This window comes from Ureibacillus sinduriensis BLB-1 = JCM 15800 (assembly GCF_000772955.1).
Lineage (GTDB): Bacteria > Bacillota > Bacilli > Bacillales_A > Planococcaceae > Ureibacillus > Ureibacillus sinduriensis.
In genome coordinates, this window is the sequence record NZ_JPVO01000047.1 from 115343 (window position 1) to 167460 (window position 52118).

Genomic DNA, 52118 nt, shown 5'->3' on the forward strand with positions numbered 1-52118 from the left:
GGTACTGGATGGAAGAAGGGATGCTCGCTAAATCAATGGAAAATGTGCCGCTGCCATTTCCGAGGTTCTGAAGCTGGATTTCACTGGATGGGGAATTTAGTTGATTGTAAAAAATCATATATCGGTCGTCTGTCAGCTGTTTTTTGTCATCCAGTCCAAAACACGTTATATCAATCTCGAAATTTGATGAGACATTCACCTCTACTTCGAGCTGTGTTGCGGACGTATAGTCTGAGATATTTACTTTTTCGCCTCGAATTAATGTTTTCATAGACCCTCCGTATACTTGGAATAGAATTACATATCCATTATATCCCATAGGGAAGGGCCATAGGTTTTATATAGGCTATTTTGGGGAAAATAAGTTTAAAGTAGGAGTACCATGTGACTTTGGATTTCGGGTCATTTTTAAGTTGCTAGAATAAAAGTAGTGAAAGGAATATTTTGGATAGAAGAAACATAGATTTACATAATGGATAACAATACAATAGATAGGTTCTAGGGGAGGACTCTATGAAAAATTTTTTAGGAATGATGGTTGCAATATGTCTTTTTATTGGTCTCCAGTCACAAACTCTAGCAGTGGACTCTTCTGTAATTGGACTTTCAAACAAACTTGTCTCGGCCCCGACGGATATAAAACCGAACCACTATGCATATGAAGCGGCGGTATGGGCAATGGAGCAGGGAATCATCAACGGTAATGGCGATGGGAAATTCAATCCTGACGACAACGTCACGGAAGCGCAATTCGCTGCCATGTTACAACGCTTCTTTGATTTGGAGCCTGTCGACAATCGCTTTACGGAAACTGGGCACTGGGCAGATGAAGCGTACCATGCTTTGGCTGTATACGGTGCACCTCTTGGCGGGTACCTCGACCAATCTGTCCGTAATCAACCAGTCAAACGGGGGTTGGCGGCAGAGGCCTTGGTGTATTTAAGTCATGATGATTTGGATTTAACACAATCGATAGAATTTTTACTGAAAAATAAAATATCAACCGGTCAAAATCTGGAGCAAACGAATTTGCCGGGGTATTTTGGTTCAGACAATGAACTAACCCGTGCACAAGCTGTTACCTTTTTATACAAAATGAAGGAGCAGCAATTGGATGAAATCAATGAAGCGGCCTCGGGTGCTTCTCTTGAGGACAAAGGACGTTCATTCGAGGAAGTAGTCGAAATAGATGATGCAAAGGTCGATGAACAATTAAATGCCCTGACTGAAGAGGAAGCCAAAGAAATTGTCGGTGAATTAATGTCAGGAATTGTTGACACATTTTATAGATTAGGCGAAGAACATAATTGGTCTTTTGAGAACCATCCCGATTTTGCGATACTGAGACCGCAATTATTAAATTATGCCTCGAAAGACTTTACGGATGGATTTTTGAAACTGGTCAAAGATGAATTTTTCTGCTCCTGTGATATGCCACCTTACCCGAGTGAAAATCTGAATATTCAATTCACTTTGCATGAAGTTGCGAACGATCGTTTTGTAGCTTCCAGTGTGGAACTGGATAATATGATTTCAAGTGGAAGCACGGTCTACTATACGGTTGTGAAGGAAGACGGCAAGTGGGTGATGGATCAATATAGATGGGTTTCGATAGAAGAAGAACCGGTTGAGCTGGCATGGGAAGAAATAAAAGATTATATGGATCAGCAAGGCTCACACGTCGAGCTTTTGAAGACGACGATGTACAATGGCCAAAAAATCTATATTTACAAGTTTGCCGACCAGCAATTGATAATGGGGGTATTCGCCGACAACTCAGGCCATATGTGGGATGTCCCGGTTGATTTATATTCATGAGGAAAAAGTGGTTAATAATTCCAGAGTGTAGACAAAGTCGATAATCCACTTTGTCTACACTCATTATTAGAGAAATACAAAAAAAATAAATATCCCCAGACTGACTTGAAAACGCTTTTCCAGACAAGGCGGGAAGTCGAGCGAAGACCCGAATAGAACATAACGTTCATGAGGGGACGAGTGAGACAATCAACGCTGTATGCGAGCGTTTGTCAACAGTCTGAATTTGAGATAACCCATCTGAAGTCTGGATGGGTTGTTTTTTATGCTCAAGGGAATAAATAATGGTTTTTAATTTTGAGCGAAATGTTTGGAGAGTCTAAGCCATAAAAAAGTACCCTCATATACTAGAGTAAAAAGAATAATCCTAATAGGGGGTGAGTAGAGAAATGTCGTATTTTCCGCCTGAACCGAGAAGAAGAGGATTCTCGCAAGATGCTAGGAGGGGACCGGTGCCGCCTGCATATAGGCAAAGTTTTGTGCCGCCCAACGAAATGAGAAGACCGGAAAACCCATACCTTTATAACCAGCAACCACCGCAACAAGCACAAGGGTTCCCGCAACAAGGCTATCAACAACCGCCACAAGGCTACCCGCAACAGGTGCAAGGGTTCCCGCAACAACAAGGTCCCAGAAGAAGAATGCCGGACATGAATCGAATGATGGATCACGCAGGCAAAATATCCGAAGGGATCAATATCGTCAGACAAATCGGGGCGCTGTTTAATTTCTATAGATAGGGCTTATCTTTTTCTACAATTCATTCGGCCACGTATTGATGGGCGTGGGAACCAGCTGATACAACGTCAAGATGGTGCTGCTGGAAGAACGCTATTTTTAATGAATATGGCAAGCTGATTCCTTGTGTGGAGTCAGCTTTTTCTCATTATGAAATTAATTGTATGAGAAGAGATTCTTAGAACGTATGGTGAAATTAGGACTTGGAAATAAGAAGTGTGGGTGATTACCGATCAAAACATTTACCTTCATAATTATGTTATGAAGGATAAATGAAATAGTATCCTAATAGAGATGAAGGGGTGAAAACCATGAGAATTCTGGTAGTGGATGATTCATTCTTTATGAGAAATTATCTGATGAAAATGTTGAGTGAGGCCAGGTATACTGATTTTCTGGAAGCGGAAAATGGACTGAAAGCGATTGAATTGTATGAGCAATACCGGCCAAACCTGATTATTATGGATCTCAATATGCCCGTGTTGGATGGTCTTGGTGCTTTGAAGGAAATTATGAACATCAATCCACTGGCCAGTGTTCTTATATGCACCTCCATGGGCGGGCAAAAATGGATTGTGGATGAGTTAATGGAGTTTGGTGCCCAGCAAGTGATTGAAAAACCATATTTCACGGATTTAGTTTCCGCTGTCAATCGATTAGCCGATGAGCAGGCAAAAGTGCTAAGTCCGGTAAGCCCACCATTGAATTTTGAAGCTGGAAACTCGTTTTATTAGGGTTTTATTTTAGGGGGAATAGGGGAAACCTTTGTAAAAAAGGGAGGTTTTCCTGTAATGAAAAAATTATTGTTGATGATGTTCTTGACGTTTTCGATGTTCTCGTTGATTGCTTGCGGTGACGAAGCACCCGATGAAAATGAAGAAATTGAAGATGTGGAAGAGGAAGATGAAATCGGTGATGGCGAAATCGATGATGAATAGGCTGTAGATAGGAAGGACCTCTAATACTATTTGTGTTAGAGGTTTCAGACTGTTGAAAAACGCTTTCATCCTGCGTTGGTTGTCTCGTTCGTCCCCTCATGAACGTTTTGTTCTATTCGGGTCTTCACTCGACTGCCCGCCTTGTCTGCCAAGCGTTTTCAAGACAGTCTGGGTAATTTGTCATTGAAGGAAATAGACTAAAAACGTGTAGACAAAGTCGTAAATCGGCTTTGTCTACACTCTGGAACCTCTAATACTATTTGTGTTAGAGGTTTTATTATTGATTCGCCCTTAAAAAAGGGGTTTATCGAATACATAGGGAATCCTTGGAGTGGATAACTTGGCAAAAGAATAGGAGTAAACCATGAATAGTCAATTTGTAAAGAAGGTAAAGAGGGCTTTTGGCGATGCAGGGGAACAGTGGCTGAAGCAATTGCCCGAGAAGGTTGAACAATTATGCACTGAGTGGGGATTGACAATTGAGGGGGAGTCTTCCAATCTGTCATACAACTATGTGGCATATGTGAAGGATGCAATGGATCGGTCGCTCGTGTTGAAGGTGGGCATACCGGGGTATGATTTCTCGAATGAAATAAAGGCGGCGAAGGCATTCCAAGGAGAGGGCTTTGTAAAGTTGTATAAAGAGGAGACAGAGCTTGGGGCGATGTTGCTCGAGCGACTGGAGCCGGGCAGGATGTTAAAAGAGGTGGAGAAGGAAAATCAAGCTTACATCTATTTGGAGGTGTGGAATAAGTTAAACAGACAGCCGTCGCAAGGTTTGCCTCCCATACATAATTGGTTTCAGGTGCTAGGAAATCCGCTTCCGAATGATTTGATCACGGATGATAGGGTTGAAATCGCACTTCGGTATAAAGAGGAAATCGAAAAGTCTTCGGAAGGGAATGTGCATCTACACGGGGATTTGCATCATGATAATATCCTGTATGACCGAAAACGGGGTTGGCTTGCCATTGATCCGAAGGGGGTTCAGGGGGATTGTTATTTTGATTATATTTCGTTCTTATTCAATGAATTGCATGGAAATATGGTCTTGTTGGAAACCCGAGTGAAGCAGATTGTACAAGCGCAAGCATTGGATGAATTGCGCCTAAGAAAAGTGGCGGTGGCACTGCTGACGGTCCAGGTTCTGTGGGCAGTGGAGGATGGTGCGGAGGATGCAAAGGAAATGAATGAAATTTTGAAGTATTTGACCGGCACGGTATAGGAGACTAGGCCCGCAAGTTTTCATGGATTCTTCGCGGACCTAATTTTTATTGTTTCAGACGTTGACGGGCGGAATTCAAGCCAGGAGCAACCGGTGTATGATCTAAAGCCTTTCCCAATCCATACTGAGGCATATTGACATAAATGGATTCATACTGTCCTTTGCTTATTTGGTACGTTTCGTGATAAAACCCAACTGCATCCGTGTTGCTTGCGATTTGGTTGAATTTTTTCCATGCGGCAAGATGTCTTTCGTTTTTCGCATAGGAAAGCAGGTCATCCGTTGACCGCCAATATTGAATCATCGTAGTCGTTCGGAGGCCAAAATAACTTTCCAGCGACAGGAAACCCAGTTCCTCTTTGTTTGTATAAAGCTCTTTAATCATGCCCGGCATCGCATTAAAAACAGGCAACCACTTGTGCACGGCCAGTCGCTTATTGATCCTCATCCCGATGATGAAAACGACAATGTCTTCGGAATTATCAATTGTATAACGCCCACTAAAAACTTGGTTGGTCATAATTTTCACCCCATCGTTAGTTTTTCAAGAGTAAACGCACACCAGTCAATTGCAGCTTGGGTAGTTCTTTTTCCATAATCCAAGGTGATCAGCCAATAGATTGAATCTTCATCTTGATTGGCGTGAGCCATAATCCCCTGTTCGATCGTTACGTAAGTTTGGTAACGCTGCTCAAGCTCTTGCCGATAATTTTGCAGGAGTAAAACTTTGTTTTCTTGTGATTGATAGCGGCCAAAAAACAACTTCAGCAAAATCTCGTTTCGTTCGTGCGGCAACTGTGCCACGGGCGCCTCCAACCACTCCCGCAGGGTTTGGCTTCCTTTTTCGGTAAGACGGTACTCATTCTTTTCAGGCTTCCCGGGGCTGGAAGAAGCACGAACCTCCGCTAATTCCTCTTGGACAATTAATTTAAGAGTGGGATAGATTTGTCCATAGCTGATTTTCCAAAAATGATTCAAACTCCGGTCAATAAACTGTTTAATGGCATAGCCGGAATTACAATCAGTCGTTAATATACCTAAAATCGCATAGGTAGTATCGTTATAACGTTTCATTACTTCACGCCTATCTAAAAGATACATATCATTTAGATACATAGTAACGTACACAAAGAGAAGTTGCAAGACTTTTTAGAATATTTTGCGTGCCAGGCACTCAAACAAATATGAATATTCAGAATTGTGTTGGAGTTGTTTGAGTGCCTGGCACACACACAATTTGCAAGCTAATTCCATGCCCGCATTATCGCGAAATAGTATAATAGGGGCGAAAGTATAATCTGAAGTTGGAAGGGAGCCGATATAATGGCACAATCATTACAAGGGAAAGTAGCAATCATCACAGGTGGAGCAAGAGGGATTGGTAAAGCGACAGCAATCGCTTTAGCAAAAGAAGGCGTTAACCTTGGTTTAATTGCACGATCTGAAGCGGGTTTAAAAGAATTGGCTACAGAAATTGAAGCTTTAGGTGTAAAAGTTACGTATGCAATGGCGGATGTTGCATCTCAAGAGCAAGTGGAAGTAGCGGTTACATTGTTGACTAAAGAATTAGGGAAAGCCGACATTTTAATTAATAATGCAGGTATTGCGACATTCGGTTCTGTGTTAGATATGGAACCGGAAGATTGGAAAGCGATAATTGATGTAAACTTAATGGGCACATACTATGTGACACGTGCCGTTTTACCACACATGCTGGAAAAAGAAACTGGTGATATCATCAACATTTCATCAACGAGTGGCTTAAGCGGGGCTGCAACTTCAAGTGCTTATAGTGCATCGAAATTTGGCGTCATCGGCTTTACTGAATCATTGGCCCAAGAAGTTCGACGCAACAATATCCGTGTAACGGCACTCACTCCAAGTACGGTAGCGACTGATTTAGCCGTGGAAACGAACTTAATCAAAGAAAACGATGAATCCAAACTAATGCAGCCAGAAGACATTGCAGAAATCATCGTCAACCAACTAAAACTAAACCCGCGTATCTACGTAAAAACAGCAAGCGTCATCGCGACAAATCCGTTTTAAGGTATGTTTCGGGTGCCAGGCACACACACAATTCAGGAACAATTCTGAATTCTGCATGTGTCCTATAGATATTTTGCAAAGCCAACACTCCATTCGATATGGGGAGTTGGCTTTTTGACGATACGAATAAAAATGATTGGGCTCCATAATGAGCAAATCCATAGGTTATTTCACCAAATAAATAACTCAAGCTTAGGCTTCATGTTTCACTAGTTGCCTAAGCTTGAGTTTCAAGTATTCATATGAACATCTATTTGCCACTTTCCTTCTCCCGTTCTTTCTTTAATTCTTCAATCTTCTTCATATATTCCTTGTGCTGTTGCTCCATGTCTGAAGTCTTCGGCAGGAAGGACTCTGTATTAAAATCTACCCGTTTTCCGTAGCGAATCATTTCATAAATAATCATGCCGTTGTTTGGTTTCCCATTAATCGTGAACATGGGGACTATATCAAACAAAATGTAGTAAAAGGCATAAAAGACAAAGCGGTCCCAAAACGTCTTGTATTCCTCAGCCCAGCCGTTCGCGAGCAGAAAATTAATGAGAAGGGCAAGGGATAAGTTGATAAGGATCGGACTCGAATAGATGAAAATGTATGCGGACTTACTATCGTTTTTTAACTCGTCATATGAGAACCAGCTATAGATATGGTAATATTTGCGAATATCAATTATCCCTATTTTAATGATCCGGGGTCCGGAGCCGATCGTCAACCTTGGATTGACGACCCCAAATAGCCAGCTGACGATTAAATAACTCACTTCTCGAAGGAAAATTACAATAGGCAATATGATAAAAGCAGAAACAACAAGAGAAACGAGATTAGACAGCCCAAACATCCATTGTACACATCCCTATGAATTACTCGAATTCACCTAATAGATACCCGGACCAGCCTCTCTCAAACAAAATTGTTCTTGAATTGTGTGTGTGCCAGGCACCCACACAATTCAAAAACAATTCAGAATTCAGTGCGTGCCAGGCACTCACACAATTCCCGCGCAATTCAGGAGTCCGGGTAGGCTATGGAGAACAGGGACCATAAGAGCAAGAATGAGGATGTAAGGAGGTAAACTTTTCTAGTAAAATAGGTTTTAACGGAAACGCATGACTTATTATTTTGCAGCCTAGTGTATGTCTTTACCCCGACTTGCGAATTGTAATAAGCTAAAAGAATGAAGCGGAAGTGGAATTATATTGGTACACACTACCGGACAAGTTACTAGTTTTTTAAAAATAGTAGCCGGGCAATTGCAGAGAACAATGAGTACATCAAATTTATACGGATATCAACCGGGGAGGACGGAGTGCATGGAGGCTAGTATCAAGCTTACTTTTGAAGAAATGTGGGAAAAAATCATTGACTGTGATAGTAAGTATGATGGACTGTTTTTTACGGCAGTGAAAACGACCAAAATTTATTGCCGTCCATCCTGTCGATCTAGAAAGCCAAAGAAAATCAATGTGGATTTCTATTATGATATTCAGGAAGTCGAAAGTGCGGGCTTTCGGGCATGCAAAAGATGCCAACCAGCAGCAGATCTCTCCCCAAATACGGAACTTGTCAGAAAGGTGACTGCCTTCCTAGTTAATCAATATAAACAAAAGCTGGAATTACGGGATATTTCAAATCATGTAGGAATCAGCACTTTTTATCTAGAGCGGCTATTTAAAAAAGAAACTTCAGAAACCCCTCGTACCTATCTAGAAAAAATACGAGTGGACAAAGCTGCTTATCTACTAAAAAATACGGGTCAAACAAATCTTGAGATTTGCTATGAGGTAGGCTTTCAAAGTCCATCGAGTTTTTATAAAGTATTTCGCCGTCTCAAAAACTGTTCTCCAAGTGAATATCGAAGTCAAATCAGAAAAGAGATGGTGCAATGAATTGGAACGATTACCATTCGTATATTGAGATAACGCCACCGCAAGATTTTACTTTACAAGAGTGTCTTGTATTTTTAGGAAGGTCTGAACATGAGAATTTACACCAAATTAGGGACGGCTATTTATATAAGCTAATAAAAATCAAGGATGAATTGGTTTTATTGAAAATAGGGGAGGCCGCAAACTTGATTCGGGTCGAGTTCCCAGCAAGTGCACCGACTTTGGAAGCACGAAGGAAAGCGGCAACCTATCTATGGGAATGGTTTGATTTGAGTCAAGAGTTAGAACCTTTTTATGAAATGGCATCTAGTAATATGATCTTGCACAAAATTGTGGATGAATATCGCGGTTTACGACTGATTGGCATTCCCGATTTATTCGAAGCTTTAACTTGGGCTATTCTGGGGCAACAAATCAACCTAGCTTTTGCCTATACGTTAAAGAAGCGTTTTGTTGAAGAGTATGGGGAAAGTTTAACTTTTGAAGGTAGTACCTACTGGTTATTCCCGGAATATAAAGCAATTGCAAATTGCTCGATTGGGGATTTAAAAATGCTCCAATTCTCAACAAGAAAAGCAGAATACATTATTGGGATCGCACAATTAATGACGAGTGGAAAGATTAGAAAAGAGGATTTGCTCCATCTTAAAGACTATCAGCAAATAAAGCAGTCATTAACAGCAATCAGGGGTGTAGGTGCTTGGACGGCGGATTATGTAATGATGAAATGCCTACATTTCACGTCCGCGTTTCCGATTGCAGATGTCGGTCTTCATAACGCTTTAAAGATACAATTGGGACTTGAACGAAAACCTACCCTTGAGGAAATTGAAGTTCTTGCAAAAAATTGGGAAGGTTGGCAGGCATATGCCACCTTCTATCTATGGAGGTCTTTATATGGGTAGTAGCTTCCATCAAATACACTACGAATCACCAATTGACCTGATGGAAATCATTGGAACGGAGGAAGCGATTTGTTCCATTATGTTCTCTGAAAAGATGAATCAAGAGCATCCCACTGGGCTCAATACCCCTTTGGTTTTAAACCTTTGCGTACAGGAGCTGGATGAATACTTTAAGGGGACGCGCCATGAATTTACATTCCCTTATACCTTTGAGGGAACAAGCTTTCAAAAAACAGTATGGACAGCACTGAAAGGTATACCATACGCGTATACAGCCTCTTATAAGGATCTCGCCGTTTCCATAGGGAATGAAAAAGCGATTAGAGCAGTTGGAAGTGCAAATGGGAAAAATAGGTTGAGCATCGTCATTCCGTGCCATCGAATCATCGGCACAAATGGGAAATTAACTGGTTATGCCGGTGGGTTATGGAGAAAAGAATGGCTGCTCCAGCATGAGAAGATTCTTAAAAAAGAGTAGGGTAAGGGGCAATTGGCAATCATCCTAATCAATTGGATGATTGCCAATCAAAAATCCGATTTCTCCAAAAGTGGCCAACTTCAGGAGAAATCGGATTAGCCTTTTACTTAGAGTCCTAGTAAAAACTGAAATTTATAAGAAAAACTTCATCCTATTCTTGCTCTTCAGAAGTAACTTCTAAATCAGAATTAAGCGTAAGGGATGAATTTTTGTCAACGTTGCTCATTATTCCAAGTTCAAATTTAGTGCCCTGTTGGGAAGAAGAAACAAATCTCTGTTCAAGTGCGCCGGAATTAGCATCCAGATTCAATAAAGAGGAAACGCCAACTTCGTCGTTAGTCGCCTCAAGATTCAGTGCAGAGCCCAGTTGGGAAGAAGAAACCCCTGCCTGATCCAGCACCACGTCTGAAGCTGCGTCTAACTTCGTATCTAGATTCAATGAGGTGGAATCGACAACCTCGCTATTCGTGGCAGCGAGACTAAGCCCACTGTCTAGTCGGGAAGAAGACATTTCCTCCTCCAGCTCCACAGAAGCGGCATCCAGCTTCAATGAGGAAGACTCTATGTCCACATTATTTGTTATATCCAAATCAACTCCAGTGTTAACTGCAGCAGCTGAGGCTTCCTTGTGAACTTGGATCGTATTAGCGCCGGATACATCTGTTGATGAGCCATCATCAGTTTTTTCTGCAGATAATCCATTAGTAATGTTTAAATTGCCAGATGAGCTTTCTGCCCCGGTTGTTTCCTCTACTGTGCTGCTAATACTTGTTTTTCCATTGATCGACACATCCAGATTTGCTGGGGATAGATTAATATTCCCAACATCAGAGTAAGTTGTCTTTAAGAGTTTATCGTTGATGGAATCCCCGATATTTTCAAGTGATATTACTTCGTTTATTCCTATCTTTGCCGAAGATTCGTTTTCTAACGCAAAGCTATGTGATGCACCTGCAAATAGTCCGATAGCCGTAAATCCTGTAACCGCCAATGTTTGAATATAGAGTTTTTTCTTCATGATTTTCTCTCCTTCTTCTTTTCAAATTTTTAGATGGTATCTTTTAAATTTTGTAAGAAGAAGGATGATTGCGGTGGTTTGGTAGGTGGAGCATTCAGCCAATCGTCATAATACAATTTGGTCTCTTTCGTCATCCTGCTGTTCAGCTTTGCTTCCGACAGATTCATGGTTAACAGTATTCCTGTAGCGGTAAAGCTTGTACTGCCGATATGGGAGGTGCAGGAAGTACCTTGTCCATTATAAAATGTCAGTGGTGAAGCAGGCTGATGCCCCGGTGATACATAATTGTTCTTATCCAAAATCATGAAAGATTGTGTGCCAGGTTTTTTTGGATTGTCTGTGGAATCATGTGAATATTGCTCTTGTCCCAGCTTTCCAAAAATGGAAGTCGGTTGTTCCCTATGTCCCGTAACCATTGTTATGCTACTTGGTGTGAAATCAGGTTCAATGGTGCGATGACCATCCTTTTGTTGGAATGGAAAAATTGGGAGAACGTTATCCCAATCCTCATGCAGTATAGGGATTGTAGGATTCTTTGATTGTTCTATTTTTTCCTTTTGATCAAGAGAGACATCCGCGTTACTCGATGGCGTTTCAACTTTGACGGACGGCACTTCTGTCGCGAACTCAGTTTTTACTGGAGGAGTCTCAGCAGAAATCCCGGTCTTAAGCAGGGGAAGCTCTACTTTGTTGTCTTCTGGAATGACAGAAACCTCAGCGTCCTCCAACGTTGTGTTCAACTTAACAGAGGGGTTCTTCGTGGACACCTCAACCACAGCCACAGGGGTCTCCACCTTGATGTCCTGCGTATCGGCAGTTATCTCGGAGTTCCCTAAAACTGTACTCACATTAACAGAGGGAGTCTCGGAAGAAACACTGGCCTCAGCCACAGGGATCTTCACCTGGATTGACTGTGTATCGACAGACATCTTGGCATTTCCCAAGGTTGCACTCGTTTTAACAGAGGGAGCCTTAGTTACTGGATCTGTTTCCGTTTCTAAAACATCGCCCTTGAGCGAATCAGTAGATGCAGAGATTTCTACCTTTACCAAAGGAAGCCCGCTACCAATAGACTCCGAATTAGGTTCGTTTGATGGCTCATCTTCACTCGATGCAGAATCTGCGTTTGATGAATCAGAAAGAATACTTTGATTCACTGTTTGTTGAGCAGTATCGGTTAATGTTTTTGTGATATTTGTTAATCCCGCTTCCGCATGGGCATGGGAAGGCAGTGAAATAGCAACCACAAAAAGAAGAGAAGCGAACCAGCGATTGGACACTCGATTATTCACCTCCTTACTTGTTGGATTCAATTTCCCATTCCTTCGGTTCCCGTTTAGAAGCAGATTAAACAAAAAAATCAGAATATTAACATAACATTCTGATTGTTATTTACTGCAAATCCATTTTTTATTGAAAGGAGCTTAGGTAGTAGTGACTGTTTTATAGAATATATTTTATGAAATCTGTAGCAATTTCGCAATTCGCGTGGCATGATCTCTATTTTTTAAGAACCTTCTCTCAATAAAGGCATGGTGCAGCAGCGGAAGGAGCCGCCGGATTTGATGATTTCCGTTATATCGACTTCGATCACTTCAAAGCCTCGCTTACGAAGTTCGTTGTTTACATGCTCGTTCACCGGCAGGCTGATGACGCGCTTGTTGCCGATGCTGAGGACATTGGTGCCCAGCTGGAATTGCTCTTCCTCCGAAACTTCGATTAACTCATAGCGTGATGCAAAGACGTCAATATTTTCTTTTGTCAAAGCGGGTGGGTAAATCAGCGCCAAATCCGGTGAAACGACATTAAAGACACAGTCCAAGTGCAGATACTGCTCCTTGAAAGGAATCGTAACGACGGTAAACTTATTCAGAAGCCGTTTTAAATGGGAAGTCGCTTTTTCATCTGTCCGGCTGCTCAGCCCCACATAGATGGTATCCTGGTCAACGATGACATCGCCGCCTTCAATATATTCCTTGACCAAGTTAAAATAAGAAATCTCCTCATCTTCCAGCCATCGCTTCAAAACGTTCTCCTCGCCAGCGCGGGCGTCCGTCGCCATATTCGCCACAAAAATCGTTTCGCCTAATGTAAAACCGATATCCCGCGTGAAAACTTGCTCTGGATATTTCTTATGATAGGGAAGCAAAATAACTTCAATATCGTATTTTTTAAGGGTGGCCACAAATTCCGCATGCTGCTCGAGGGCGCGTTCAATATGAATGCCCTCATCCTTGAAATGCGCCTGCGTGTCGTTAATGACATCGCGGATCGTCATATATTGTGGCTGGCAAAGGACGACCCGTTTCAAAGTATCGTACTCACTTTTGCAAAAAACTTTCGTTGTGTTGTTATGTTCGCTCATTATTCCTCATCCCATCTTTTTCTTTGCCGTTAGTTTTTCCGAAACGTGGAAGATTATATCCGCCACATTCAAGAATTTTTCCGAAGATTTGTAGAAATAGCCCCCATCCAAAAATCACCATGCATTTCAGAAATGTCAGAAAATTAAAACCCCACTCTATGCAATTATGATATATTTAATATCATAAAAATCCATTATATGGGGATGGGGGATGGTTTTATGAAAATTTTGGTGTTCGGTGCAGGGGCATTGGGCGTCTATTTTGGGGGCAGATTGCTTGAGGCTGGACAAGATGTTTCCTTTTTTGTGCGCGAGAAACGCGCGGAACAGCTGAAAAAAGAAGGATTGAAAATCAGCAGCCCGGAAGGCGACTTTGAATGTACAAATGCGTCATTCTATACATCGCCCGAACAAGTCCGGCAAACAGACTTGCTCATCTTGGCTGTGAAAGGGTACCACCTTGACGCAGTCATCCCGCAAATCCAAACAATTACAAGACAGACGGGGGCTTTTGTGTTGCCTTTGTTAAACGGGATGGAGCACCTGGAAAGATTGCAAGAGGCATTGGGGAAAGAAAAAGTATTGGGGGGACTGGCCACAATCGTTGCCACTTTAAACAAAGAAGGCCATGTAGAGCACACAAATGCGGCCAGCACTTTAAAATACGGCGCCCTTCATAGCGAGCAGTCCCAGATTTGTGCGCAATTGGAGGAAATTCACGGTCAACTGAAATCCACTTTCATCAATGAACAACATATCCTCAAACAGATGTGGATCAAGTACGCGTTCATCACGGCCTTTTCCGGTGTCACTTCGGCGATGCAGCTGCCATCAGGTTTCATCGCAAGCAATCCCGCAACTCTCAACATCGCCAAAAAGGTCGTTCAGGAAATGACTCTGCTTGCCGGGAAGGAAGGCATTCCGTTAACGGACGATGAAATGGAAGGAATCGTCAAAATGCTTCTCGGATTCAAAAAAGAGGCAACCTCTTCCATGCATCAAGACTTAAGGAAAGGGTTGCCGATCGAAATCGAGCACTTGCAGGGAGGGGCGCTGCGCTATGCGCAAAAACATCAAGTCCAGATTCCGGTTATCGAAACGATTTACGGCATTCTCAAGCCTTATGAAAATGGGGAACCTAATTACTCATAAATTAAAAACCGACTTCCTTCACCCGTAAGGAACCGGCTTTTTTACATCCAACAGACGAATCATGAAACTCTATACAACTAGCACCAAACAATGACTTCCGAAGGTGTGGTTTGGGCAGGGATGCTTCTTGTCGAAGCACCATAGATGACGATGAGGTTATGGTTGGCCGGATTGTGCGAAAAAGGCTGCCAATTCCTCAACAAAACTGGCGTGTTTGGAGCGAGATTCAACCTTAACTCGCCATCCCGGCTGACCAATTGGCCGTTAAAATAATCCACCTTCACGTTCTCGTAGGAGTTTTCCTTCACGACGATCAACGCTGGATACTGAGGTGGGTAAATCATAATAGCCGGCGCATCCCCATCATAATAACCTGTCACGATATCGCCGGGATTCACAATCTCGGCGTAAACAAAGTATGTCGTGGGCGAGACGACAAAGTTCACGATGCCGCCTTGCATATCTTCGACGGTCATCAATTTATAACAACCTGCGTCCTCCCCGTTTTGGCCAATCATAAAATCCCTTATTTCCGTAACCGTGCCGCGAAAAGATTGAAAATTTACCATACCCATCCCTTTCCTCTGTGTCCCATCTGAAGGGGAATCAAAACCGACTAATCCCCCCAGTGGACACCGCCTATTTAATCACCATAATTTATGTGGTGCTCCCCGGTTGGGTGAATCAATTTTCGTAAATCAAAAAATAGGAAATTAATCACTGAACTTCCACCCGGTGTTGAGCGTTCTATTAAATGGGTTTAACTTTTGAATTCACGAGAATAAATAAACTACAGGGGGAACAGCAAAAGGAGGGATTGTTCTATGTACATCGCAAAACTGATAGATAATAAAAGTGAAAGATTGCTAGGTAAAGTGGAAAAGCCGTTTTTTGTCCCGATTCAACTAATTGAACTAAAACTAAATGTAGATAACTTCGACAGTGCCTTGAATTTAGCGAGAAAAAGATTACGGCCGATCATTAACAATCCAGCAAATATGAAGATTGAACAACCGACAAATGACACGATGCTCTTATCTTTTAGAAATAGCCAAGATGGGTTGAAAGTGACATATCAATTGGAAGAATACAAATCATAAAATAAAGACCTGTGTTGAAAACGTTCTCAACGCAGGTTTCTTCATGTCGCTTAAGCCAAAAGCAAGAGATCCAACTCGCAAAACACAATTGCATGCGCGAAAGGGTGTTTCATGAGGTATAATAATAAAAAGGAAAATTATGCCTACTAAAGTGGAGCTGCATAACGACAGCCCATTACTATAAGAACAGGAAGGTCAGCCATGATTGGGAATGAATCAATGCATCGTCGAAACAAAACTTTATTCATATTAATCAGCATTTTCTACCTCATACAAGTAATGATCAATATTTTCATTGAAGGATTCGTAAGTGTTTTTCCTCCAGCCTTTCTATTTATACTATTTGGTGCCATCTTGGTTTTTCTGATTTACAAAAAAGTAAATCCGGAGATAACGATGTATGGGTTGGTAACTTGCATGTATCTCTATTTTTATTTCCTGCTAAACGATTCTCCGTACTTAGTAAACTATCTATTCATGTGGCTTGCCCTTCCGCTAAGTGCCATTTACCAACATGCACGTGTGGTGATAATGGCCGGAATCGCATCAATCATCCTGACGTGTTATGCGTTCTTTTACTTGCACAATGAAATTTTTCCGAATGTGGCAAGTGCCGACTTTGTCTATCTCGTGTTGTTTGGCATATCTAAGACCGCCTTTTTGTTGATGTTTATTTACAAAATAAATGGTGTCAATGCCAAGCTCCAGGATTTAGCCTATCTCGATCCTTTGACCGGCGCGGCGAATCGATTGTTGCTCAAAGGAAAGTTTGATGAACTAAAAAACTCAAAAGTTCATTCAATCGCTCTGTTATTCCTCGATATGAACGGGTTCAAAATCATTAATGATACTTATGGCCATGAAGTGGGCGATCAGTTGTTGGAAGTCGTTGTCCGAAGGCTGGATGGGGCACTGAGGGAGTCCGATTTGCTTTGCCGGTTGGGCGGGGATGAATTTGTCATTTTGCTATCCAATATCGAAAAGGACATCCTGGAAAATCTATCGGAGCGAATTTTGTTGGCATTGGAACAGCCCATCATGCTAAATAATGAAATGATTCATATATCGGCAAGCATCGGCAGCTCCTACACAACCAAAACATCGCGAGCAGACCTGGAAACGCTGATCAAGGAAGCCGATACAGCGATGTATAAAGACAAGGGGAGGGAACTAATCGCCAGTCACCCACCCGAAGCAATAGAGGTTTAATCGATTGAAAAAGCCGGAGGGAAATCTTCCGGTTTTTTTGTGTTAAAAGACTTCAAAACTTCGTGCCTAAACCCCTTAAAAGTCCTCAACAACTTTTTCGCTACAAGATGTCTCTTTTTTGTCCTTGTATAGATATTTATATAAGTGAAGACAAGTTAATCACTTATTAAAAGGAGAGATGACAGTTGAACATTATGGAATACAATGGGGATGCGGTTGTGGAAACGCGGGAACTGGCGAGGATGTATTGCCGACCGATGAGCGAGATTACAAGAGTCTACCTCCAAAATAAAGAGCGATTTAAAGAGGGCCAACATTTTCATTTAGTGGATGGCCGAGTCGAGGAATCAGCAAGTGACCATCCAGATTTAGTGAGTACCAATCATAAAATTTCGTTCCTCTGGACGGATTGCGGCTTGTATGAGCATGCGGCGTTGATGGATACACAGCTTGCCTGGCAATCCTATTGCCAGTTCATCTACTTTGTTTTCAACAAGTCGGAAAAAATGAAACAGGCAACCCAGGTACACAGGGAAACGGAAGACCTCTTGGCAAAGCGGCAGCTTTTAATCTTGCTGGCAAAGGAGTTGTTCTAAAGTGAATCTCCTAATCAATGAACCAGCATTGCAAATATTGCCGACCTTGGCCGTCAAACTTGGGCTAAATGAAGCGATTGTGTTGCAGCAGTTGCACTTTAGATTATCACACTCACCTCTACGTTATGGGGGCCATACTTGGTATCACCATACGTATGCCAAATGGCATCAGCAGTTCCCATTTTGGTCCGAGAGAACCATCAGCAGGATTTTTTTGGGGCTTGAAAACCTAGGGATTATTGTGTCCACCCAACACTACAACGAGATGAAAATCAACAAGACGAAATGGTATCGTATTGATTACGATGTGCTTCAAGTTGTCCTTGGAAGCCAAGTTGTCCTGCTAGAAGAACAGGACTGTCAGCAACCTGCCGCACAACGTGTGGGGGAGCTGGGGCACGAAGTGGCCGCATCAGATCTAAAAGACTTTAAAAAAGAAGAAAGAAAAGAGAAAAATATTTCTTTTGCTTTTGAAGTGATTCAATATTTAAACGAAAAAACAAATAAGAATTTTCGAGCCAATAACAAAGCAACGATACGTCTCATCAACGGACGTTTAAGGGAGGGCTTTACACTCCAAGATTTCCAAACAGTCATTGATAAAAAGGTGGAACAATGGGTTGAAAACCCAGAGATGAATCATTATTTAAGGCCAAGCACACTCTTCAACGCAACGAACTTTGAAAACTATCTCAATGAATCCACCTATACAAAACCACAAAAAACAAATACCCGGATGCAGTCAATCGTACTGGATTATGAGGCTGGGGAAGACGATTAAAGAAGTTTGTCTTAAGGGGGAGTTCATTGTATGACCACAGATCTAAGCATAGATTTGCTGGAAAGAAGTTTGCTTGGGACGATGCTGAAAGAAGAGTATTTGATTCTTGACGAAGTCATCCAGCCAAATATGTTTCAGTCACAGATTCATCGCTCGATTTACCTGGCAATGCAGCATCTGGCCCGAAACAATCAACCTGTCGATTATATTACAATTCTCACAATGAGGGAGCCGGATGAAGTAGGTGGTGCCAATTATTTAGCCGGTTTGCAAACTTTTGCCGATGAGGAAAAATTCGATGCCTACCTGGAAATGTTCAAGAAAGAATGGCAGGAAAAGCAAAAACAACAAATCCTCAACCTTGCTAGCCTTCAAAATTGGCCCATCGAAACAATCCAAAAAGAACTGGATGCCTTGCAAACGGACACTCTTTCGGTGGAGACGGATGTGAAGGATGACCTCGTGAAAATGGCAGAGCGGCCCTACCTCCCCAAAGAAGATGAAAGGGTGGTGCGGACGGATTTGAAAGAACTGGAAAAGCTCATTGTAGGCTTTCGGCAAGGGGAACTAACCATTATTGCGGGAAGGCCCTCCATGGGGAAAACCGATGTCATGAACTATTTTGCGTTAACAGCGGGACATGCGGGCTGCCTGCCGATTATCTTCTCACTGGAAATGAACAAAGCCATGCTGCTCGACCGGCTCATTGCAGCAAGCGGAAAAATTAGCCGACTAAAAATGCGTGACCCGTATCAATACTTTTCTGAAAAGCAAAAGGAACAATGGATTCCGGTGTTGACGGAATTAAGTAAAGCCAATCTGCAAATCGATGACCGTGCGGGACTGACGGTCAGTCAAATGCGGGCGCAAGTCAGGAAGCTCATTAAAAACAACCCTAAGCAAAAGCCGATTGTCTTCATTGATTACCTGCAAATCATCCACTCCAATGCAGCAACAAAAGGGGGCAACCAAACGGCCATCATCGGGCAAATCAGTTGGGAACTGAAACAAATGGCCAAGGAATTTGACTGTCCGGTAGTGTGCCTTTCTCAACTTAATCGGGGCGTGGAATCCCGCCAAAACAAGCGTCCTGTGATGAGTGACCTCCGCGACTCCGGCAATATCGAACAGGATGCCGATGTCATCATTTTGTTATACCGGGCCGCCTACTACAATCAATCGGCACAATCTGTGGAGGGGCAAGCAACAACGGTGGGAGGGACAAACACCGATCCGGCAAAAGACAAGCTCGAACTCAATGTCGCAAAAAATCGCAACGGCCCAACCGGGATCGTCAGCGTCAACTACTCCAAAATGACCGGCAGACTCAAAGAGTAAAACAAAATGAAGGCGAATCATCAAACAATCCAAAGCCTATTCCAAGACGCCATACGCTATGACGAACCCTACACAGCCCACCTCATCTACTTCGCAACAAGAAAGGGCAAAGTCGAAATGCAAGACCCCGCCGCAAAACTTTATGAAATGACCCTAACCCGGGAAGAACAGGACAAAATCAGGGACATGCACACAGCCGACAAACTCGGAATGCGGACGATCAAACTCTATGCCATCAAGCGAAACCCCACCAACTACGTCTTCTACTTCGCAAGCAACGCTTGGGACGCAAGGGAACTCCATCATCAACTCTACGGCTGCTGGGAAAACCACCTCATCTCCGCGTATAACCAAATGATCGACAAAGGACTATATTTTCCGGACAGAAAGATTACGAGAACGTTCCGTGAATTGATGAAGGAGACGGTGGTGTTTCCTCGTTGGGTTTGTGAGGTGGGAATGTAGAAGAGTAATATGTATTTTATACAATAGAACGATTGATTAAACCGAAGTTCGGTATTCGATAATTTAATTTAAAGTTTGGCCATTTATCATAATGTTTTATAAAAGTTACTGTATCAGATATAGACTTTTTCTAATTTTACAATCATTCCGTATTATGAAAACAACTATTGAAAAGTTGCGAATTTTAATCGTACCTTTCAACCTTTAGAAATGACAAAGGATGTGTTTTAAAATATTTCAAAGATCTTATGCGTATAAAGTGTTTTATTTGGATAAATTTTATATCCCTAAGATATATACTTCAATTAATAATTATATTGTTAGTAAATAAATAATGGGTTAGAATGGAATATATTTATATAAATGGATATATATTCTATCCCATCTTAAGTAAGTAGCTACAAACAGCAAAACTCTCTGACTATTTAGCTTTTCTACTTTAAAGATACCTTGATAGAACTTATATATAAATAATTTTAAGGAGGATTTCTTAATATGGCTACAAATGTACGTTCGGATGCTTATAACCTTGGTAAAAGTTGGGGTGAAAGCCTTGGTAATACTAAGGCTGGAAAAGCATTAGATAAGGCTGCTAAAGCGGTAGGAAACACTTTTGTGGATTATGGAAAAGCAATAAACAAAGCAGCTCAGCAAACCGTATATGGAAATGCTAAGGAACCTTATGCAGTTGGTGGAGGAGCAGGCGCAGCACTTGTCAAAAGCGGAGCAAAAGCAGCTGTAAAAGGGGCTGGAGCTGGATTATTAGCAGAATTTGGCGCTAGATCTGTTTCAAACATTTATAATGACGTTATAAAAAAAGGTTCGAAATAGGCAGATCAGCTTTTTAAGTATTTAATAATGCCATAAATAGTAGAGGACCTTTTAATTGCCTCTTCTATTTTTAATTATATTGTAATTAAAGGGGAATATATGAGGAAAATCTTTTCAAGTAATATCAAGCTAGATTCTTTATTATTAGCTTACTTTGATAAAAATCACCTAAAAAAATCAATTGTATGTCAAAGTAAAGACGGACTAGTATGGTATATTGATGATCAAAGTTTTGATAATATTTGTTATTATGGTTTTATCGTAAATGATTCGTTTTGGATTTGTGATCCAAACTCAATTGAATACACTACATTTGAAGGAGAAATATTTTCAGTTGGAATAACAGTTAAAGAACGAATTGCAAAAATGTTAAATATTTCTTCAACTGAAACTGGTTCAGATTTTATAAAAGAAAACTATAAAATTTATGATAAAAAAAGTATCTTTAGTAATCTAGACAATGCAATTTGTTTTAGAGCGAATATAGAAGGAGTAATTACCGATTCTCTTGTTATATTACAAATCCTAGACCCTATGGGCAATATTTTTCATATGAGTTCGGAGTTATTAAATGAAAATAAAGTAGATGGTAGGAGAGTATATTATGCTGGAATGAGAGTTTCAGATTTTTTAGTAGAAGGGACTTGGACCTTTCAACTAGTCTACGGAGATAAGTTATTATGCTCAGAAGAAATTAAATATAAAGTATATAAAAATGGTTACCGGGATAGAGCGATTAATACAAAAGCTTCAAACCAATCTTTAATAAATTTTAAATGTTGAATATACAGAAATACAAATAATTTTAAAATAGCAACCTAAATATATAAATATTGAAGGTGTATAAATGATGAAAATGAATAAAAGCTTAGGGATATTTATTGTAATAATTTACTTTATTGTATGTGCAATTGTTTCAAATATTTATGAACTCGCAACAATTATAAACTATATATTATGTGCTATTGGGTTGTTATTGGCATCATTTTTACGCTATTTATTCATAAAATCAAATAATTAAATGTTTGAAGCTAAAGGTGATCGACGTAGTAGAGTGTTTGAAAAAGGGGTTCAATAATGTTGGGTGAAGAATAACCACAGAAGCAATTGAATTGGATTATTCAATCTTTGCACATAATGGGATGAGAGGCAAATACATAGCTATGTACTTGAGGTTTTAGTAAACTCAATATCTACAATTGGATTTAGAAATAAAGACAAAAAAATAGTGGAGATTTTATCAAGTGTATCATGTATATTACCTTGGATCAGAATCATATGAAATTTTGCTGAAGAATGGTGAAGTAATAGACAATCCTTTTGAACTTTGAAAAATAAAAAAGTATAAGAAGTTTTAAACTCCTTATACTTATATTTTTATTCCTCCACCAAATAATGATAAATATCATACTGAACAGGAGTTTCTAATAGCATGTTCATTGTGACGACACCATAGTGAACGCCTTCATCTTCTAGTTTTTGATTCTTTGCTGATTCACTATCAACGGATACTGGGCCAAGGTAATAAAAATCTTTTCCTTCTCCATTATGTTTCTTAACAAATAAATGTACAGCAACGCCATTTTCAGTGGAATGGACAATGGGATTGATATCTTTAGCCATGACTGTGCGGTTTTTAGTTGAGCACCATTGGAATAGATCATTAGACAAAAATTCATCTAAGTATTTTGCAGCGGAATCTTCTTCATTCTTATGGTAATTTACAAATATTGGACATGTTCCATTTTTAATACGTCCACCATTTAAAGTTCCTTCCTCATTTTTATCCCAGTTTAAGAGCTTGCAAACATCTCGTCTTGAGTATTTTTCATATAGAGTGAAAGGTTTCGATTTATTGTATTTTCTGCTTTTAATTAATGCACACTTAACAATATCCACAATATACCTAGTGAAATTTGAATCCCTCAAACTTTCTTGAATCTCTTCATTAAATTGGTAGTTACCATCAATTAATTTAATAATTGATTTCCCGCCATATTTTTTTATATCGTTTTGAACAAAAAATTCTAAAGCAAAAATATTCTCCACTGATTGTATAGTTTCATCATTCACATAGGCACCAAAATCATTTAATTTAGCAATATATGATTCTTTCGAAATGAATGACTCCTTAAGTAATTCTTCAATCAATATCACTTCATGAACTCTTTTACCATTTAAAAATTCTTTCGATAGCATTGTTAATGTGGCAATTTCATATTCTGAAAGAGAAGGAATATCTTCTTTCATTCTTAATAGGAAATTATAGTAGTTATCCGAGTAGTTAATAATTACTTCAGGGTCCAGTGAATTTTGTTCGATAAAATCATGTAGGGTAGGAACTCTACCTAAACGATTTTTTACTTCTGTGTATGCATCTTTTAAAGCCTTTAATGTTGATAAATTTGTATTGTTTATTGCATCGAAAATTTTCTTTCTCGCAATTTCTTCAAAGTTAATAGTTGAAACTCCTTGAATGTAATCAGTGTTCACCGTTTTTCGACGGACATTATCCTTATTCATGGATTGATCTCCAGATAAAGCGATAGGTATAAGATAGTTGTTCTTATAGTTTCCTATAAAATCAATAATTGTTACATACTCCTTAGAATTATGTTTACGTAACCCGCGACCAAGCTGTTGAATAAAGATAATGCTTGATTGAGTTTGGCGCAACATAACAATTTGATTTAAAAAGGGGATGTCAATTCCTTCATTAAAAATATCCACGGATAAGATATACTGGAGTTCGCCACTTTCTAACTTTTGAATAGCAGCTTCACGCTCCTCCTGGGCATTATCACCAGTTAGTGCCACAGTTTTAAAGCCAGCTTCATTTAAAAGTATAGAGAGGGATCTTGCCTCTTCTTTACAACTACAGAACATTAAACCCTTTACTCGATCACCAGAGTGCCCGTAATAGTTTACTTTCTCTATAATATGCCTTACTCGTTCTCTGGAAACTAAATTCTTTAGTTCAGTCGCATCGTCTACTATTTCTCCATTCTTTTCAAATTCTGTTACACCAAAATAATGAAATGGACAAAGCATATCTTCTTCAAGGGCCGCTTGTAGTCGTATTTCATAAGCAATGTTGTAATCAAATAATTCATAGATATTAAATCCATCTGTACGTTCAGGTGTAGCAGTCATACCGAGTAAAAAATCTGGTTCAAAATAATTGATGACTTTGAGATATGAATCCGCACCGGCTTTATGAACTTCATCTATTAATACATAATCAAAATGATCTTTAGAAAATTCGTGTAAATAGCTGTTTCTAGAGATTGTTTGAATTGTTGCAAACAAATATTTTGCATTTACATCCTTTGAATTACCTGAAAGAATGCCATAATCCTCTTCATTTCCACCAAGGACTTTACGATAATCTTGCATTGCCTTTTTTAAGATTTGCTCTCGATGGACAACAAATAGCATTCTCTTTGGAGCAAAGTTTCTTACATCAAAGGCAGATAAATAAGTTTTTCCTGTTCCAGTAGCAGAAATGATCAGACCTTTTTTAGCACCTGTCTCTCGAAGGGTTTTCAGCTGTAAAAGCGCGGCATCTTGCATTTTATTTGGTTGGATTGATAAGCTTTTTGCTAAATCATTTGTGAGATAGTTAGTATTGATTTCTAAAGCATTGGTAGTCGTATGCTTTATGAACGGCTGCAACTCGTAGTTTTGTTTATAACCAGCGATCCATTCTTCGGTTAATGGAATGGCGGCATTCCAAGCATCTTCAAATTGCCTTTTAAAGTGATTAATAATTTCGCCGTTTTCTAATGAAGTTAAAAATACATTCCACTCGTAATTTGCTTTTAATGCGCTATCTGTTAAATTCGAGCTTCCTACAATTAAAGAATAATATTCCTTATGTTCAAAGATGTATCCTTTGGAATGAAAACCCTTTTCTCCAGTTAACCGAACTTCCACATTCTCGAATTTGAGAAGTTCCTTAAACATCTTTGGTTGATTGAAGTTGAGGAAGGTAGAAGTAAGGATTCTCCCTTTAACTCCTTTTAGCTTTAAGTCATAAAGCATAGTTTTTAAGGTTGCTAGACCACCTTCAGTAATGAAAGCAACAGAAAATGTGAAAGTCTTGCAAGCTTTTAATTCCTGAAGTAGTGAGGATAAGACAGATTCATGATGATTATTTGTTAAAAGCTTTGGTTTAAAATGTCCTGAAACTGGTTTGTTTTGATCAATAAATCCTTTATGTAGGGAGTTCTCGATTTTTCGAATAAGTTGGTTCAAACTATTCCCACCGTTTCTTTTGGTTTTATTTTTCTCTAGCTATCTTCTCTACCGCAGGAATATCGGCAGGGGCAAAGTCGAGCTGAGTTAGTTGGTCTCGTTTCACCCATTTCGTTTCGGCATGTTCAGTGGCGATAGGTTGTCCCTCCACCAGTTTGGCTTTATACGTTTCGAGTCGGACAATGAATGTTTCATATTCATATGTTGTGTCTTCCACTTTGTCGCCAACGACAATGCTGCAGTTAAGTTCTTCTAGAATTTCTCGAGTCAATGCTTGTTCGGGTGTTTCGTTAGGTTCAATCTTTCCACCAGGAAATTCCCAATAGTTCGGGAGGGACATTTCGGGGCTTCTTTTTGCACAGAAAATTTCATTTTGGTCATTTTCAATAATAGCGCCAACCACGTGAACTTGCTTTTTCATTTTTTATCACCTTTTATTATTTAATAGTCTCATTTTAGCCGATTCCTAGAAATTGAGCATTATTTTAGTTATGAGGAATATGGTATGAATGTCCTTCACATAAGCCCCAATTCTTTATTGAAACAAGTTTCACCTCCCCATATACTATTATTAGGAGGTGTATGGAAAATGAGAGGGATATTGGAAAGAAGGTTGTCGTATTTATATTCGGGTGAATTCAGCTCTGTAATTATCTTTGTTTTTGTTAGTTATATAGTTAATGCTGCGTTTCCTGAGCTGCAATTATATTCACTCTATTCATTTTGGGCAGCATTCTTCCTTTTAGAATGGCTTCTAATCCAAGGGACGATATACTGGTATGCCAAACTAAAAAGACTGCGGAAAGAGAACATATCTACAACTCCGACTAAAATTGTCCGTCTGTTACAGCGCTTTAAAGTTATGAACGTGTTTATAATTTTCACCGTAGTGATTGCGTTTATTTTCGATGTTATTCAATGGTATCCTTCGTTGCCTGTAGGAGGCTTAGTAACTGTATTGTTGATTTATGTTTTTGCCATTTTGGAGTATATAAACTATTTTTATATCCAGCTTTCATACAATAGTATTTATGACATCAAGCGTATACTGAAGAATAGGAAATGGAAGACATCCAGCTTGAAAAAAGATATGAAACGATTACTATAAATCTCTTTGCATCAATTCCGCCATAAAACTAGCTATTAAATTCCCCACCCAGGCCCCAGTATTCGTTTGATATCCTTTAGATGAGCTTATTTAGTAACCTTACCACCGACTTCTCGTGCTCCAGCAGCAAAATTCCGATTACCTTTGTCGCTCGTAATCAGCTTTACCAACCTATTTTTCACCCCTTCTTCTCCTTAATCCTCTCCACATGCTCCTGCTTTACAGTTTTGTCGGCCAGCTGGTATTGCGCCAAGAAACCGTAAATCCGGTCGATGTGGTCGGGCTCCAAACGTTTGGGGGAAGCTTCGATTTGTTGCTTCATTAATTTTGTTAGGTTATCACGTTTAATGACATATGTATCTTTTACCTCATAGGCGACTTTTTTGAGCTCGCATCTTTCACTGAAGACAATGATCGATTTATAATGCTCCTGATCGATGGAGGGGAGGAGGGCTTGCAGTGCTTTGATGTGGCCGAAGTTTTGTTTGAGCGGATTGTAAAATGAGTACTTTTGCCCATTTGGGAAGGTTTGCATCCACTTTTGCGATTTTTCGTCGCCAAAAATCCAGCCGCTGTAATTTTTCGATTCAATGACGTAAATGCCGGTCTCATGGAGAAAGACCAGGTCCACCTCGGTTGTTTGCTCTTTGCCGTTCGGAATATAGATGTTGAAGAGTGCTTTATGGTACCCCGGCAACTTCGCCATTTTTCCATAGGAGGAGAATTCCCCGTAATTGCCTTTATTGAACATCGTCGCCAACAGTCCATTTCCCGTTTGTTCTTTGTATGTCGAGAGAACCGATTTTTTCTTTGGTTTGTCTGTAGGTTGCGTTGAAGTAGGTGGATTAAGTAAATCTTTTACATTCCCGATTAGTTTTTTGAACAACCTGCCCACTACCTTTCTTATTCATTACTTCTATTTTACTAGAAAATGGAATTTTTGTAAGACCTTATTATGAGTTGCTTTTCGATGAAAAAGGATATTTGCTCATTGAACCGAATTATTTTAGATAGGGTGAAAGAGGAGGGGGATCATGAACATACGAATCTTAACGGAAGCGGATGCACAAAACTATCAGACACTTAGGTTAAGAGCATTGCAAACCAATCCGGAAAGCTTTGGTTCTACATATGAAAGGGAAGTTCATTTCACCATCGAGCAGGTCGAGGAGCGAATACGCCAAGCGGAGGATCGCTTTGTGTTGGGGGCATTTCAGGAAGACGGTTCGTTGATGGGCATTGTTCTACTTATGCGGGAGTTGGACCGGAAATCCAAGCACAAGGCAACGATTTATGGAATGTACACGGCGCCGGAAGTGCGGGGTCAAGGAGTCGGAAAGGCGCTATTGATAGAAATCATCAATCGTGCGAATGATTTTGACGGGGTCGAGCAAATTCATCTGCAGGTGATTGCGACGAACGAATCGGCCAAAAAGCTCTACAAATCTTTAGGGTTTGAAACATACGGTGTCGAACCGAGAGCACTAAAAGACGGTGATCGATACTTTGATGAAGAGCTGATGGTTTTGTTCCTGAAGTAGGTTGCAGAACCTTGAAGAGTCACTTAAACCTGTTCTGACTCTTCAAAGTTTCCGTTGCTCGAGCGCCTTCTATGGAAAAATATACAAAGTGAAGCTGAAATCGAGTCCATAAACACAATGCAAGTTTGGTGAATTGAACGAGTGACATCTTCTTTGATTGGATGAGGGGAGCCAATTCACTCCAGTGCAAAAGTTTAGATCTGTCATACGATCAATTCCCAAAATCTACACCATATTGCTAGTAACACGACCCCTGATGGTAAAATATACAATGCAAACGATTGAAGGAGAATAAAAGATGAGAAGATTTGACTTCAAGCCGGTCGGTATGGAAGATATACCAGCAATGGCTGATTTGTTAGTGCACAGGCAAACGATTGAAGGGGAAGTGTTCCCGTTTCTGAATAACAGTTGTCTTCATTTGGAATATATTACGGAGCTGCTTGGAAAATTGTTTGTTAACAAGAAAGTGATTGGGATGGGCGCGTTCATCAACAATGAACTAGTCGGCTACATTATCGGGGAAATCAAGATCGACTCCATAAGGGGCAGGCATGTATGGGTGCCTTATGAGGGGATCGCCATCAGAATGGACCAATCCTCCGAGCTCATAAGAAATCTATATGCGGAAGTTTCGGTGGCGTGGTTGGAGCAAGGTTGCTTTATGCATTACGCAATCATACCTCTTGGGAGCGAAGTGTACTTTGATGCCACCCAGCGGTTAAGCTTTTCCATCCAGCAAGTACATGCCGTCATGAACATACAGGATTACAAACCTTTTGAAAATGTATCGGACGCACAAATCAGAGTGGCGAATGAACTGGATGGGGAGCTGATGGGGAAAATGTCCGACATCATCCAAGCGTACCAAAATGCCGCCCCTACGTTCGAGCCCGCGCTGCCGGAAGTGGTGTTGAAAATAAACGAAGCCTATAAAACTTTGGTGGCCGAAGCGAATGGGACGTGTCTCATTGCGATGAAGGACGAGAAGGAAATAGGATTTCAGGAATATTGCCCAATCCCGGCAGACTTGATGACACCCGACAATGGGGTGGAGTTGGGCATTGCCGGCACTTACTCTTCCGAAATGGGAAGAGGGGTTGGGAAAAAGCTCATGAATGAAGGATGCAGGATGATGAAAGAAAAGGGCTATAGCAGTATGGTCACGGACTGGAGAATCACCAACATGGCTTCCTCGGCATTTTGGCCAAAGTGCGGGTTCACCCCGCTAGCCTATCGAATGGTGAGGCACATCAATAGTGATATTGCATGGGCGAACTTCAACAACCCGGGCATAAAGATGAAATAGCGGGTATTTTTAATTTAACAACAATGAACTTCCACAGTTCCCCCTTGAACCAACAGGGAATTAATAGGAACAAGCGGTTATCGAATGAAACTTATCAACCGATCAGACGTATAGTAATTAGGATCTGAAATTGAACTTGGGGTGATAAACGATGGCTTCTTTTGCTGAAATGATAGTAATCTTTATTTTTCTAATACCTCTATATGCTGGTTTGATTTGGTCGTACTTACATCCGGAGGACAGTCTGTTGGTAGGGAAAAAGTGGATGTATAAAGAAGAACCGGAACCATCCCCAAAAGCCATCCGCTACACAAAATTTACGTCGATGATGGTGATGATCGGAATCCCGTTCATTCTTTTAAGTTTTTTGACTACAAACAACATCCTTAGGTTTTTACCAATAATCATCATTTTTGCAATCATATTAGGCGCATTGAAAATACTAATATCTGAAGATCATTCGTAAGGTTTGAGGTTGAAAGATTCAACTTACCTATCACTAAAAAATAGATACTCTAGCAATAGAGGGTCTTAATATCCAATCGCAACCAGCATAAACATTGAACTACAGGAGGGGACATGATGGATTGGAATTTAATGTTGGCAATCGGAATTGCGGCAGCCGGATATTTCATTGGAGATGGACTGAAAAACTTTAAAAATCCAACTGCCAATAGCTTGGATTCATTGGAAGATGATGAACATGAACTGATTAAAGAAAGCCATGTGCATTACTTTATGGGGATTTCGAAAGAGGATGCAAAAGCATTATTTCAAGAGCATCCTGACGTTCCACACATTATCATCAATAGCAACGTGTATTATCCGAAAGGAAGATTACGTAAATGGCTATTGGGGTTTGGGCAAGTAATTTCATTTGTTTTGAAACCGGGCGCAAGCGTTAAAGTAGGGTGATTTCGGGCAGTCATTTAACTGAAATTGCACTAATCCACGCATGGGGAATGATAGAAAAATAGGTCGAAAATGCCCTATAAAATTATGGGAAGTGAAGAATGGATATGATCATAAAAAGAAAGATATTAACCGCTATCCTTAGTAGTTTGCTTTTCGCAATGATTTTTTCACTGCCGGATTTTGAGTGGAATGGATTTCTCAATTTATATTATTTAAACGTCATGTTAGTGCTGACGTATGGTGTGGCGGCCTCCATATTTAGTGATTGGATAAGTAACAAGGTGCTTCCCGAACTGACTTATGGGCGTGAGATTATTTCCTTTGTTTTACACTGCTTTTTTGGTTTGGTGTTTTTCGTATTTAGTCTTGTTTCAGCGATCACTTTTTACGTTACCGATCGTGTATTAAGAAAAATCGAAATCAAATGGTGGGCCGTCATCTTATCATTTTTAATCGTATTGGTAATCTTCATTATCAATATACTCTAAGAGATTTTTAATTCAAAAATAGATTCGGCGCAATTTCTAAAGGAGAAATCGCGCTTTTTTAATGCAACCTTTTTTACTGTTCACAATAAAAAAATAATGGAACTAGCAAAGTGAAGCCGCGAAACGCTTCGGGTTACTTGGTGTCGGTATTTTCTCAAGGGGAACCCAAAAGGAAGGAAACGGTTTCATAAGAGGTGGCGAAACTAGCATCTTATGGAATAAGTTATTTTTAATTTGTCGAATGTGGTAAGATTGTTTAGAATAATACGAGAAAGCTATTTACATTAGGAGGGAAAGTGAAATTATGAGCAACGGCATTTTCAAAATACCAACACCTAAAAATGAGCCTGGCAATACATATGCCCCAGGTACAAAAGAAAGAGAAACATTGAAGGCGGAACTAAAACGCCAATCCGAAATCGTGGTAGATATTCCGGTTATTATTAACGGTCAAAATATTAAAACTGATACAGTGAAGCAAGTGGTGATGCCACATGCTCACCAACATGTTCTAGCAAACTATTCAGAAGCTGGCGAGAAAGAACTGCGTGATGCGGTCGAAGCGGCTATGGCTGCGAAAGAATCATGGGCAAATATGCCTTGGGAACATCGTGCGGCTATTTTCTTGAAAGCTGCTGATCTAATCTCTGGCCCGTACCGTGATGTAATAAATGCCGCAACGATGTTGGGGCAATCTAAAACAGCTATCCAAACTGAAATTGATGCTGCACAAGAATTAGCGGACTTCTTGCGTTTCGGTGTGGACTATGCAAATCAAGTGTATCAAATCCAACCTGACAGCATGAAAAACGTATGGAACCGCCTGGATTACCGTCCATTGGATGGTTTCGTACTGGCGATTTCTCCATTCAACTTCACGGCGATTGGTGGGAACTTGCCATCTGCACCTGCCATGATGGGGAACGTAGTCGTTTGGAAACCAGCAACAACTTCTCTTCTGGCAAACTATTACTTTATGCGTATTTTGGAAGAAGCGGGATTACCGAAAGGTGTCATCAACTTCGTGCCTTCCCGAGGATCTCAAGTATCAGAAATCGTGTTGACTGACCCTCGTATGTCTGGGTTCCACTTCACGGGTTCTACAGCTACATTCCAAACAATTTGGAAAACAGTAGGGGAGAACATTGCAAGCTACAAATCATATCCTCGTTTAGTTGGAGAAACAGGCGGGAAAGACTTCGTATTTGCTCACGAAACGGCACAAGTCGACAAAGTGGTCGCTAACCTTGTTCGTGGTGCATTTGAATACCAAGGCCAAAAATGTTCCGCAGCTTCACGCGCTTACATCCCGGCAAGCCTATGGGAAGATGTGAAAAAAGGGTTGGTTGAAGAAACTGCCAAGCTTAAAGTCGGGGATGTACGCGACTTCCGCAATTTCATGGGAGCAGTCATCGATAAACCTGCATTTGATTCAATCACAAGCTATATCGACTATGCGGCAGCTTCCGATGAAGCAGAAATCATCGCCGGTGGTACTTATGATGATTCTGTTGGATATTTCATCCAACCAACAATTATTGTTACAACAAATCCGAACTTCAAAACAATGGTGGAAGAAATCTTCGGACCAGTGCTGACAATTTATGTTTATGAAAACGATCAATTAGAAGAAACTTTGGAAGCAGTAGATACAGCGTCTATGTACGCATTGACAGGTGCTATTTTTGCACAAGATCGCCAAGCGATTCTTCACCTGGAAAGCCGTTTATCTGGTGCTGCGGGTAACTTCTATATCAATGACAAACCAACTGGTGCGATGATCAACCAACAACCATTCGGTGGATCACGTGGTTCGGGTACAAACGATAAAGCGGGTTCTGTCTTCAACATGATTCGTTGGACAACTCCTCGTGTCATTAAAGAAAACTTTGCGCCTACGACGGATATTGCTTATCCATTCATGGATGAAGAATAATCTAAATAAAAAAGGTTGAAGGGAACCCTCCAACCTCCAGACTGTGGACAAACTTGAATACAAGTTTGCCTGCAGTCTTTTTCTTTTAACCTTAATAATTAAATGTTTTCTTTCGCCCCTTACTTTTTATTGCCGTTATATAAAGTTTGTTCGGCAAGTTGAGCCAGTTCTTGTGCTTTCGTACTTATTTCTTGAATCGTTGCAGAAAATTCTTGGATTGAACCTGACTGTGTTTCAGTTAATTTATTTACCTCGGAAAAAGAGTGGTTTAGCGTAAGTAACAAATCCTGGATATTTCTCGTTATATTGTTAATCTGATTCACGTGATCTTTGGAGTTGGTTGCTAGTTTGCGAATTTCATCGGCCACGATGGAAAATCCTTTTCCTACTTCACCGGCTCTTGCAGCTTCTATGGCGGCATTTAGCCCTAACAGGTTACTTTGATCGGAGATAGCCTTAACAACGGAAGAAATTTCACCAATCTCTTCTGCGCTTGAACTGACACCTTCCATCTGCGCCGTGATATCGGTGACGCGGTCTGAAAGACTAGTAACGGAATCGCTAATAGCCCCAATTGATGATGCTGTTTGCTCGACAATGACAGAGAAAGTTTCTGCCATTTCGAATAGTTTGTTCGCCTTCTCCAAACTGGTGCCGATACCGACGCCGCCAATCACTCTACCTTCGCTATCATGAAGTGGAAGCGCTCGAGCAACAAGCGGAAATCCAAATAAATCTTTGGGTACAATTGCGGATAGACGCTGATTGGTTCTAATCGCGTTGGTTACAATATCCCCTTCAACCAGTCGATCGCCTGGCTTCACATTTAACGAGAATGTTTTACCTGGAATATTTATTAATAATTTTTCCGTATCGTAAATTCCTACCGTGATATCGTCTTGGATAAGCTCATTCAACAATGGGGCTACCTTAACAAAAGCATCAATTATATTATTTTCTGACATAAGTTCCTCCACTCTCCTACTAAAATAATTTGGGTCAACATTTTCATTCATCAAAATTTCCTCTAACAAGCGGTACGCACCTACTGTAAAACCTAACGATTTCCCTTTTCGGAATCTTTTAAATGCATACTTCTATACACATATCGACAATATGACAAAGGGTTTAATTGAAAACTTAGGAAAAGTTTGTATATTATTTGAAATATCCAATTCACATTTAGCTAAAGGGGGGGTTCGGGTAGTATCTAGGCAGTACAACAGATGGATTATACGGTTGTGGATGAATAAGAGATTTTGTTGGAAGTGTCCCCCAAAATAGTTATATCGGTTATAATATGGAGAATGTAGGAAAAATTCAGTGCCAGGAACGGTACTGATAGATACATAGGAAAATGGGCAATTAACATAATAGTAAAGGTTTTGGTGGATACATGATTACAAAAATTGATATGACCAACCCCAAGCTGGTCAAAGAAGTTTTGGACATTCAACTCGCTTCCTACAAGGTGGAGGCTGAAATAATCGACTTTCATGAATTGCCGCCCCTGAAAGATACGGTGGAGACGTTGCAACGATGCACGGAGACCTTTTTCGGCTATTATCTAGAGGGAGAATTGTGCGGAGTCATTTCAGTCAAGATGGAGGAAGGGATCATCGACATCCATCGGTTAATGGTGCATCCCAACCATTTCAGAAAAGGGATCGCCAAAAAGTTATTGAATTTTATTGAAAGCAACAATGAAGGCTTCAAGGCAATGATCGTGTCAACTGGATCCAAGAATACACCAGCAGTCACTTTCTATCTGAAAAATGGTTTTTCCATAATGGAGGAAACAAAAATTACGGAAAGCTTATCGATTACTTCATTTAAAAAGAATATTTAAGCAAGGGGGCAAGAGTTTATGATGAAATTGCAAATAACGACGTTTGTTTTGGTTGGCGGACTTGTTGGGCTTTTCACGGATGGCGTAATGATCGGTGTTGGGGCGGCGGCACTCGTTTTTATCGCCTACCGGATGGAGAAATTTCTCGATCGGAAATCGGATGCCCCAATGCAAACCGAGTCGGTTGAAGAAGTACAAGCACAAAAACCTCAAGTTCAGCTAAAAAAGGAGGGCTATGATGATAAGAGCATTTGAAGAGACGGATATGGATACGTTGGTTGATATTTGGTACAAAGGCTCCCTGCAGGCGCATCATTTTATTGAGGCGGATTATTGGAAATCGCAAATGGAAGACATGAAACAAAAGTATATTCCGATGTCGGAAACACACGTCCTCATGAGTCCATCGGGAATAGTGGGTTTCATCTCCATGGTGGACAATTATTTAGCGGCACTCTTCATTGATGTAGCGCATCAAAATAAAGGGGCAGGGAAAGAGTTATTGGACTTTGAAAAAAATCGGAAAAGTGAAATCCATTTAAAAGTTTACAAGGAAAATTCATCCGCAGTACGTTTTTACGAGAAGAACGGTTTTGTTGTCAAAGAAGAACTGACTGATGAGCAAACCAAACAGCCGGAGTACTTAATGGTATGGAGTGGAAACTAACCATAGTAACGGAAAAGGCCATTCCGTTTGCAGCTCCCTTAAAAAGCTAATGCCGTCTGCACGATTAAGGGTGTCAAATCATTTCCTTCCCTGCAGCCGGTTCATCATCGGTACAGCAAGAATACCTTCTTGTTGCACCCTGAACGCTCCGCAGCTGTAACAGTTGATTCAAATGGAGCAAGCAATGTTTTAGTTTGGAAGGGGATCCAACTGATTGATATTGTACAGTCGCGTCAAATTGTTGAGTAACATTCTTTTGTTGATAAAGGTAAAAGTTTTGATAGTAAATTCCATATAGAGGTTGATTTGATGCCTAAAATAGATAATATACTAGCCATTCTTTGGATGCTTAGTTCAGGTGAAAAAATTACTGCTAAACAGATTTCAGAAAAGCTGGAGATGAATATAAGGACGGTGTATCGTTATATCGATACACTTTCAACGAGTGGTGTACCTATAATTTCAGACACAGGACATAACGGTGGATACACTTTATTGAATCATTTTATTGAAGCACCTCTCTTTTTTGATTTTGAGGAGCAAACTTCATTATTTCATGCAGCGGTTTTTGCCGAAGAGGCGGGATATTATGGAGGGGAAGCACTAAATAGGGCTATCTCAAAACTTAGCAAACATTCAAATCAAGAGCAGGAAGCAAAGATCAATCAACATTTTAATAGTCTTGAAGTAATAAGTCGATTTAGTTCTCTCTCTAAAGCAGGTTTTTTGAACGAGTTAGAACTGTCCGTAGCTGACGGATACTCAGTAAAAATCCATTACGATAAGAGTGGCGAAAAACAATTAAAGTTTAGATTGGTCGATCCGTACAGAATCATCTATTGGAATAATAAGTGGTATGTGATTGGATTTTGTCATCTTAGAAATGAAATCCGTAGTTTTAGAGTAGATCGAATTGAAAGTCTAATGCCGACCGAAAATAAGTTTGAACAACCAGAAAATTTTTCGGCAAGTGATTTTTTTATGAATAACCTCCTTCCTACTATTGAAGATAAAGAAGAAATTACCACTTTAATTATTACAGGAGGCAACAGGGCGTTGGAAGATATTTGCGGACATTGGTTTTTAGGTCACTATCTCCATCAACGGAGTTCGGATCAAGCAATTTTTCTTCTTGAAAAAGATATACTTCATACCTATATACCTTATTTGCTTTTACCGTATGGTAAATCTATTCGAGTTACTGAGCCCATAAGTCTAAAGGAAAGACTTGTCGAAGTGCTGTCTGAATTAATAAATTTTCATCAAAATTGATAACTTCCCTGACGGTAACTGTCAGGGAAGTTTTATTATGATAGTTTATATCAATTGTGATGGGAGTGTTATTGGATGCAAACAAGAAATGTTTATTTATATGTATTTAATACAATGTCAGACTGGGAATATGGATATTTAATTGCAGAACTGAACACAGGAAGATATTTTAAAAGGGATATAGCACCTTTAAAAATAGTTACAGTAGGGGCTAATAAAGAAATGGTTAATACGATGGGGGGACTGAGCATAAAACCGGATATTTCTGTTAATGAGTGGAATCTTGAGAGTAATGATCTTTTAATTTTGCCCGGAGGGACTACTTGGGGGGAGGATATTCATCAACCGATCTTGAAAGAAATTGGCGAAGCTTTAAGGCTGGGCATTATTGTCGCTGCAATTTGTGGTGCAACCGTAGGCCTCGCAAATAGTGGATACCTAGATTTTAGAAAGCATACAAGTAATGATTTAGAGTATCTTAAAATGGTTTGTCCGAATTATAAAGGAGAGAAATATCATAAGATGGGACCTGCAGTATCAGATGCGAACTTGATTACTGCATCAGGAGTGGCTCCTCTGGAATTTGCGATGGAAGTGATAAGGAAGTTAGATGTATTTTCACCAGCTACCTTACATTCATGGTATAACCTTTACAAGACTCATAAACCTGAATACTTCTTCCAGTTAATGAAGTCAATCAATAGTTGAGCAGACAAGTAACTTGAGGTTGATTTTAATGGGACTGGTAACTATATCCTTTTTCAATATTATTGTGCAACCGTGATTTTTTTACTTATTATATGTTCATCTTTTCAACAATCGTGCTCGACAATTGATATAGATGGGGAAGAGATTACAATAAGAAAATAAAAAAAGGGATCAGCAGTCCCTTTTTAAAGATGGTGGTATTAAATGATATCCAAACCAAATGCTTCCTTTGTAGAGTTAATGATATCCACAAAGGCCTTATAGCCCTCATCTTGAAGATTGGCTTCATGATAATGTTTAATATCAATCGAATTTAATAAAGCGATTATTGCTTTTACTTTTAAATCGTCATTCGATAAAGGTATTTTTGAATCGCCTTCAATTGTGATGACGACGTCAGAATTTAATGGATCTAAGTTCATTCCAGTAGAGATTTTTATTACATCGCTCACCGTATATTCAACTCCATTTAAATTGAATTTTTATGTTAATAATATTCTAGCCTAATATAGGAGTTGAAAAAATATGTAAATCATATACTTGTTTATGCAGAATTCAACTATTGGGAGAAAACAGATTGAGTATGTAATCGTTTAACAATAAAGCCCAGGATATTGAAGTGAGGAAAATTAACGAATAACCAATTCTCAGTAATGAACAATCCGAACATATTATGCAGTTGCGTATTCAACAATCAAGCGCTTCCCTGGGAATAAGGGAAGTGCTTTTTTCAATTAACGGGACAGATTGTGGAGTAACATCTTTTATTCAAGGTTACTAAACGACGCTTTCCAAATGTAACATACTATTACATTTATGTTATTATTTACTACACCTGTAGTATATTAAATCTTTGAAAATTAATTACATAAAATTATTCGATTAGGACTTTTTATATTCAAAGGGGGCATAAAAATTGATTTTAGAAACAGAAAGATTAATGTTAAAGCCTTATGAAAATGAATTTGCAGATGATATTTATAAAGTCGTAAAACATAAAGAAATTGCAGATACAATGGTGATGATTCCACATCCATATCCACGTGAAGTTGTCGATAGTTGGATTTCCTATTTACAAAAAAGCTTTGAACAAGGAACAGCATATGAATTTGCTGTATTTTTAAAAGAGAATGGTCGTTATATCGGAAATTGTGGGTTAGTTACGATTTCTACCACTCACAAAAATGCGGAGGTGGGCTATTTTATCGACGTATCAGAATGGGGCAAGGGGTATGCAACTGAAGCCTGTAAAAAAATAATTGACTATGGGTTCCAAGAACATCAATTAAATAGGATTTATAGTCGCTGTATGGTAAGAAATATAGCTTCTAGAAAAGTAATGGAAAAGGCCGGAATGATTTGGGAAGGTCGTCATAAACAAGAATTCATAAAAGGTGATGTGTATGAAGATATGGATTACCTGGCTATTTTAGCAGAAGATTATTATAAAAATAAGTACTGAATTGCTAATACAAAACGTTTCCAAATCAAAGTTTCTGTACAGAAAAATACCTTGAAAGTTATTAAACAATCGGGCAAGTTCTTTAATAAGAAATGCTCGTCTTTATTCATGAAAAGGGACAGATAATTGTATAAGTTAATTTACTGATTTAACTTTATTGAGGAAAGTAATATTACTTTTAAGAAGATAAAACGTTCTCTGTCAATGTTCTACGATACTACTTTTCATTGCCACTAACCTGTGGAAAATTATAAAACTTCTATAAGGAACTTTTCTGTCTAAGCCTCGTAGTAATAAAATATTCAAGCATTTAGAAAATGGAGGATCAGAGGTGTGAAGTTTGAAAAGAAAGTCTATCCTTGCTGTGGCTTTGCTGAACATTGTAATTGCTGCCTTATTTCAAATAGTTTATTGGTCAACCCTTTATGTAAAGATTGATGCATTTGTTTTTCAATTTATAGTTATTCCCTTAGTCATTATGATAATAAATATAGCTTTAGAGTTAAAATTCAAAATTGGCTTTTACCAATACTTACTTTGTGAATTTTTAGGTGTCTTTTTTTCTGTTATCACTATGGTAGTTATGAGTTTAATTAAACATGTTGAATTACCTCCGGGTGAAAAGATACTACATGCAGATGTTTTACTTATTATTTTAATTTCTATAGTGCAAATCTTTATTTTGCTTTTCTTAAACTTGCTTGTTTATGGTGGTTACAGATTTTATACAAAAAAGTAGTTATAGTGAGTTATAAAACTCGATTGGATTTACATAACTCTTCTTCAACTAAAGGGAGCGATTCTTAATAAGGATATTGTTTTTTTCTGTTATAGGACCATATTGTTGAACGGAGTATTTCACTTAATACAATTTCTAAAGATAAGTACAGGGTAGGTTTATTTTGGGAGGGAAGGGAAAAATGAAAACTAGAAAAGAGACTATTGATTACTGTTTGAAATAAGAAAATACATACGAAGATTATCCGTTTAGAGATAAAAATTGGACATTGATACGACATAAAGGAAACAAGAAAGTTTTTGCATGGATTTTTGAGAAAGATAAACATATTTGGATTAATGTAAAGTGTGAACCTGGTTTACTAGATTTATGGCGCCAAATTTATAATTCTGTTGTTCCCGCATATCACCTAAATAAAAACCATTGGAACTCAATAATTCTAGACGGTACCATTTCAGATGCGGATGTTTATAAAATGATTTGTGACAGTTATCATTTAACGAAAGAAAAATAATGAATACTCTTATTCCACAATCGGGCACTTTCCTTGGATAAAGGCGAGGGTCCTTTTCTGTTAAAGGGCCATTTAATGGAATAAAAGTTTTAAATAGAATTGGATATTTATGTTAATTTTAAGGTGGTATTTCTTAATAGATGTACTTGCAACATCGGGGCAGGTTTATTTATTAAGAAACGAGAAATAATTTAAAGTTTTGTTAAACGAGGGGGAGAGATTATGAAATTAGATGGGGCTATAGCAATAGTCACTGGTGCAAGCCATAACAAAGGAATTGGAACGGCTATTTGTCGTAAGTTGGCAAAAGAAGGCGCGGATATATTCTTTACACATTGGGGTTCAAATGATGACTGGGCAGTAAATTTCCAAGATGAAATAATAAGAGAAAACGGAGTTAGATGTGGCAACTTAGAAATAGATTTGTCTGAACCAAACTCCCCATTTAAACTACTTGATATGGTTACTTACCAATTGGGCATTCCAACAATATTAGTTAATAATGCTGCACACTCCACCAGAGATGGATATATGAAATTAGATGCAAAAACACTTGATGATCATTATGCAGTAAATATGAGAGCAACTTTTCTTCTAAGTGTTGAATTTGCTCGTCGCTTAAAGCAACAAAATAAATTGATGGGCAGAATTATCAATATGACGTCAGGACAAGCACTTGGACCAATGACTGGTGAATTAGCCTATGTTGCAACAAAGGGAACCATATCGGCTTTCACACTTTCTTTATCTGCGGAATTGGCACCATTAGGCATTACCGTTAACGCAATAAATCCAGGTCCTACGGATACAGGTTGGATGACAGATGAGATAAAAACGCATTTAACAGGTAAGTTCTTGTCAGGGAGAGTAGGATTACCTGAAGATGCAGCCCGGTTAGTATCGTTCCTTGCCAGTGAAGAGGCACAATGGATCACAGGACAAATAATTAACTCTGAAGGAGGTTTTTTAAGAGCTTAGATTGTTAAACTAACGGAGGCTTTAGTTTAACAAGGAGAAGGCAGAAACCACTATTTGTTATTCAACAATCGGGCCATATTGTTGAATAACAGATTTATTAAAAATGGCAATATATGTTAATATTAAGGTGAGATTGTGAAGAATTGTACTTAAAACTAACGGAGCAATTTGTTGAGGATAGGTATAAATGTAGAATTAAGAATGGGACAATTAATATTGATATTGGGGTGAAGAAATGAAAAATAAGAAAACTATTTTAATAACTATTTTTAGTGTTATTATTGTCGGAATAGGTGTATATTTTTTAAGTTCTCAAACGACTTATTCTGATTCTGATACACTTTCTTCTGAGGATATATTAGTAGATGTTGATTTTAGTGCAGAAGGAACGACTGTTGAATTGCATAAGGTTGATCCAAACGTAGACGGAAGCTTGGCTCCAATTGAGTTAACAGAAAAAACTCAGCAAGAATTAATAAAGGCTTTTGAAAAATCGAAATTTAAAAATGTCGATTCAAATTCAACAGGTGTCGCAAATGATTACCATATGAAAATGACTCTAAACAGAGGTTATGTGATATATCTGGATATAGATAAAAAAGGGATATCAGTTGAAAATACTAGTGATACTTCATCCAAAAAGTATTTATTTAAAGATGGTAAAGAATTTTTTAGTATTTTAGAGAAAGCAGTTTCGGAATAAGAAAAGTGCTTTCTTCAAGAATAGGGCCAGATTGTTGAGGAAGGACTTTTACAACAAGATAAAGAATTACTAAATAAAATATTTTACAGGGGGGATTATTTGAGTTCTAATCCAAAACTGCCATTAACTCAAAATGAAAAAATAAAACTTAGAAATGCGAAAGTAAAAATAAGTGACGTACATACCCTTAGCATTGACCAGTTAGTTCAAATGTTGAATATTCCTGTTAAAAGAGCGATGATTATAAAAGGTTTAGCTGACTTTCAACATGTCCCTTCTATTGGGTATAAACTAGCAGAAAAGCTAGTGTACAACTTAAACATTTATTCATTAGAAGAAATAAAAACTAAAAATGGTGCCGAGTTATTCGATGAATTAGAGTGTCGTTTAAATGTATGGACAGACAGCTGTGTAGAAGATCAAATTCGTTGTGTTATTCATTATGCGAATGATTCAACTAGTAATAGGCAATGGTTTGATTTCACAAATGAGAGAAAACATTATCGAGAAAAAATGGGCTATCCAGAGACGCGACCTAAAACAGCTTGGTATGAAGGAGGAAAAGATGAAAACAAGACTAGCACATGTCAGAGTGAATGTTAAAAATTTGAATGCAGCAATTGATTGGTATACGACTATATTAGGGTTTAAAGTAGCAGCAACATGGCCACCTGAAAACCCTAACTATGCCCATTTCGAATTAGAATACGGAGCTACATTCGCTATAATGGAAGACATTAATTATCCGTCACACGGCCGCTTTAATTTTAATGTTACAGATGTTGATTCATTATGGCTTGAATTAAAAGACAAAGTACATATAGTCGAGGAGCTAATTTCAACACCTTATGGTACAAAGAAATTTACCATTCTTGATTTAGATGGAAATGAATTAGGTTTCGTTCAAAACTAACTATTATTCAACAATCGGGCGCTTTCCTTGAATAAGGCAAGGATATTTTTCCATTAAATTGTCAAAAAAGGAATATTACTGTACCTCTTGAAACTATTTTTGTATATTACCGTTACTAAAAAGATAAGGATGAATGGAAGGAGGGACTAAATAATGTATAAATATATTATTCAATTTATAATCAGTGGTTTCGTTTTTATATTTTCAACGATAGTAGCATGGTATGAGGGAAGTGGAATTATAGACCATTCTATCCAATGGAAGTATTCGACACCGTTTACTAAATTGTTTGGAGTGTCAATCACGGACGGAAAAGACATTCTAATACTGGATTATTTTGTTTACTCCATAAAATTTCAACCAACATTTCCAATTTTAATGTTACTAAGTGCTGTATACATGACATTATTAATAATCATATATATTTCAAAATTTAATAATAAGTTATCGGATATATTTTTTGTAATTGTGGTAATTACATTGTTATTTTTAAGTGTCTTTTTTATAGGAGCATCAACTACTGGAGGAAAATTCTTTTTTACATTTACTTTAGGCATCGCTATTTTATTTATTGTGGTTAAAGTATTACTCCATAAAAAGAAGATTGAAAATATAACAAATTAATACACATTAATTTAATGTAAACTATACCTTTATTGATAGATTTCAGAAAAAATTCTGTGTAAGTTCAGGCTGTATACAACAAACGGACGTGTTTCTCTAAGAAATGCGCCTTTTTATTTTAGGCTATGATGGTATATTATCTAAATGGATAAAATTACAAATTACCCTTGTAATACGATGTACTATAGTGATACGATGTAATTGTAATAATTAGGAAGAATGAGGTGAGTTTATGGACAAAGAAGTAATGAAGGGCAGTATTGATATTCTGCTTCTCTCACTCTTGAGCAAAGTTGATATGTATGGATATGAAATAGTAAAAACTTTGAAAGAAAATAGTAATAACCTTTATAACATGAGTGAGGGTACTTTGTATCCTGCATTAAAAAGACTTGAGAAAAAAAAATTGCTTCATTCTTATTGGGAAGATTCTGAGAGTGGAGGAAGAAGGAAATATTACAGAATTACGGCAGATGGTAAAAAGGAATTGAGTAAAAAATTGAAAGATTGGTCACAAATCAATCATTTAATAAAGGTTTGTTCGGAGGGGATGACATGGATAAGAGCATCGAAACCTATATTGATCAAATAATAAAGCGTTTGAATTGTGATGAAGAAGAAAAATATGAAATAAGAGATGAAATGAGAGATCATTTATATTTACTTAAAAATGAATTCTTAGAAGAGGGGTTGTCAGAAGAAGAATCCACTCAAAGAGCATTGAAAAGCTTCGGGGAACAAAAACCATTAATAGATGGGTATCGTGAGGTCATATTCCCTTTCTATAGATTATATAAAATGGGCACATGGGTATTATTCGGTGTATATACATTAATTGTTTTGTACTACTTGCTAATAAAGAGAATTATTGTAAGAGTATATGATTATATTATATGGGGAAATAGTGCTCGTAATAATTTTTTCTTTTATCCGAAAGATTCAAATGGTTTCTTTGATATAAAGGTTTGGCAAGAAAATTCTAATCTCGTACCTTTTCGTAATATGATTTATTACTTAAATAGTACAGAAAATTTATACTTACACGACATAATAAATAATACACTCGGAAATATTTTAATTTTCATACCTCTCGGTTTTTTCTTACCAATTATATTTAGAAAATATAATAAGTCTTCAAAAGTAGTTCTCATTTCAATCATAATCAGTCTTTCTTTAGAAATTCTCCAATTTGCTATGCAGCTTGGCCAATTTGATATAGATGATATTATATTAAATGCTATCGGTAGCATGGTAGGCTTTACGATTCTGAAGGTAATTTATAGAATATTGATATTTACCAAAAATAGTGATCTGCGTAGAACTTCGAACTAATAGCCAATGTTACGGTTGCTTTATAATATACGAAAGGGAAATTAAAGTTTGTGTAGAAATTGAAATTTGGTGCTTAAGTTTAACATGCAAATATAATAATTATGACTTGTTATTCAATGTAGTGTAGTGTTTTAATTTAAAATTCTATAATTGAATATAAAGAAAAATCCCTTCTTTCAATATAAAAGTAGGGATTTTTGGCGTTTTAATAGACTTAGGGATTGATAAAAAATAAAGAATCTTACCGAAAAAATACACACCTCAGCTTAATAATAATGGCTCTGTTTCTTCTTTAGATTTATTTAACTCATCCAAGTTAATGCCACAAGCAGCTGCATGGACAACTGGATCATATTTAACATTATTTTTCAGAAGAGAATAGATTAAATTAGCCAGTTTACCACTCAAATGCCCAATTGCATTTTTCTTACTCATTCCTTGTTCTACCTTACGGTCATAATAATCTTTAAATACGGTTGGATGAGTTCTACCATTAGCTAATATTATTAAGGATATCTGATAAAGAACACGCCGAGCATCCCGAACCCCACATTTGTACAGAGTCTAGCACTTTTTTAGTGCAAAAAAATAGACTTGCCAGCCACCCCAAGTCACTCTACTGTTAAAGTGTCGAATTTTACCAGTGGAGGAATGAAAGGATGCTAGCAATGTCTGAAGTTAATTGTATCAAAACATTACGAAATGAAAAAGGCTTATCTATATCAGCAGTGGCAACCGCTATGAAAGTTAATTGGCGTACTGCAAAGAAATACGGAGATGGAGATCAACTGCCTCAAGAAAAAACACATCAGAAGAAAGGCATGATGTATACAGAAAAATGGGGAGAAATTATTATTGATTGGCTAGATGAAGATACAAAAGTGAAGAAAAAATTAAGACGTACAAATAAGAAAATGTTTGAAGATTTAAAAGCCATGGGCTTTAAAGGATCCTATCGAACGGTGTGTGATTTTATTCACGAATGGCGCGCTGCAGAAGACGATGAACAGAGTAAAGGCTTTGAACGACTGAGTCATCCACCAGGCGAGGCTCAATTGGACTTTGGAACAATGGAGGCTGTTCAAGATGGAGAGATTCTAGATGTACATGCGTTAACTATGTCCTTCCCAGCAAGTAATACGGGTTTTGCGGTTCCGATGCCTGGAGAAAATCTAGAATGTTTTTTAAGCGGGTTACAACAACTGTTCCAGCAAGCCGGTGGTGTACCAATTAGTATTCGAATAGATAATTTAACACCAGCGGTGAAAAAAGTAAGAAAAGGCGACAAGGAAGCAGAGTTAACAGATGCCTTTCGGCATTTTCAACAGTACTACGGGTTTAAGGTGCAGGTTTGTAATCCATCAAAAGGTAATGAAAAAGGCCATGTCGAAAGAAAAGTTGGGTATGTCCGCTACAATTTCTTTAGCACACCCCCAGTCATTAAAGATTTTGATGACTTAAGAGAGCAATTAGAACAGCAATTAAAGAAAGACCGGCAACGAGTGCATTATAAAAAAGAAGAACTTATTGAAGATTTATGGCTGGAGGAGCAACAACAATTATTAAAATTACCTGAAGAGCCATATCCGGTGTTTAAGCAGTTTGCGATTGATTTTAACAAATATAATGAATTTAAATTGGATCAGCACTTAATCCATGTACCAAGAGCACGCAATAATGTACAGCTATATTGCATTGTTTATTGGGACTCCTTCAAGGTGATTACGAATGAAGGGGAAATTTTATTATCTGATGCAAGACCGTATATGAAGAAACGACGTTTCATCCCTTGGAAAGATATTTTAAAAGATTGGTTGAAAAAGCCCCGAATTATTGGACATTCCCGTTACACGCCGTATTTACCTGGACGTATACAGGAATATTTAAAAGTCCCTTCTTTGGCATTAAGAAAGCAGCGTATCAATGAATTAATCACGCTTTTGGTCAACCATGATATGAAAGAAATTGATTTGAATTTTTACGAATATCTAGCAAGGAATAGTGAAGAACAGGAACACCCTTACGGTGTAAAATGGACGGATTATGATGCCCTTTCTTCCAATGGAAAGGAGGACACAGCACATGAATGAAGCGATTCATCAATTGTGTAAACAGCTACGGCTCGCATATATAGAGGAAGCCGTAAATGATGTTCCATTTACCACAGCAGAAGAATATATTTACCACCTTTTATTAAAAGAACAGCAGGGTCGAGAGCAAGCCAAAATCGTAAGAAATCTAAAACAGGCGCGATTTGTCGATACAAAAACACTCGAAACATATCAATGGCATAAAGATATTAGCTTCCCAAATCATTTAACTAAGGAAGAATTAGTGCAATTAGAATTCATACGGAGAAATGAGAATTTGATTTTGATTGGAGCGCCTGGTACTGGTAAAACTCATTTAGCATCTGCCCTAGGCAGAAGAGCGTGTGAGCAAGGATACGAAGTCCGTTTTTATCGTGTGTCTCACTTAGTAGAAGAATTAGAACAAGCCTTTAGATTAGGGAAATTAAAGCAATTTCGCAGTAAGCTAGAGAGAGTCGATTTGATGATTTTAGATGAAATGGGTTATCTTCCATTTGGAAAAGAAGGAGCAGAATTACTCTTTCAAATTATTACGGAGTGTTATGAGAGAAAGAGTTTGATTATTACATCAAACCTGGAATTCAGTCAGTGGAATCGTATTTTCTCGGATTCACGTTTAACGGCAGCTCTGGTGGATCGCTTAATTCACCACGCCCATGTAATTTCTTATACAGGACAGAGCTTCCGTTTAACCAATGCATTGTCGAGAAAACAGTGAAAATACCGGGTGGCAATACTCTGTATTTTTCATTGCAATTCTCTGCACTTTTATCTTGCAAAATACATATGCCTTTGTATTGCATTTATTGCACAGTTTAATGTTACAGAAGTTGCTCACAATGAAAGTTCTGGTTATCTCGGTATAGTATTATTTATTCTCTTAATATTATCTACTATTATGTATATTATCGAAAAGGTATTTTCATACGAGTTTAATAGAACAGTATTGATTTATACCCTTATTCCATTTACTGCATTATTGGGAAGTATATATTCATTACTTTTCATTTATTACAGTGTTGGAAATAGTGAAATACACGGATTACCCTTGAACAATCAGTTAAGTTTTTTAAGTTTATTTTTCTTCGCAATTTATACATTAATGTATAATGGTTTCATAACCGATTGGTGGGAAAATATAGAAAATTTCCATTTTAAAGGATTAATGCTAATACTTATTGAAATACCAAACTTTATTTCATGGTGGGTACTAGCCTACGCTACACCTTTAAATTATATTAAGGACATTAGCTCACCAGTACATTTTTGGTTAACATTCACATTTGCATTGAGTCTTGTATCACTTATTACATCTATCCGTTTAATCAAAATCAAAAAACACCCATAACCATTAACGAAATCTTTTTATTCTACATATGGTTATAAAGTTTAAGCTCGACAAAAAACCATCTATTAAAATTTCTATAGCTGGCTATAATTGAGCATTTATACTAAAACAAGAATCAGACTACATAGAGGAAGTTATTAAATATTCAATACAAAAGTAAATATTCAACAATAGGGCGCTTTCCTTGAATAAGGAAAGGGTCTTTCTTCATGAATAGGGCCATATTGTGGAGGAGGGATTAGATATAAATTAATAGCAGTTTAAAGGGAAGATCGTGTTTCATTTTGATAAAATAGTGTTAACATTGGGGAAATTTCCATTCCAAGCCAAAGCTTTAAGGCTTGGATTTTTATTTTTATAAAAAATTAGACTTTCATGCTTTTTAATTCGTCTAATTTATGGAAAGGAGATGCTTATGAACCAACTAGAGGATGAAAGGTTTCGATATCTTATTAATGAACATAATGATTATTTACTTCAGCTAAGCTATCTTTACGTGAAAGATTGGAATACTGCTGAGGATATTGTACAAGAGGTATTTATCAAATACTGGGTTAAATCCGAGCAATTTCAAGGCCAATCAAGTTTGAGAACATACTTAACACGAATGACGATTAATCGAAGTAAAGATTACTTGAAGAGTTGGCGTTACAGGGCACAAACATTAACCAATGTTTTTACAGATAGTAATCGAACCAAAAATCAACTTATTTTGCAAGATGAACAATTGATTGTGGCAGAAGCGGTCTTATCGTTGCCTATAAAGTTTAGAGAAGTCATTATTCTATATTACTTTAATGAACTAACCATACAGAATATCTCCAATATATTAGTTACGTCTGAAAGTACGATTAAGTATCGATTAAAAAAAGCGAAGGAACGATTGAAGGATATTTTATCTACTCAACAATGGGAGGTACTTTTAAATGAATGAAATCAAAAGGCAATTAAAAATGAAAATTGGAGATACAACGCAGCATCAAAGAAATGTGGTACGTAAAATTCAGCAACAAAATCCAGGTTACTCAAAAACGAATAAATCATTATTTCCTACTTTAATAAGTATAGCAGTTTTAGCAGCAACAATTATTTTTGTTTTTTCCATAATTGGTGAAGAAAGTACGTTGAATACAACTACATCAGCTAATCTTCCAGAATCAATTACAATGGTGGATTCTTCAAGTGGTGAAATAGTGGAACTTGATTATAGTGAGTATATTGGATTCTTGAATTACATAATAGAAAATAACTATGGCAAACAAGAAGATGTACTATCAACTTTAAAATATAAACCAATCAATAACGAATTTTCACCATCATACCTTGTAACTTTTGATTGCGGAAAAGCTGTTTGTGCCAGTGCATATATTAGTTTGGTGGATACTACGATCAGTACCTTTGCTCCTTTAGGAGAAGGTAGAGTTACAAGTGAACTCATTTATTCTCCAAATCAAGAGAATGTGATGTTTTTACTTTCGAATAGTGAAAAAACAAAACAACGAATTGTTGTCATTAATCTTGAATCTAGCGGTGAATCTAGAATTCCAACTTTACATCATGAATATTTTAGTTCTTTTAGTTGGCCCATTACAAGCGTCCAATGGATTACTGACGATAAAGTTAAAGTAACATTTGCAGATTTAGAAGAACCGACAGACAAAAGCATAAAAGAATGGGAAGAAAACATAAATAAACCCACTAAAACTATTGAAGTGCCATTACCTAATCGTCATGGTGCAAAATAAATGCTTTAGTTAAATTATAAAATAAATTTTTAAATTGTGTAAAACTGAACAGTTGGTTAATGACTACTTTGAAGTGATTCTGAAGGCTTTAACTTAAAACTAACGGAGTTTACTAATTGAATAATAATATTCAACAATCGGGCGCAATTCTTTAATAAGAATGCTTCTTTTACCATTTAAGAGCCATATTGCATAATAACGCTGAATAACTAATTTGGATATTTATGTTAAAATAAGAATGGTAGTTTGGAATTAAATGGTCAGTTATAATACTTTTATTTGGAGGATTAATATGGATCACACATCGCCAGGAGACATTTTTATTCTTTTCACTTTCTTACCTATAATTTTTTATTTAGTTCTTATTGTTTTGGCTTTTTATTTTGTAATTAAAGTAGTTAAGTTCACGAATGAAAAAACAAAATTAGACAGAGATAGAAACGAAAGACTTACTGAAATTATTAAAATTCTTAATCAAGATAAAAGTAATTAATTAATATAGTTTTGTTCAACAATCGGGCGCGTTTCTTCAATAAGAGGATCGCGTTTTTCAATTATAGAGCCAGGTTGTGGAATAACAATCTTTTAAGGGATGTTAACAACGATGTATTGGGAACTAAATGAAATTAGAAAAGTCTACAATAAAAGGAATTATTTAACTTACCCTCAAAAGTAAAAAAAGGGGTATGTTGTATGACTGCTAACTCAACGATAAAAGGGACAAAGCGAAAAAAGATAGTAAAAATTTCACTGATTATTAGCTTTTTATTTATGGGGGTTATTGTGTATGGAGTTTATTGGGCATTTTTCGATATGAACAGGTTGCCAACTGGAGAATATCTTACGGAAGAAACCTCTCCTGATGGTAAATATACCTTAAAAGCCTATGTATCGAGTCCAAGCTTAAGTGCAGATGCTGTAAGAGGTGAAATAGTATTTAATGAGCGTAATGGTAAAACAAAAAATATCTACTGGAATTATCGAGAATCAACAGCCAAAATTGAGTGGTTAAATAATAATACAGTTGTAATTAATGGGTATACTCTTGAAGTTCCTAATGAAAAATTCGATTTTCGTAGACAATAATTTAGTTTTTTCAGTTTTTTATGCAAAGATATAAATAGGGGCTACGATAATACTTTTCAAGATTATGCAGAGTGTGATATCTAAATAAAAACCTGTATATTAAATTGAAAAAACGATATTCAACAATCGGGCGCGTTTCCAGAAAATAGTTCTGCGATTTTTATAGAAAGAGGAAGGAAAAGAAGGTGGTTTGGAGAATTGCTTGAGGAATTATGTATGATTAATTATACTATTGGAACTTGGTAATATGTGTAAACGTCCCATCTGATAAGGAGCTGAGTTGCTGAAATGACGAAAAAGATTAACATTTGGGCATTTACCTTTTCAATAATCAGTCTTTTTCTGTTTATTTTAGATGATTTTTGGGGACCAATAGCTTCCTCGATTTTGCGGATGGACTCTTTACATTTGCTCTTATATTTTACATTGATAATCTTCTTTGTAGGAATGATAGGTTTTGCGGGTGTTGAGGATTGGAAAGGGATGGTAAGGAGTATAGCTACTGTAATACTTACATTGGGATTATTAACGTTTTTAATAATCGTTATTTTTTTTGGAATGTTATTAAGCTAAACCAACTAAAAATAACTTAACATTATTCCATTATAGGGCGCAATTCTTAAATAGGAGTTGTGCTTTTTTGTTCCAATAATATATTTGGTAATAATTGGATTGATTTTGAAGCAAGTAAGAAATTCAACCGTATAATAATTACTAATTACTTGAGGGTGGTGTCGGATGTGTTCGAAGTAGCGTTAATAGTTTTATTGCTTATACCTTATGGGATAATAATTTGGTCTTATTTCAAGCCGAAAGAAAGTTTATTATTGGGAAGACGTAGGTTATACAAAAATGAGCCTGAAATACCTGAAGATGTAATTCGAAACCAAAAAGCAAAATCCTTAATCACCATTATCGTCTATCCTATAATTGTTATTATAATTTTTGTTTATAGTTACAGTTAATAAAAATTAAAATCCTTTATACAAACAGTCGGGCGCATTTCTTGAAAAGGAATGCTTCTTTTTTTTTTGAAGGACAAAATTAATCTAGCAGTTAAAAACAAGGATTTGTTACTCATTTTATTGAATATTAAAAGAAAAAGTTTATTTGAAGGTTGTGTACAAGGTGGAATGTTTAGGTTGTAAGTTAGCCAATAAATTGGAACCAGTTAATGTTGTATTTGAAGACAGTTATGTCTGTTGTTTCTTGGACCATGACCCCTATAACGAAGGTCATGTGTTAATACTACCTAAAAAACATATAAGATATTTTGATGAACTTGATGAAAAGACAGCCCTTTCAGTAATGAAGGCTGCAAAGATTCTCTCAAAAGTAGTTAAAGGAGTGTTTAAACCGGATGGTATTACAGTGTGTCAATATGGAGGTAGTTTTGACGAGTTAACTCACTTTCATCTGCACGTAGTTCCTAGATACAAAGGGCAAAATTTTGCAGACTTTTACGCAGAAGAAGTTGAACATAAATTAGATGAAGGTAGTTTATTAAGTACCAAGAGAAAAATCATAGAAGCTATACATAAACTATAGAAAGTATCTGATATATCGAACTGGACCATCTTCAACATTCGGGCGCTATTCGGTAGTGACCCCTTAAAGTTAGAGTTATTATTATGCAGCTAAT

Annotated in this window: 61 protein-coding genes and 1 pseudogene (1 of these 62 cut by a window edge); 48 read left to right on the forward strand and 14 right to left on the reverse strand. The window is 37.9% G+C overall.

Annotated elements, in window-relative coordinates; all coding sequences use genetic code 11:
• A protein-coding gene (locus CD33_RS07810; protein WP_036199797.1) for a VWA domain-containing protein crosses the window boundary here: on the reverse strand, positions 1-271 show its beginning. The gene continues 1121 nt to the left of window position 1, outside the view; only the first 271 of its 1392 coding nucleotides appear in the window; its start codon is at positions 269-271; the stop codon falls past the left edge of the window.
• Between the two features lie 242 nt (positions 272-513).
• On the opposite strand from CD33_RS07810, the gene CD33_RS19425 reads away from it, so the two are divergent.
• The 5 genes from CD33_RS19425 to CD33_RS07830 all read left to right on the forward strand — a co-directional run bounded on the left by CD33_RS19425 (position 514) and on the right by CD33_RS07830 (position 4719).
• Positions 514-1818 carry an S-layer homology domain-containing protein gene (locus tag CD33_RS19425; RefSeq protein ID WP_052130099.1) on the forward strand — a complete coding sequence of 435 codons (1305 nt, stop codon included), beginning with the start codon at positions 514-516 and terminating at the stop codon, positions 1816-1818.
• 389 nt (positions 1819-2207) lie between these two features.
• Complete coding sequence (locus CD33_RS07820; RefSeq protein WP_140422966.1) at positions 2208-2558, forward strand: hypothetical protein; 351 nt, start codon at positions 2208-2210, stop codon at positions 2556-2558.
• A 309-nt stretch (positions 2559-2867) separates the two neighbouring features.
• Complete coding sequence (locus tag CD33_RS07825) at positions 2868-3290, forward strand: response regulator (RefSeq protein ID WP_084591286.1); 423 nt, start codon at positions 2868-2870, stop codon at positions 3288-3290.
• Positions 3291-3347: 57 nt separating this feature from the next.
• Positions 3348-3494, forward strand: a complete 147-nt coding sequence (locus tag CD33_RS20485) for a hypothetical protein (RefSeq protein ID WP_176400103.1) — start codon at positions 3348-3350, stop codon at positions 3492-3494.
• Positions 3495-3858: 364 nt separating this feature from the next.
• Positions 3859-4719: an aminoglycoside phosphotransferase family protein gene (locus tag CD33_RS07830; protein WP_036199800.1), complete on the forward strand. Its 861-nt coding sequence runs from the start codon at positions 3859-3861 to the stop codon at positions 4717-4719.
• Positions 4720-4765: 46 nt separating this feature from the next.
• Here the strand turns inward: CD33_RS07830 and CD33_RS07835 are convergent, their stop codons facing one another.
• Both CD33_RS07835 and CD33_RS07840 read right to left on the reverse strand, forming a co-directional pair.
• Entirely contained in the window at positions 4766-5239 is a 474-nt protein-coding gene (locus CD33_RS07835; protein ID WP_036199802.1) for a DUF4188 domain-containing protein, read from the reverse strand.
• Positions 5240-5244: 5 nt separating this feature from the next.
• Positions 5245-5793, reverse strand: coding sequence for a PadR family transcriptional regulator (locus CD33_RS07840; protein ID WP_036199803.1), 549 nt, complete (start codon positions 5791-5793; stop codon positions 5245-5247).
• A gap of 249 nt (positions 5794-6042) precedes the next feature.
• On the opposite strand from CD33_RS07840, the gene CD33_RS07845 reads away from it, so the two are divergent.
• On the forward strand, positions 6043-6768 hold the full coding sequence (locus tag CD33_RS07845; RefSeq protein ID WP_036199805.1) for a 3-ketoacyl-ACP reductase: 726 nt from the start codon (positions 6043-6045) through the stop codon (positions 6766-6768).
• A gap of 250 nt (positions 6769-7018) precedes the next feature.
• On the opposite strand, the gene CD33_RS07850 is transcribed toward CD33_RS07845, so the two are convergent.
• Complete coding sequence (locus CD33_RS07850) at positions 7019-7606, reverse strand: hypothetical protein (protein WP_036199807.1); 588 nt, start codon at positions 7604-7606, stop codon at positions 7019-7021.
• Positions 7607-8078: 472 nt separating this feature from the next.
• On the opposite strand from CD33_RS07850, the gene CD33_RS07855 reads away from it, so the two are divergent.
• Genes CD33_RS07855 through CD33_RS07865 form a run of 3 tightly spaced genes read left to right on the forward strand, consistent with a single transcriptional unit; the run spans position 8079 to position 10037 of the window.
• Positions 8079-8654, forward strand: a complete 576-nt coding sequence (locus CD33_RS07855; protein ID WP_036199810.1) for a bifunctional transcriptional activator/DNA repair enzyme AdaA — start codon at positions 8079-8081, stop codon at positions 8652-8654.
• Entirely contained in the window at positions 8651-9559 is a 909-nt protein-coding gene (locus CD33_RS07860; protein WP_036199811.1) for a DNA-3-methyladenine glycosylase family protein, read from the forward strand. The genes CD33_RS07855 and CD33_RS07860 overlap by 4 nt, the downstream gene beginning before the upstream one ends.
• Positions 9552-10037 (forward strand): methylated-DNA--[protein]-cysteine S-methyltransferase, encoded by a 486-nt coding sequence (locus CD33_RS07865; protein WP_036199813.1) that lies wholly within the window; start codon positions 9552-9554, stop codon positions 10035-10037. The genes CD33_RS07860 and CD33_RS07865 overlap by 8 nt, the downstream gene beginning before the upstream one ends.
• A gap of 151 nt (positions 10038-10188) precedes the next feature.
• Here CD33_RS07865 and CD33_RS07870 read toward each other — a convergent pair whose 3' ends face one another.
• The 3 genes from CD33_RS07870 to CD33_RS07880 form a co-directional block, all read right to left on the reverse strand.
• On the reverse strand, positions 10189-11055 hold the full coding sequence (locus CD33_RS07870) for a hypothetical protein (RefSeq protein WP_036199816.1): 867 nt from the start codon (positions 11053-11055) through the stop codon (positions 10189-10191).
• A gap of 29 nt (positions 11056-11084) precedes the next feature.
• Positions 11085-12335: a hypothetical protein gene (locus tag CD33_RS07875; RefSeq protein ID WP_036199818.1), complete on the reverse strand. Its 1251-nt coding sequence runs from the start codon at positions 12333-12335 to the stop codon at positions 11085-11087.
• 227 nt (positions 12336-12562) lie between these two features.
• Positions 12563-13420, reverse strand: coding sequence for a dimethylarginine dimethylaminohydrolase family protein (locus CD33_RS07880; protein ID WP_036199820.1), 858 nt, complete (start codon positions 13418-13420; stop codon positions 12563-12565).
• 219 nt (positions 13421-13639) lie between these two features.
• On the opposite strand from CD33_RS07880, the gene CD33_RS07885 reads away from it, so the two are divergent.
• Positions 13640-14572: a ketopantoate reductase family protein gene (locus tag CD33_RS07885; RefSeq protein WP_036199822.1), complete on the forward strand. Its 933-nt coding sequence runs from the start codon at positions 13640-13642 to the stop codon at positions 14570-14572.
• Positions 14573-14649: 77 nt separating this feature from the next.
• Here CD33_RS07885 and CD33_RS07890 read toward each other — a convergent pair whose 3' ends face one another.
• Positions 14650-15141 (reverse strand): hypothetical protein, encoded by a 492-nt coding sequence (locus CD33_RS07890; protein WP_036199939.1) that lies wholly within the window; start codon positions 15139-15141, stop codon positions 14650-14652.
• 255 nt (positions 15142-15396) lie between these two features.
• On the opposite strand from CD33_RS07890, the gene CD33_RS07895 reads away from it, so the two are divergent.
• From CD33_RS07895 to CD33_RS07930, 8 genes are all read left to right on the forward strand, one after another.
• Positions 15397-15672: a hypothetical protein gene (locus tag CD33_RS07895; protein WP_036199823.1), complete on the forward strand. Its 276-nt coding sequence runs from the start codon at positions 15397-15399 to the stop codon at positions 15670-15672.
• Between the two features lie 201 nt (positions 15673-15873).
• Entirely contained in the window at positions 15874-16881 is a 1008-nt protein-coding gene (locus tag CD33_RS07900) for a GGDEF domain-containing protein (RefSeq protein ID WP_052130101.1), read from the forward strand.
• Positions 16882-17075: 194 nt separating this feature from the next.
• Positions 17076-17477: an ORF6N domain-containing protein gene (locus CD33_RS07905; protein WP_235863353.1), complete on the forward strand. Its 402-nt coding sequence runs from the start codon at positions 17076-17078 to the stop codon at positions 17475-17477.
• 1 nt (position 17478) lies between these two features.
• A complete protein-coding gene (locus tag CD33_RS07910; protein WP_052130103.1) occupies positions 17479-18258 on the forward strand; it encodes a conserved phage C-terminal domain-containing protein in 780 nt (259 codons plus the stop codon).
• Positions 18259-18288: 30 nt separating this feature from the next.
• The gene (locus CD33_RS07915) at positions 18289-19596 is read left to right on the forward strand and encodes a replicative DNA helicase (protein ID WP_036199827.1); all 1308 of its coding nucleotides are present in this window, start codon (positions 18289-18291) and stop codon (positions 19594-19596) included.
• 6 nt (positions 19597-19602) lie between these two features.
• Positions 19603-20061, forward strand: a complete 459-nt coding sequence (locus tag CD33_RS20595; protein WP_036199829.1) for a hypothetical protein — start codon at positions 19603-19605, stop codon at positions 20059-20061.
• Positions 20062-20556: 495 nt separating this feature from the next.
• Positions 20557-20892, forward strand: coding sequence for a hypothetical protein (locus CD33_RS07925; RefSeq protein ID WP_036199831.1), 336 nt, complete (start codon positions 20557-20559; stop codon positions 20890-20892).
• A 99-nt stretch (positions 20893-20991) separates the two neighbouring features.
• Positions 20992-21675, forward strand: a complete 684-nt coding sequence (locus CD33_RS07930; protein WP_036199833.1) for a hypothetical protein — start codon at positions 20992-20994, stop codon at positions 21673-21675.
• Positions 21676-22269: 594 nt separating this feature from the next.
• Here the strand turns inward: CD33_RS07930 and CD33_RS07935 are convergent.
• Both CD33_RS07935 and CD33_RS07940 read right to left on the reverse strand, forming a co-directional pair.
• Positions 22270-25149, reverse strand: coding sequence for a DEAD/DEAH box helicase (locus tag CD33_RS07935; RefSeq protein ID WP_036199835.1), 2880 nt, complete (start codon positions 25147-25149; stop codon positions 22270-22272).
• A 25-nt stretch (positions 25150-25174) separates the two neighbouring features.
• Entirely contained in the window at positions 25175-25570 is a 396-nt protein-coding gene (locus tag CD33_RS07940; RefSeq protein ID WP_036199837.1) for a (deoxy)nucleoside triphosphate pyrophosphohydrolase, read from the reverse strand.
• Between the two features lie 168 nt (positions 25571-25738).
• Here CD33_RS07940 and CD33_RS07945 point away from each other — a divergent pair, with 168 nt between their 5' ends.
• Positions 25739-26257, forward strand: a complete 519-nt coding sequence (locus CD33_RS07945) for a hypothetical protein (RefSeq protein WP_036199839.1) — start codon at positions 25739-25741, stop codon at positions 26255-26257.
• Positions 26258-26435: 178 nt separating this feature from the next.
• On the opposite strand, the gene CD33_RS07950 is transcribed toward CD33_RS07945, so the two are convergent.
• On the reverse strand, positions 26436-27143 hold the full coding sequence (locus CD33_RS07950) for a nuclease-related domain-containing protein (protein WP_052130104.1): 708 nt from the start codon (positions 27141-27143) through the stop codon (positions 26436-26438).
• Positions 27144-27291: 148 nt separating this feature from the next.
• On the opposite strand from CD33_RS07950, the gene CD33_RS07955 reads away from it, so the two are divergent.
• The 6 genes from CD33_RS07955 to pruA all read left to right on the forward strand — a co-directional run bounded on the left by CD33_RS07955 (position 27292) and on the right by pruA (position 32446).
• Positions 27292-27798: a GNAT family N-acetyltransferase gene (locus tag CD33_RS07955; protein ID WP_036199840.1), complete on the forward strand. Its 507-nt coding sequence runs from the start codon at positions 27292-27294 to the stop codon at positions 27796-27798.
• 298 nt (positions 27799-28096) lie between these two features.
• Positions 28097-29107: a GNAT family N-acetyltransferase gene (locus CD33_RS07960; protein ID WP_036199842.1), complete on the forward strand. Its 1011-nt coding sequence runs from the start codon at positions 28097-28099 to the stop codon at positions 29105-29107.
• A gap of 151 nt (positions 29108-29258) precedes the next feature.
• On the forward strand, positions 29259-29573 hold the full coding sequence (locus CD33_RS07965; protein ID WP_176400104.1) for a hypothetical protein: 315 nt from the start codon (positions 29259-29261) through the stop codon (positions 29571-29573).
• 116 nt (positions 29574-29689) lie between these two features.
• Positions 29690-30022 (forward strand): hypothetical protein, encoded by a 333-nt coding sequence (locus CD33_RS07970; RefSeq protein ID WP_052130106.1) that lies wholly within the window; start codon positions 29690-29692, stop codon positions 30020-30022.
• 98 nt (positions 30023-30120) lie between these two features.
• Positions 30121-30510, forward strand: coding sequence for a hypothetical protein (locus CD33_RS20495; RefSeq protein WP_176400105.1), 390 nt, complete (start codon positions 30121-30123; stop codon positions 30508-30510).
• Between the two features lie 304 nt (positions 30511-30814).
• Positions 30815-32446, forward strand: coding sequence for an L-glutamate gamma-semialdehyde dehydrogenase (gene pruA, locus CD33_RS07980; RefSeq protein WP_036199844.1), 1632 nt, complete (start codon positions 30815-30817; stop codon positions 32444-32446).
• Between the two features lie 119 nt (positions 32447-32565).
• On the opposite strand, the gene CD33_RS07985 is transcribed toward pruA, so the two are convergent.
• Entirely contained in the window at positions 32566-33411 is an 846-nt protein-coding gene (locus tag CD33_RS07985) for a methyl-accepting chemotaxis protein (RefSeq protein WP_036199845.1), read from the reverse strand.
• A gap of 431 nt (positions 33412-33842) precedes the next feature.
• Here CD33_RS07985 and CD33_RS07990 point away from each other — a divergent pair, with 431 nt between their 5' ends.
• The 5 genes from CD33_RS07990 (at position 33843) to CD33_RS08010 (ending at position 36942) form a co-directional block, all read left to right on the forward strand.
• On the forward strand, positions 33843-34295 hold the full coding sequence (locus CD33_RS07990; protein WP_036199847.1) for a GNAT family N-acetyltransferase: 453 nt from the start codon (positions 33843-33845) through the stop codon (positions 34293-34295).
• A gap of 18 nt (positions 34296-34313) precedes the next feature.
• Positions 34314-34550: a DUF3329 domain-containing protein gene (locus CD33_RS07995; RefSeq protein ID WP_036199849.1), complete on the forward strand. Its 237-nt coding sequence runs from the start codon at positions 34314-34316 to the stop codon at positions 34548-34550.
• The gene (locus CD33_RS08000; RefSeq protein ID WP_036199852.1) at positions 34534-34962 is read left to right on the forward strand and encodes a GNAT family N-acetyltransferase; all 429 of its coding nucleotides are present in this window, start codon (positions 34534-34536) and stop codon (positions 34960-34962) included. The genes CD33_RS07995 and CD33_RS08000 overlap by 17 nt, the downstream gene beginning before the upstream one ends.
• A 309-nt stretch (positions 34963-35271) precedes the next feature.
• The gene (locus CD33_RS08005) at positions 35272-36234 is read left to right on the forward strand and encodes a helix-turn-helix transcriptional regulator (RefSeq protein ID WP_036199855.1); all 963 of its coding nucleotides are present in this window, start codon (positions 35272-35274) and stop codon (positions 36232-36234) included.
• Positions 36235-36309: 75 nt separating this feature from the next.
• Positions 36310-36942, forward strand: coding sequence for a type 1 glutamine amidotransferase family protein (locus tag CD33_RS08010; RefSeq protein ID WP_036199857.1), 633 nt, complete (start codon positions 36310-36312; stop codon positions 36940-36942).
• Between the two features lie 200 nt (positions 36943-37142).
• Here the strand turns inward: CD33_RS08010 and CD33_RS08015 are convergent, their stop codons facing one another.
• Positions 37143-37394: a hypothetical protein gene (locus CD33_RS08015; RefSeq protein ID WP_036199858.1), complete on the reverse strand. Its 252-nt coding sequence runs from the start codon at positions 37392-37394 to the stop codon at positions 37143-37145.
• Positions 37395-37858: 464 nt separating this feature from the next.
• On the opposite strand from CD33_RS08015, the gene CD33_RS08020 reads away from it, so the two are divergent.
• From CD33_RS08020 to CD33_RS08065, 10 genes and pseudogenes are all read left to right on the forward strand, one after another.
• Positions 37859-38404, forward strand: a complete 546-nt coding sequence (locus tag CD33_RS08020; protein WP_036199860.1) for a GNAT family N-acetyltransferase — start codon at positions 37859-37861, stop codon at positions 38402-38404.
• A gap of 340 nt (positions 38405-38744) precedes the next feature.
• Positions 38745-39143 (forward strand): hypothetical protein, encoded by a 399-nt coding sequence (locus CD33_RS08025; protein WP_036199861.1) that lies wholly within the window; start codon positions 38745-38747, stop codon positions 39141-39143.
• Positions 39144-39324: 181 nt separating this feature from the next.
• A pseudogene (locus CD33_RS08030) lies at positions 39325-39657 on the forward strand (MmcQ/YjbR family DNA-binding protein).
• A 222-nt stretch (positions 39658-39879) separates the two neighbouring features.
• On the forward strand, positions 39880-40635 hold the full coding sequence (locus tag CD33_RS08035; RefSeq protein WP_036199863.1) for an SDR family oxidoreductase: 756 nt from the start codon (positions 39880-39882) through the stop codon (positions 40633-40635).
• Between the two features lie 235 nt (positions 40636-40870).
• Entirely contained in the window at positions 40871-41338 is a 468-nt protein-coding gene (locus CD33_RS08040) for a hypothetical protein (RefSeq protein ID WP_036199865.1), read from the forward strand.
• A 99-nt stretch (positions 41339-41437) separates the two neighbouring features.
• On the forward strand, positions 41438-41941 hold the full coding sequence (locus CD33_RS08045; protein WP_036199867.1) for a helix-hairpin-helix domain-containing protein: 504 nt from the start codon (positions 41438-41440) through the stop codon (positions 41939-41941).
• Positions 41904-42251 (forward strand): VOC family protein, encoded by a 348-nt coding sequence (locus CD33_RS08050; RefSeq protein WP_036199869.1) that lies wholly within the window; start codon positions 41904-41906, stop codon positions 42249-42251. Before CD33_RS08045 ends, CD33_RS08050 begins: the two co-directional genes overlap by 38 nt.
• Positions 42252-42404: 153 nt before the next feature.
• Positions 42405-42875: a DUF4306 domain-containing protein gene (locus tag CD33_RS08055; RefSeq protein ID WP_036199872.1), complete on the forward strand. Its 471-nt coding sequence runs from the start codon at positions 42405-42407 to the stop codon at positions 42873-42875.
• 232 nt (positions 42876-43107) lie between these two features.
• Positions 43108-43467, forward strand: a complete 360-nt coding sequence (locus CD33_RS08060) for a PadR family transcriptional regulator (protein WP_036199874.1) — start codon at positions 43108-43110, stop codon at positions 43465-43467.
• Entirely contained in the window at positions 43431-44207 is a 777-nt protein-coding gene (locus CD33_RS08065; protein ID WP_036199876.1) for a VanZ family protein, read from the forward strand. The genes CD33_RS08060 and CD33_RS08065 overlap by 37 nt, the downstream gene beginning before the upstream one ends.
• A 261-nt stretch (positions 44208-44468) precedes the next feature.
• On the opposite strand, the gene CD33_RS20500 is transcribed toward CD33_RS08065, so the two are convergent.
• On the reverse strand, positions 44469-44642 hold the full coding sequence (locus tag CD33_RS20500) for a hypothetical protein (protein ID WP_176400106.1): 174 nt from the start codon (positions 44640-44642) through the stop codon (positions 44469-44471).
• A 233-nt stretch (positions 44643-44875) separates the two neighbouring features.
• On the opposite strand from CD33_RS20500, the gene istA reads away from it, so the two are divergent.
• The 8 genes from istA to CD33_RS08115 all read left to right on the forward strand — a co-directional run bounded on the left by istA (position 44876) and on the right by CD33_RS08115 (position 52024).
• Entirely contained in the window at positions 44876-46297 is a 1422-nt protein-coding gene (gene istA, locus CD33_RS08075) for an IS21 family transposase (RefSeq protein ID WP_309299196.1), read from the forward strand.
• Positions 46290-47015, forward strand: a complete 726-nt coding sequence (gene istB, locus CD33_RS08080; protein WP_036199880.1) for an IS21-like element helper ATPase IstB — start codon at positions 46290-46292, stop codon at positions 47013-47015. Before istA ends, istB begins: the two co-directional genes overlap by 8 nt.
• Positions 47016-48060: 1045 nt before the next feature.
• Positions 48061-48579 carry a sigma-70 family RNA polymerase sigma factor gene (locus CD33_RS08085; RefSeq protein WP_052130114.1) on the forward strand — a complete coding sequence of 173 codons (519 nt, stop codon included), beginning with the start codon at positions 48061-48063 and terminating at the stop codon, positions 48577-48579.
• Positions 48572-49390 carry a hypothetical protein gene (locus tag CD33_RS08090; protein WP_036199882.1) on the forward strand — a complete coding sequence of 273 codons (819 nt, stop codon included), beginning with the start codon at positions 48572-48574 and terminating at the stop codon, positions 49388-49390. Before CD33_RS08085 ends, CD33_RS08090 begins: the two co-directional genes overlap by 8 nt.
• 292 nt (positions 49391-49682) lie before the next feature.
• Positions 49683-49883 (forward strand): hypothetical protein, encoded by a 201-nt coding sequence (locus tag CD33_RS08095; protein ID WP_036199884.1) that lies wholly within the window; start codon positions 49683-49685, stop codon positions 49881-49883.
• A gap of 200 nt (positions 49884-50083) precedes the next feature.
• Complete coding sequence (locus tag CD33_RS08100; protein WP_036199886.1) at positions 50084-50476, forward strand: DUF5412 domain-containing protein; 393 nt, start codon at positions 50084-50086, stop codon at positions 50474-50476.
• Between the two features lie 288 nt (positions 50477-50764).
• The gene (locus CD33_RS20505) at positions 50765-51049 is read left to right on the forward strand and encodes a hypothetical protein (RefSeq protein WP_036199888.1); all 285 of its coding nucleotides are present in this window, start codon (positions 50765-50767) and stop codon (positions 51047-51049) included.
• A 555-nt stretch (positions 51050-51604) separates the two neighbouring features.
• Positions 51605-52024, forward strand: a complete 420-nt coding sequence (locus tag CD33_RS08115; RefSeq protein WP_036199892.1) for an HIT family protein — start codon at positions 51605-51607, stop codon at positions 52022-52024.
• Positions 52025-52118 lie beyond the last annotated feature (94 nt).

Bases quoted from the DNA above. Each gene is read 5' to 3' on its own strand.
- CD33_RS19425 (WP_052130099.1), top strand. From the start codon at position 514: ATGAAAAATTTTTTAGGAATGATGGTTGCAATATGTCTTTTTATTGGT.
- CD33_RS07820 (WP_140422966.1), top strand. From the start codon at position 2,208: ATGTCGTATTTTCCGCCTGAACCGAGAAGAAGAGGATTCTCGCAAGAT.
- CD33_RS07825 (WP_084591286.1), top strand. From the start codon at position 2,868: ATGAGAATTCTGGTAGTGGATGATTCATTCTTTATGAGAAATTATCTG.
- CD33_RS20485 (WP_176400103.1), top strand. From the start codon at position 3,348: ATGAAAAAATTATTGTTGATGATGTTCTTGACGTTTTCGATGTTCTCG.
- CD33_RS07830 (WP_036199800.1), top strand. From the start codon at position 3,859: ATGAATAGTCAATTTGTAAAGAAGGTAAAGAGGGCTTTTGGCGATGCA.
- CD33_RS07835 (WP_036199802.1), bottom strand. From the start codon at position 5,239: ATGACCAACCAAGTTTTTAGTGGGCGTTATACAATTGATAATTCCGAA.
- CD33_RS07840 (WP_036199803.1), bottom strand. From the start codon at position 5,793: ATGAAACGTTATAACGATACTACCTATGCGATTTTAGGTATATTAACG.
- CD33_RS07845 (WP_036199805.1), top strand. From the start codon at position 6,043: ATGGCACAATCATTACAAGGGAAAGTAGCAATCATCACAGGTGGAGCA.
- CD33_RS07850 (WP_036199807.1), bottom strand. From the start codon at position 7,606: ATGTTTGGGCTGTCTAATCTCGTTTCTCTTGTTGTTTCTGCTTTTATC.
- CD33_RS07855 (WP_036199810.1), top strand. From the start codon at position 8,079: ATGGAGGCTAGTATCAAGCTTACTTTTGAAGAAATGTGGGAAAAAATC.
- CD33_RS07860 (WP_036199811.1), top strand. From the start codon at position 8,651: ATGAATTGGAACGATTACCATTCGTATATTGAGATAACGCCACCGCAA.
- CD33_RS07865 (WP_036199813.1), top strand. From the start codon at position 9,552: ATGGGTAGTAGCTTCCATCAAATACACTACGAATCACCAATTGACCTG.
- CD33_RS07870 (WP_036199816.1), bottom strand. From the start codon at position 11,055: ATGAAGAAAAAACTCTATATTCAAACATTGGCGGTTACAGGATTTACG.
- CD33_RS07880 (WP_036199820.1), bottom strand. From the start codon at position 13,420: ATGAGCGAACATAACAACACAACGAAAGTTTTTTGCAAAAGTGAGTAC.
- CD33_RS07885 (WP_036199822.1), top strand. From the start codon at position 13,640: ATGAAAATTTTGGTGTTCGGTGCAGGGGCATTGGGCGTCTATTTTGGG.
- CD33_RS07890 (WP_036199939.1), bottom strand. From the start codon at position 15,141: ATGGTAAATTTTCAATCTTTTCGCGGCACGGTTACGGAAATAAGGGAT.
- CD33_RS07895 (WP_036199823.1), top strand. From the start codon at position 15,397: ATGTACATCGCAAAACTGATAGATAATAAAAGTGAAAGATTGCTAGGT.
- CD33_RS07900 (WP_052130101.1), top strand. From the start codon at position 15,874: ATGATTGGGAATGAATCAATGCATCGTCGAAACAAAACTTTATTCATA.
- CD33_RS07905 (WP_235863353.1), top strand. From the start codon at position 17,076: ATGGAATACAATGGGGATGCGGTTGTGGAAACGCGGGAACTGGCGAGG.
- CD33_RS07915 (WP_036199827.1), top strand. From the start codon at position 18,289: ATGACCACAGATCTAAGCATAGATTTGCTGGAAAGAAGTTTGCTTGGG.
- CD33_RS20595 (WP_036199829.1), top strand. From the start codon at position 19,603: ATGAAGGCGAATCATCAAACAATCCAAAGCCTATTCCAAGACGCCATA.
- CD33_RS07925 (WP_036199831.1), top strand. From the start codon at position 20,557: ATGGCTACAAATGTACGTTCGGATGCTTATAACCTTGGTAAAAGTTGG.
- CD33_RS07930 (WP_036199833.1), top strand. From the start codon at position 20,992: ATGAGGAAAATCTTTTCAAGTAATATCAAGCTAGATTCTTTATTATTA.
- CD33_RS07940 (WP_036199837.1), bottom strand. From the start codon at position 25,570: ATGAAAAAGCAAGTTCACGTGGTTGGCGCTATTATTGAAAATGACCAA.
- CD33_RS07945 (WP_036199839.1), top strand. From the start codon at position 25,739: ATGAGAGGGATATTGGAAAGAAGGTTGTCGTATTTATATTCGGGTGAA.
- CD33_RS07955 (WP_036199840.1), top strand. From the start codon at position 27,292: ATGAACATACGAATCTTAACGGAAGCGGATGCACAAAACTATCAGACA.
- CD33_RS07960 (WP_036199842.1), top strand. From the start codon at position 28,097: ATGAGAAGATTTGACTTCAAGCCGGTCGGTATGGAAGATATACCAGCA.
- CD33_RS07965 (WP_176400104.1), top strand. From the start codon at position 29,259: ATGGCTTCTTTTGCTGAAATGATAGTAATCTTTATTTTTCTAATACCT.
- CD33_RS07970 (WP_052130106.1), top strand. From the start codon at position 29,690: ATGGATTGGAATTTAATGTTGGCAATCGGAATTGCGGCAGCCGGATAT.
- CD33_RS20495 (WP_176400105.1), top strand. From the start codon at position 30,121: ATGGATATGATCATAAAAAGAAAGATATTAACCGCTATCCTTAGTAGT.
- pruA (WP_036199844.1), top strand. From the start codon at position 30,815: ATGAGCAACGGCATTTTCAAAATACCAACACCTAAAAATGAGCCTGGC.
- CD33_RS07985 (WP_036199845.1), bottom strand. From the start codon at position 33,411: ATGTCAGAAAATAATATAATTGATGCTTTTGTTAAGGTAGCCCCATTG.
- CD33_RS07990 (WP_036199847.1), top strand. From the start codon at position 33,843: ATGATTACAAAAATTGATATGACCAACCCCAAGCTGGTCAAAGAAGTT.
- CD33_RS07995 (WP_036199849.1), top strand. From the start codon at position 34,314: ATGATGAAATTGCAAATAACGACGTTTGTTTTGGTTGGCGGACTTGTT.
- CD33_RS08000 (WP_036199852.1), top strand. From the start codon at position 34,534: ATGATAAGAGCATTTGAAGAGACGGATATGGATACGTTGGTTGATATT.
- CD33_RS08005 (WP_036199855.1), top strand. From the start codon at position 35,272: ATGCCTAAAATAGATAATATACTAGCCATTCTTTGGATGCTTAGTTCA.
- CD33_RS08010 (WP_036199857.1), top strand. From the start codon at position 36,310: ATGCAAACAAGAAATGTTTATTTATATGTATTTAATACAATGTCAGAC.
- CD33_RS08035 (WP_036199863.1), top strand. From the start codon at position 39,880: ATGAAATTAGATGGGGCTATAGCAATAGTCACTGGTGCAAGCCATAAC.
- CD33_RS08040 (WP_036199865.1), top strand. From the start codon at position 40,871: ATGAAAAATAAGAAAACTATTTTAATAACTATTTTTAGTGTTATTATT.
- CD33_RS08050 (WP_036199869.1), top strand. From the start codon at position 41,904: ATGAAAACAAGACTAGCACATGTCAGAGTGAATGTTAAAAATTTGAAT.
- CD33_RS08055 (WP_036199872.1), top strand. From the start codon at position 42,405: ATGTATAAATATATTATTCAATTTATAATCAGTGGTTTCGTTTTTATA.
- CD33_RS08060 (WP_036199874.1), top strand. From the start codon at position 43,108: ATGGACAAAGAAGTAATGAAGGGCAGTATTGATATTCTGCTTCTCTCA.
- CD33_RS08065 (WP_036199876.1), top strand. From the start codon at position 43,431: ATGGATAAGAGCATCGAAACCTATATTGATCAAATAATAAAGCGTTTG.
- CD33_RS20500 (WP_176400106.1), bottom strand. From the start codon at position 44,642: ATGAGTAAGAAAAATGCAATTGGGCATTTGAGTGGTAAACTGGCTAAT.
- istA (WP_309299196.1), top strand. From the start codon at position 44,876: ATGTCTGAAGTTAATTGTATCAAAACATTACGAAATGAAAAAGGCTTA.
- istB (WP_036199880.1), top strand. From the start codon at position 46,290: ATGAATGAAGCGATTCATCAATTGTGTAAACAGCTACGGCTCGCATAT.
- CD33_RS08085 (WP_052130114.1), top strand. From the start codon at position 48,061: ATGAACCAACTAGAGGATGAAAGGTTTCGATATCTTATTAATGAACAT.
- CD33_RS08090 (WP_036199882.1), top strand. From the start codon at position 48,572: ATGAATGAAATCAAAAGGCAATTAAAAATGAAAATTGGAGATACAACG.
- CD33_RS08095 (WP_036199884.1), top strand. From the start codon at position 49,683: ATGGATCACACATCGCCAGGAGACATTTTTATTCTTTTCACTTTCTTA.
- CD33_RS08100 (WP_036199886.1), top strand. From the start codon at position 50,084: ATGACTGCTAACTCAACGATAAAAGGGACAAAGCGAAAAAAGATAGTA.
- CD33_RS20505 (WP_036199888.1), top strand. From the start codon at position 50,765: ATGACGAAAAAGATTAACATTTGGGCATTTACCTTTTCAATAATCAGT.